Source organism: Paenibacillus sp. B2(2019), from assembly GCF_008370385.1.
Lineage (GTDB): Bacteria > Bacillota > Bacilli > Paenibacillales > Paenibacillaceae > Paenibacillus_AQ.
The window spans coordinates 1-57,671 of sequence record NZ_VTZR01000024.1 but is presented as its reverse complement, the minus strand read 5'-3'; the positions used below and the strand labels follow the sequence as shown (position 1 = coordinate 57,671).

Genomic DNA, 57,671 nt, shown 5'->3' with positions numbered 1-57,671 from the left:
TTCAGTAGTTTCGCAGACTTCAAACAGAACACAAAAAGGTCTTTCACCAGCATCTGATCCATAGTGGTACCCATAGACAGCTGCTGTGCCCCATCACTGCTATCCGTAGGATAGAAATGGTTCTCCGGCGAGTTCGAAGGTCCGGTCACCAGCCAGCCGTATTTTGGATGAATGGTCATATAATCTAGGAAGAATGCTGCGGCTTCTTTTAGCACTGGATATGCCTGTTGCTCCAGAAACACACGATCTTGACTGTATTCATAATGCTCCATCAGATGCGTCGCAATCCATAGTCCACCTGTAACGTTTAGTCCCCAAGATGTCTCCCAGCCCGGAGCCGTGAATCCCCAGACATTCGAGAATACATGTGCTACCCAGCCTTTGCTGCCATAGAAATCGCGAGCGCTTGACTTTCCAGCATGAGACAAACCCTCAATATAGCGCATTAATGGTAAATGACTATCCCCAAGATTTACGACTTCCGTCGGAAAGTAATTCATTTGCGTATTGATGTCCAAATGATAGTCACAGCTCCACCCCATGCGGCAAGCCTCACCATCATTCCATATTCCCTGTAAATTCAGCGGTAACGGGGAGTCTGCCCGTGCTCCAGCGATAGTCAGGTAACGTCCGTACTGCAGGAACAACGCGAACAACTGCGAATCCTCCTCCTGGCCCTGTGCCAGTAATCGAATACGTTGGTCAGTCGGCAGATTCACCTTCCCAGTGGTACCTAATTGGATAGACACCTTACCATATTCTTGCTCATAATCTTCGATATGATCTTCTTTTAACTGCGCATATCCTTTAATCAAAGCCTGTTGTAATGTGCTGCTGCTATCCATTTCCCACTCCGAGTTACTACGGTTGTAATCGGTGCTGACGGCAAAATAAATTCGCGCCTCATTGGCCCCGGCAATTCTCAATTGACCGTCCCCTCTGTACATCGTACCACCGGAAATGCTTACCTTAATTTGTCCCTTTGCCCATACCCCGCAAGTGCCGTCACTATGCACATTCTCTGTGGCTTGTCCTCTGAATTCAATAGTGTCGTCATTCACGACTTGAGTCGTAAACGACTCTGAACCACCCTCCAGACCGATCGTAAAGGATACACCTCCCGGTTCATCGCTCCAAATTCTTGAGACCACCAGATCATCAGCATGGGAGGCAAAAATCTCACGATGCAGCGTTGTTCCTCTACTTTGAACCACTGTCTGAGCCACCGCACAGGTCAAATCCAGCTCTCGCTCGATAGCCGCTGCTGACCTGGAATCCGTGTCCTGTTCTGCAAAGTCAATGACAACCTCGCATAAACCAAGGTTCGTACCGAAATTTCGTTTCTTCGGCTGCAGATGTTGTTTGGCTAGACGGTCACCTTCATTATAATCGCCAGCAAAGAAGTACTTCCGCATCTCTTCCAGCGCAGCTTTGCCTCCGAAAGGAGCAGGCTCTGACTCAGCTTGACCCGACCAGTAGGTAACCTCGGTCATGTTCCATACCTCACGATACGGAGCAGCTATCACTACTGCACCTATTCTTCCATTACCTAGTGGCAATCCTTGTGACCAATCCGTTGCAGGGGTAGAATACCATAATCTAAAATCGCTCATTTTATTTTCTCCTGTCCATAGTAGAATCTGTGCAAGCGCGATAACCCTCTAAAAAAATGTTGTTAATTAATCCGCTATATAGTGTAAAACTATTCATAATTCCATCTCTTTCAAGATGAATCACACTTTCTTAAACCTATCCAATATGTTGCGGATTCATTGTATTTATCGTATCATTTGGATGAATCACTGTCTTTGTTGACCTGTTCGATTATTTGACGATTTGCACGGTAATAAAAGAAAAGAGGGGCCGCATGAATAAACTATCTGAAATGACTCCGTATGTCGGCGCAATCATGCCTTATGTGTACGACGGCAGCAGCAATGAGCATCTGAGAGTCGGTAATGCATACGCGTTTCACTTGTTTACTGATGGCCCCGGTGAGATGGAGATCGACGGAATACGTTATCCGATTGAACGGAGGACACTTGTCTTTCTCCGTCCCGGTCAGCCCCATGCTTTTCATATCATGCCTTCTCATCCACTGTCGTCCTACAACATCTATTTTGATTTATGGGACAACCGCTCTCCAGTATCTAATAACCTTTCATTTATCCATGCCCCTGAAGTCTTACAATTTGAAAAAAAAGCCACCGAAGCACCCTGCGCCGAGCTGAACGAGTTGCCTTGCGTATTTCCACTAGCTAAATATCCCCTGCTATACGATAGTCTTGTGATGATTGCCAAGTCTTACAATGACGCGCTGTTCTATCGTAATGAGACGGCCAATAGCTATCTGTACGGCTGGATCTTGAGCTGGTATAATGCCCTCCATCAGCATCAGCCAAGTGATTATCGTATTGTCCGCCTGCTGGAATATTTGAATACCCACCCCGAGCGTGGTAAGTCTATCGAAGATTGGGCACAGTTCTGCGGGCTCAAGCGGACATATTTCCATGAGCTGTTTCTACGGGAGACCGGAATGACGCCACGCGTCTATCATCATAATTTAGTCATGAGGCGGGCGGCAGGACTGCTTCTGGAGAGTGAGCTTAGTGTGACTGCGATCGCTGAGAAGCTGGGTTATCCTTCCATCCATCCTTTCTCCAGACATTTCAGTACCTGCTACGGCATTAATCCAACACAATACCGCCTTAATCCGCAAAGCCGAATACGAATGTAAGACTCCAACAAAAAAGAATACGCGCTATCCGCGAGAAGCGGTTACGCGTATTCTTTTTTCAATGTGTATAATCAGTTGGCTTTTGCCGTTAATTTGAAGATTTTGGACTCTGCCGGTTCAAGCGTAACTACAAGCTCTCCCGCTGTTTCCCCTTGTGTGCCTTCCCATAGATCAAGCAGTTGGTAAGCTGTTTGACCCTTCAACCCTGCACGCTCCAAGGAGATAGATTTATGAGCAGAATTCGCAGCATCATAGTTGAAGACAGCAAGATAGAATACATCATCTTCTGCATCTTCAAGTACGAAAGTATCGGAAGCTTGCTTGCCAAGATCCCCTTCGACAGGGTGGAAAGTCTTCCCTAGGCGGGCGACATCCATAATCTCTTTATTGCCCAGCCACGCTTTGGCCCGTGCGGCTGCTTCTTCTTTTCGGAAATCATCGCCTAGCAGAAGTACCGTTCCAGCGATGACCGAAGCAGTCAGTCGGCTCCGTCCTTCATGCCAGCCAGTGGCATCTTGGTTGTGGCTCTTGTAGAGCACGGAATGATCCGGGTCATTGTAATGGTACAAGGTATGACTCATCCACCAGCCATGTGTCAACGAGTTCAGCAAATATTCCGTATCGTGTAGCGTGCCGAAGACATCACAGGAAACCCGGCGGCTATGCGCAAATGCATAAGGGAACAATGGCGCGATGGATAGATTGATAAAGAATGGCCGACCGATCACCTCTGGTGAGAGCTTGTTCTGCAAGTAAGTCATCCCATAGTGATATGCCGCAATTCCCGTCGTAATTTCCGGATTGTAATGTTGCCCTTCCAGTGCACCATGTGCCAAGAAGTCTAGCTTGACATACTCGAAGCCTTCCGAGATGAATTTATTCGTGTACCAATCTATTCTTTGCAGGTTGCCTGGATGTGTCGGGTCAATGGCCAGCCCTCCATCAACATCCGGCAAAATTTCTCCTTCGCTGTCTCGCAGCAAGATATCACCATAAGTGTATTTGCCGTTTGTACCTTCCACGAGATCTCCAAACTGAGCCGGACTTCCCCAGAAGGCAAAAGGCGTCCAATAAGTTCCCGGTCTATGACCGTTCTCCCGAACCAGGTCCAGTGCATTCTTCATTTCTTCTGGTGTGAAATTGTCCCAGAAAGCATCAAAGTTGATGTACAGTGTGTCCTCATTCTGGAATCCTAGCGGCTGCACTTCATTTTTCAGAAAATTACTGGTGGATGTATACAGATCGTAATCAAGCTCAGCCATTGCCGCAGACCAGCTATTCCAGCCGATAGGAACGCCGCCATCCCATGACAGAGGAGCCTCTATCCAGGTATTAGCCTGACCGTACGCTTCAAGCCCTTTTCTATAATCATCATAGAACCCTACGAAAACGAGCGGTGACTCTACTCTTGTTCCTTTCACATAACCATGTGGCTGGAAATCGCGGGTCATTTCACTTACAGCGCCGCCGTAAAGATCCAGCTCCTCGATCCCTCCGCTCCGTTCGCTTTTGATACGAATCCCTGTCTTCCACACCTTGTGCGTAATGGAACCCATAATAATTCCCTGCCGGCTTTCCGGCGCGAACAATGCAGTTACTTCATAGCTTTCCGTATCCATCGGCGGCTTCACTACTGTATATCTGACCCACTTGTCGTTGTCGTACGGCACACGCAGAATGCTTGGTTCTTCGGGTTGCCCTGACTCCCCGCCAAGTGACACCGATTTGGTCTGAAGGACAGCCATCCGGTTTGCCTTGATCTCTTCATCGCTTGCGATTACGATTTGCATCAATACAAATGATGAAGATTCATAAATATAGAAATGCTGCTCCAGCTGTGGCAGCAGGGACGTTTCGTGCAAAATGACTACGTGAACACCTTTTCCAAAGCCCTCACGAACTACCACTTCCTGAGACTTCAGTGTGTGGCTCTGATAATGTTCAGTGTTATATTCCCGACCTTGCCAGCGGAATGCACTGCGAATCCCTTTTACATGAGAAGTGTTTCCGCGGGCAACGGATGCTTCACCCGTCCCGAGATCAATCTCTAGATTCACCTCATCATTGGTTACACGGATAAGAGATGCTGTGTCCGTATTCACTTTTACCGTTGTAGCACTATCAGTTAGCATGATTTGCCTCCTTGTTACTGCGTTTTGGACCTTGAAGGCGGCAGGCTCTGTACCTGTGTCCCCCAAGTATGCCCTCATTATAAAGATCAGATAAAGCGTTTTCTATACAACGATCTTCCGATCCATACCGCGATCTAACACATCTAGCACAAACCTAAATCCCCCTAGTATTCATGTCGATGACAAGAAGAAGAGGCTGTACATAAAATACTGCTCATGCTCAACAATTTCGTATCCACACTCCGTTTTCACCTTCGGGCAGCTAGAAGAGATAGATTAGGGAAAACCTCCCTAAAAAAATCCAGAAAACGCTATATTCCAATGTAATGAGGGAATTCCTCCCTAAAAAACAGAGTGAATTCCAAATTCACCACCAGATCGGATGAATTTCAGGGAGAAATTCCCTGATTGTTAGTCTTGCGAGCAAAAAATCTCCGAATTTCAGGGAGTTTTTCCCTAATTGTTGATCAGCATTATATTCGTACAAAAAAACAGCAGCAGGATCCTGTATTTCAGGTCCCTGCTGCTGTCCATATTCGTATGAAACTGACTATTATTGCTTACCAACTATAAGCTTGTAGGTCTGGCCTGCGGTCGTTGGAAAGCTCACCGTTCCATCTACGGAGCGGTCATATTCCATCTCGCTGCCGCCATTACTCACCATAAGCGAAGCATCTGTGCGGATCACACATTCATTGCCTAGAAGGGAGGTAATCTGCGCTTCCACGAGATGGCCTCTATCCCACTGAATGCTAACTTCAAAGCCACCGCGGGCACGTAGCCCCTCCACGCTTCCCTCCTGCCATTCATCTGGCAGTGCAGGCAGCAGATCGAGATACCCGAGGTGAGATTGCAGTAGCATCTCAGCAATTCCGGCAGAAGCGGCGAAGTTACCATCAATTTGGAACGGTGGATGTGCGCCAAGCAGATTGGCATAAACCCCACCGTGACTATACTGTTCGGACTCCCCGTCCTTCACCAGCCGCAGCATGTTTGAGAGCAGTCGTATTGAGCGGTTGCCATCCCGGAAGCGGCTCCAGAGCGCAACTCTCCAGCCCAGACTCCAGCCCGTGCTCTCGTCCCCACGCCGTTCAAGCGAAGTTTTGGCGGCAGCGAACAGCTCAGGGGTCTCTTCTTCTGACAACTGCCGGCCCGGATAGATACCGACCAAATGCGAGGTATGTCTGTGATACATATCTTCATCCTCAAAGTCTAAGGACCATTCCTGCAACTGTCCGTACTTACCAAACTTCAGTGGCAATAAACGTTCACGAGCACTTACCAATTCTGCACGCAAATCCTCATCCGTTCCAAGCGTTTCCGAAGCCTCGATACAATTCGTAAACAGCTCCCAGATGAGCGAAATATCCATAGTAGCACCTGCGCTGACTGCAGCCAAGCCCTCCGCTGTCTGGAATTTATGCTCTGGTGAAGTGGAAGGGGAGGTCACAAGCCTTCCGTTACCATCGTCAATAAGCCAGTCCAGTGCAAACAGAGCCGCCTCCTTCATCACAGGATAAGCGGAAGTCCGTAAATATTCCTCGTCCCCGCCAAAAGCATAATGCTCCCAGAGATGTTGTGTCAGCCAAACGCCACTCATCGTCCAGTAAGCCCAGCTTGGATCTCCGTCACCATAATCCCCCACCGGTGCTGTCTGTGCCCAAAGATCCGTATTATGATGAGCCACCCAGCCTCGGGCACCATAGTTGACTTGAGCAGTCTCTGCACCCATCTTCGCCAAATTTCCGATCATATCCAGCAGCGGCTCATGACATTCCGCCAGATTACAAATTTCAGCTGGCCAATAATTCATCTCTGTATTGATGTTCAGTGTATAGTTACTACTCCACGGCGGACGGGTAACCGCATTCCATATTCCCTGCAGATTAGTAGCCTGTGTTCCGGGGCGCGAGCTTGCGATCATCAAATAGCGCCCGTAATGAAACAGCAACTCGACAAGACCAGGGTCTTGTGCCGCGTATGTCGTAATCCGTTGCTCCGTGGACATCGACTCCGGGGCTAGTGTCTTACCTAATTGGAGCTTCACTCGGTCAAAAAGTGATCGGTAATCCTCGACATGCGCTTGAAGCAAGCTGTCGTAAGACTTTCCATTCACATCTGCCAAGTAAGAAGCTGCAATAGCAGAAGCATCTTTCCCCTCAGCTCCCGGGATTTTGTCAAAGCCATTAAAGCCTGTAGCCGCGCTGAAATAGAAGGTTGCAGCCGTTCCTCCCAACAGATGAATTCCACTACCGTCAACGGTAACTTCCCCATCCTCTGCTACTACGGAGAGTTGTCCTTCAAAGGCCATGCCCTTGCTCTTGCCAGGTTCTCCGTATTGGATCGGATTGTCACTCCAGAAATAGCTTGGATCAACATGCTCCGGTGCAGTTCCCGAGAGTACAAAGTTATCACCCTGAGCGTGAAGGCTATGCCGAAGCGAACTATCTAGCGTAGCATGTACATTCAGCGCTCCCGGTGCACTTGCAGTCAGACGCAGCACGAGCAACTGATCAGGATGTGAAGCGAACATCTCACGGGTATAAGTAACATTACCAATCTTGTATTCAATGCGGTGAACCGCATGTTCAATATCTAATGTCCGCCGATAGGATTGATAAACACCACCATGCTCAAAACGAAGTAGTAAATCTCCAAACGGCAGATACGATTGGGTGTACGGACCTAGCATCTCTCTAGTCAGGGTGTCCGCTTCTGTATACCGGCCCTCCTGAATCAGCTTTCGAACCTTTGGCAAAGCTTCCTTAGCACCTGGATTGTTCCCATCCTTCGGGAATCCCGACCATAATGTATCCTCGTTTAGACTGACTTTCTCCTGTTCCACACCGCCGAAGATCATACCACCCAGACGGCCATTCCCAATCGGAAGCCCTTCGGTCCATACATTTGCTGGCTTGTCATATTGAAGTTTCATTGGTCCTCTCCCTCACGATCTGTCATGAATTAAATAATGTATTCCCCCAAGTCTGCCCTCATTATAAAGATCAGATAAAGCGTTTTCTATACATCGATCTACCGATCCATATCGCGATCTAACACAACCTGCCCTAACTCATTGAATTAATTATCCTGAATATCGACCTCGCTACAGGCGGTTAAACGTATCGCATCCGCAACACTGGAAAGACAGTTCGTACTTTCCCCACCCATGACAATTTCGTTAGCACTGAAGACCAGTCCGCGGGTGCTCTTGGCACTAAGGACTAACGTTTCACCAGTCTCGAACCTGTTGTTCTTAATAACTATACCCTGATGAACAGGAGTGCTCTCATCAACCTCTGTGTTCTCTGGCGAAATGAAAATAACCGGATGCTCGATGCCCCCGCATTCAATAAAATGATTGTCAGCGATGGTTACATCCTCCACCTTGCCAGACTCATACCAAGACTCCGCATCCAGGGCAACCAGAATCGCACTCATTTGCATCCGATCAAAAACATTCCCCTTAATCTCTACTTTACGCCGGGTTGTCACAAGGATACCGCGGGTCGGTACCCGCGCGAGGTGATTATTTACGACTTCAACCTCCGGTGTCCAGGTTACATTCTCGATCACATCATGGCTGCCAATCCCCTCAGGAATAGGCTGTGCTAAAGTCAGTATTAGCTCGCGTGGGTTGAGACGCGTAACCTTTATCACTTCATTAGCAGCATAGGTGGTCAGAGAGCCAGAACGAACAAATTCAATTTCGTCTCCCGGATGGAAGGCCATAAAACCGTAAGTCTGCGGATGCATGAACCGAACCTTCACCCTATTCGTAGACAGCTGCTCCACGATCCGTAGATAGGTACCATGGACATTGACGACGTCATCATGAGAACCGGCAAAACGGCTGTCCGCAACAGTTATTTTACCTCGGCAGCTGGACATGTGGATGAAATCCGCAAAGCCAGTAACCGTTCGGCCTGTCTCCAGGCGCGGCGAAATATCCATGCATTGAAAGGTGAGATTGTCGCTGAACTGCCCTACAACACCAAGTCCGTGTAAAAAATGCAGCCCCACATCGCTGAAGGTGATGTTAGAGCTTTCCACAATGAAGACACCTACCTGATCGCGAATACCATCACGGCTTTGCAGGACTTGCCCGGGGACAACCTCAGGCTGATGATCAAAATGCAAGCGGAGCTTCATCGGCTCCAGCTCTTCAACCGAATCAGCCAGCTCCGACCAGTTGTCCACCCGCCAAGTCGTATTGCGCAATGGATCATAGGTCTGCATTGGTCCTTCCGAGAAGTTCCAGCCCTCACCGATCCAGACCAGCTTGCCATCCCTGATCTCATAACGCGAATCGGGGTGAACCTGGACATCGAAATAATGAGTACCGCTTTCAGTAATCTCCATCTCTGTCACAGTCGGCCGAGCATAGTCGGTATGTAAATTACGAATCTCTACATTTTTGCATCCATCCAGCAAGAACATAGTCAGCTTGCCATGGAAGATAAATTGAGAGCCATTGCCCTCAAATGTTAAATTGTGCAGCCCCTTTAAGAGAATTCCTATAGTCTTGGTGACATCAGGGTTCTCTTCTTCACTGGTAGTGTTTGAGATGTAGTAGGGTTTCCGGATCGCCTCTTCCGGATAGAAATGATAGCAGCCTTTTGGACAATCCAGCAGGACCGGCCCATTTATTTCGGCGGCTGCCTCAATAGCTCTTGTCATGGCTGGCTGAGCATCCAAGTCGGAATCCGGCAGAACACCAAAATCAGTCAGGCGGATTACGATAGGGGAAGAATCGACGCTGTGTTCTGTAAAAGAAATGATCAACACCAACTTCCTTAGAATTGCAAACGCTTAATAAGAGGCAGTATAATCCTCTCGGTTAAAATAATCAATTGTACATTAGCTGTAAAATACGCAGACTGGTGCCTTTACTCTGTTCATCCTTTTCCCCTGTAATTCGCACGGTTACTTGCAATTCCTGACGTTGTTCCTCAATTCCGAACATAGCAATAATAGGCCGAAACGCAAGCGGACACCATTCATCGAATAAGTTAACCGCATGAAAGGGACCGCCATTGAGCGAATATTCGAATATCCCACTGTCCGGGCCGTAGAGCAGCAGCAGACCCACACTCTGTCCGGTTACTGTGTAAGAAAAAGATGCCTCTTTGCTGTCTGTATATAAATGCTCCGTTCCAAATCGCCAGTTCATCAGTGGATCATCAGGGGTAAGCTCGCGTAGCTCGAACCCATCTGCATGATCAGCGCCTCTGAAATCCAGTAAATTACCGTATTCATAATTTCGCTCCTCCAGAGGAGCAATACTTAACGCGCTTTCGGTATTAGAATGTGTGTTGTCAGGAACAAGAGCTGCATCCAAATATTCCTGTAAAAAAGAAGCATACAGCGCATGTCCGTCATCATTGGGATGATAACCATCCGGAGCCAGCTCAGTCCACTCCATTTGTCCGGCCTGAGTCTGTGCATAAACTCTAGCTGCAAAATTAACAGATGGAAGATCGTAATGCTCAGCTACTTCTTCGTGGACGGCAATGTTAAAGGGATTGCTCCCTGACAGGTTCTTCTCTGCTGCCGTATACAAGAAGCAAATGTCAGTGCCGGGCGACAACCGTCTGCACTGGCGCACAATTCCTTCCAGACCTCTAATGGATTCTTCCCGGTCGTTGCCGTCATTGACGCTAAATTCAACGAATAGAAGATCAATCTTGCCGTATTCCAGGACATGCGACTGTAATCGGTGAGCGCCCAGCGTGGAATTCGTTCCACCCACTCCCGCATTGATGAAGCGGAATTCATGAATCGCAAATCGCTCCTGCAGATACTTACCAGTCAGCGCTCTCCAGCTAAATGTGTCTGCGTCGGAAGCACCTGCCCCCTCTGTAATGGAACCACCCAAAAAGGCGACAGTCACCGGCTCCTTTCCCGCAAGTCTTACGCTTGTATTCGGTAGTCCCCGTCTTGGAACCACAAATTGATGATTGCAATGTTTCTCTTCTGTCATGACTGATCCTCCGTAAATAAAAATGTATATTTTTCCTTGAAATCAAGAAATCAGGTGCTGGGGTATATCTTACAGCACCTGATTCTGATTTCAATATTTTATTTTTTAGAAGTTTCGTAAGCCTTTTGCAAGATTTCGAGATAACGATCTAGCTTCAAGTCTTTCAGACCTTTTATATAAGCATCCCAATCTTTATTAAGATCCTTGTTGCCCGTGATGAATTGAAGCTGATTTTGCTCAATGTAATTCTTGATGTTGGTTTGCAGTAAGCTCGCTTCATCGATTTCGCTTGGATCAATCCAAATCGACCAGATCGGGAATAATTCTTTAGGCTCATGTCCTTCATACAGCAGAGTCGCATCATACAATCTGCGTTCATAACCGCTGGAAGCGTAGATGTCAGTAGCTTGAACGAAGGTATCACGGTACTCTTTTGGCATATAGAAGTGACCCATGCCGCTCCAGCCCGCATTGCGCGGCGCTTCGCCCTCCGCCATAGGAATGGTCTTGATCACTGGTTTAACATCTTTGTCCAGTGCTACATCGCCTTCTTCTGGATCAGTCCAATCAATGCCCTTCATACCGCTGCCACCATTGGTCTGTCCTTCAGAAGTAAACATGTAGTCTACCATTTTAATTAAAGCGATCTGTGCTTCCTCGCTAGCTTTGTTGGTGATGACAAATTTCGCTCCTGGGGATACGCCACCTGCATCATGAGTCGCATAGGAGATACCTTCCGGTCCGCTAATCGGTGGTACAGGATTGTAGTGTGCCGAGCTTCTATTGCCCGGATCAATATTGACGAAAATCGCAGGGTGCATGCCCGCACCAGCGCCCAGAATTTCCGCATCGGCATTTTCACCGATTTTCTTAAAGGCTTCCGCATTCTGTGTGAATGCCCCTGGATCAATCAAACCTGCGTCAAACAGAGATTTGATATAGGTCAGGCCTTCCTTCCACTCCGGTGTGACAGCCGCCGATTGAACTTTTCCATCCATCATGTTCAGATAATTGCGGTCATCATCGTATACAAATGCATTCATGAGGAATGGTACAATGCGTACACCAAACTCCTCAATGGAGCCACTTAGCGGCACTTCATCTGCTTTTCCATTCCCGTTCGGATCTTGTGTTTTGAAAGCTTCCAGCACTTTTTTGAATTCTTCGGTTGTCTTCGGCATTTCCAGATTCAGCTTCTTCAGCCACTCGGTATTGAGCCACATTTTGCTCGGATAGGAGCAGTGAAAGCACTCTGTGTAAGCGACAAGCCCGTAGATATTACCATCAGGCGCTGTGTTAAGCGTTCTCAAATTATCGTTCTTTTCCATAGCCGCTTTAATATTCGGAGCATATTTATCAATTAGATCGTTCAGAGGAATCAGTACGCCCTGTTTGCCATACTTCAGAAGATCTGCCTGTGAGAACTGATCGATATAGTGAGTGAGCAGGTAAGCATCAGGGTAATCGCCACTAGCAAGTGAGATTTGGCGCTTTTCCTTGGCTCCGTCTGAAGGGTTGATTTCCCATTTAAATTTAATATTGAATTTGTCTTCCACAAATTTCGAAAATTTATTGGTAGGAACATCGATCCCGGATTCCTGAACCGAGAACACGCTGATTTCCACCGGTTTGCTTGCTGATTCCGAGTTACCCGACTCAGCAGGTGCGGAGGATGTGTTATCTGTATTTTTATTAGCACATCCGCTTAACACCACCGTAAGAATTAATACCAGCACCAATGACAAGGTCATCATACTTTTCTTCAAATCCGATCACTCCCTTTTATAATTTAGGCAGGTACGATATCTTTCTGTCATTTTACTGCGTGCCTCTCCCCCTCTCCAGATTCTGAAAGCTGTGAATTAACCTTTAACTGAACCGACCAGCATTCCTTGGACAAAATAACGCTGAACAAACGGATAGATAACAAGTACAGGCAGAGTAGCGATAACTATAAGTGCATATTTGAGTAGCTCAGCAAGCTGCTGCCGCTCCACCATTTTCATCGCATCCATTGTACCTGCACTGTTGTTCTGGATGATGATGCTTCGTAAGACAAGCTGAAGTGGGAACAATTTCGCTGATTTCAAATAAATCAAAGCGTCAAAGTATGCATTCCACTGTCCTACCGCATACATAAGGACTAACACCGCGATAATGGGCTTCGATAATGGAATGACAACGCTCCAGACAAACCGCATATCACTGCAACCGTCGATTTCGCTGGCTTCCAGCAGCTCCTCCGGAATGGAGGATTGAAAGAATGACCGGGCAATAATGACCTGCCATACCCAAATCGCGTTTGGTATCAGCAGTGCCCAGCGGGTATCAATCAAATGGAGTTCCTTCACGACCATATAGGTCGGAATCAGCCCGCCGCTGAATATCATCGTAAAGGTGATGATCATCATCAAAGTGTTGCGTCCGAAGAAACCTCTGCGTGATAAAGGGTACGCGATCATGATCGTAAGCACAACACTAATGAACGTTCCTGCAGCTGTATAAAAAATGGAGTTGCCGTAGCCTGTAATGATCTCAGGTGTATTTAGCAGAACCTTGAAACCTTTGAAGGAAATATCTACAGGCCATAACCAGACTCGACCGGAGGTAACGGCTGCTGGACTGCTAATCGAGCTGCTGATGATAAAAATTAGCGGATAAATCACCGCGATGACCACGAGGCTGAGTAGAATATAAATAGTGGTCAGAAATAGCTTATCGCCAGTTGATTCTTTAATTTTTTGTTGAACTGCTGCCATGTGGTTGCTCCTTTCCTACCAGATGCTGTTGTTTGTGATGCGTTTAGCCAAGCCATTCACCGTAAGCAACAAAATAAGGTTGATTACCGAGTTGAATAGACCAACCGCAGTTGCAAAGCTATAATTGGCGTTCAGCAAACCGACCCGGTAGACATAAGTGGCAATGATCTCGGAATTCGCCAGATTGAGCGGGTTCTGCAGAAGATAGACCTTCTCAAAGCCAATAGCCATGACATTCCCAACATTCAAAATCAGGATGATGACGATGGTAGGCACAATACCTGGCAGATCAATATAACGAATTTTTTGAAAGCGTGAAGCGCCATCGACTTTGGCTGCCTCATAAAGCGTAGGATCGATACCGGCAAGCGCTGCTAAATAGATAACGGCACTGTAGCCCGCAGTCTGCCAAATATCAGACCAGACATAAATCGAACGAAACATTCCCGGTTCTCCAAGGAAATTGATCGACTCCAAACCGAAGAAGTTGAGAGCGATGTTCGCAAATCCAAGACGAGGTGCCATAAATAGCATAATAATGGACACCATGACAACCGTCGAGATAAAATAAGGCGCAAAAGAGACCAGCTGGACGAACTTTTTGAACCTTCCCCCGCGCAATTCATTAATCATGAGCGCAAGGATAATCGGAATTGGAAATCCCGCCAGCAGCAGGTAACCACTAAGCATGATGGTGTTCTTGAGCAGCGTCCAAAACTGCGGATTATCAAAAAATAATCGAAAATTATGAAATCCAACCCATGGACTTCCCCATATTCCTTTAATCACGTTGTAGTCCTTGAAGGCTAGAACCGCGTTCAGCATTGGATAATACTTAAAAATGAGGAAAAATAACAGAGGTGGAATCACGAGCAAATGTAGCTGCCAGTGCTTTTTCATACTTCTACGAGCATTTTGTAAAAATACAGAGCCCTTACGCTTCGGTAACGACTTGTGATGTAATACTATTTCTTTCTCCAGAACAATCCCCCCTAAGCAACCGCCAGTAGTTTATGATAGCGCTTTCTACGAGTTGATCATAATTGACTTTTATCCCCAAAGAAAAGGTACACTTGGGCATTTCAGCGTACAAATAACCCTATTCAGGGAGAACAAAATAGCTGTAGAACGGCCATTTTTCCGGAATCAGGCCCCTCTCTGGAGATTTTCAATCTGGACAATTCTACCGGCAGTTGAATAAAGCGCATGAGACAATTCAACCAACGCTTGATAGGATTGCGTTTGCAGAAATGCTATGCTGTTTTTGACAGTGCGCACTGTACATTTTGTTTATTGGAGGTATACAATGCTCGACTTGCGTAAAATTGGAGCTTATATTTCGAAGCTTCGCAAAGACCAGGATTTGACCCAATTGGAACTTGCCGATCAACTGAATGTAAGTCATCAAGCGGTATCGAAATGGGAACGGGGCGACTCGCTACCGGATATCGGAACGCTTCCGAAGTTTGCGAGATTATTCGGCAAAACGGTAGACGACATTTTAAATGCTGGAGACAATACAGAAATTCGGGAGCACCCGCACCTAGGAACGATCGTTGAGGAGATCGCAGAGAACAGGCCGGAACAAGTTGCAGAGATGGTCAATACCGGAGAGGCGGAGCTGGAGGAGCTTGTAGAAATAGCGCCGTTTGTAAAAGCAAGCGCTCTGCATAAGGTTACAGAACGATTAGACAGCAGCGTCCTTAAGTTAGACGTGATCATGAAGCTGGCTCCGTTCCTTGGAACAGATACATTGGATGAACTGGTTCGTCAGGCAGAAGAAAGCGAAATTGTGTGGAATACCATTACTGGACTCGCTCCGTTCGTCAGCAGCGACACATTAAGTCGACTGGTAGATAAATCGATTGACGGTTCCTTAGAAGTGCACAATCTTGTTGGGATTGCCCCATTTCTTGATAGAGAACATGTAGATCGGTTGGTACAACAAGCAGAAGAGGGCAGCTTGAGCTGGCATTCCGTTCAAGGGCTGGCACCCTTTATTAGCAGAGAAACATTAAGCCGCTTGGTAGACCGGGTTGCAGACGGTACTATCGATGCGGACCAGATCATAAGCCTCGCACCTTTTCTGGACAAGGAAAATCTCGAGAAGTTGATTGGTGGAGTCGAAGCTGAACATCTTAGCCCAGATCTGCTGGCAAGTCTTGCTCCTTTCGTCGATCAAGGGACATTGAGCAGAATGGTGACAAACTTATTAAATAAAGTAAAGTAGACACGGATATCGGAGATCAGAGATTGGTGATGCATAGACCGTCGGCGATCCCCAAAGCTACCGGGAAACGTTAGTTGAACGACAACAGCGGCAGTCTAAGACTTTATTTATCAAGTCTTGGTCCGCCGCTGCTTCTTTTAATGAATCAGTCTAATACTTAATTTTCACCAAACAACTGTTTATTCATCAATAGACTGTCTATAAGCGCTCGGTGAAACGCCGATTAACCGCTTGAAGGCCCGTCTGAAAGAATGTGAACTGTTATAGCCCACCCGCATAGCAATCTCATCGACCGTATACCGACTATCTTTGAGCAAAATCACAGCCTGATCCATTCTCACTTTTATCAGATGATCGGAGAAATTGACACCGGTAACCTCTTTAAACAATTGAGAAATGTATTTTTCAGGCCGTTCCACCTGTTCAGCTACCCGGTACAGACTCAGCTCTGTATCCGAATAATTCTCTACGGTATATTCCTTGATCTGCTTAATAATCTGAATATGAACATCCTTCTTTTTATTTGCAATAAGTCCGCACAGTTCTTCCATAATGACAAAAAATTCGGTCTGAATCATTTCGAGTCGTTCCGATGAACCAATGTCTATGACCCTCCGCTTCACACTCTCGATGTCCGGGTATTCTGTAAAAGCCTTTTGATCCAGAAGCTTAAGAAACGTCCCTTTTATTTCACCAACAAGCTGTTGCTTCATTTCCATGGATAATTCACGCTGTTCCATGTTCTGGGCAACAATCGCGCGGACAATCCGTTTAGCCTCTTCTAGCTCTCCAGCCCGAATGGTACTGATCAGACGTTGCTCTGTATCCAGTGGATAATAGTAGGTCGTATTCTCATTTTGGGCTTCGCTACTCCATACAATTCCTTTTTTATTCATATAGACGGCATATTCCAGAGCTTGTTTGGCTTGGTCAAAGGAAAGGCTAACCTCCGTTATTTCTGTGAAAAGATCACCGAAGCCCGCCTGAGTAGTAATACGGTACTCATTAAAAACGTACTGCGCCAAATTCTCCAGAATGTTAGTGATATTTTCTGCCTCATACGCTTTGTCGGTCTCTTCTTCCTTGGAGAAAAACAGAGTTACCACTTTGTCGGAGCCCATATCCGTCATTAGTACATCCACTCCGAGATCCGATAGGGACTGCTTCAGCAGCAAACGGGAAGCATTCAGCTCATTGAGAATCTCAACGCTGTCCATACCGGCATAGCCGTTAATCTGAACAATTCCTACATACCCAGTGTTCTGTTTCAAGTTAATCCCCACCTGCTCAGCGGCAGTGAGAATCTCATCAGACGTTTTGAATTCACCTGCTAATAACCGCTTCAGAAATGCATCCCTGACCAACGGAAGCTGACGATTAAGTTCGGTTTCCAGCAACTTGTTCTTGGTGATCATATTGGCAATATTTCCGCTTAAAAAGTCAAATTCATTCTTGGCGGAGGCCTCTTCCTTGCCAAATTGCTCCTTCATGACGCTAAGCATATGGTTGATTGGAGCGCTGTTACGGTAAGCTAATATTAGTCCAACTATCAAGCCGATGAGTAATGTTCCTCCCGTAATTTGTATGGACATTTGCTTGATCTTGTTAGCATTCTCCATCAAAATATGCCGGGGAATCCCTGTCTGGTATACCCAGCCGTTCGAATCGGAGCGAGTCGTGATCACTAGATCGTCTTCATAGAACTGACTAACCTTGTTTTTATCAAAATCCGAATCAGCGGTCATATGGGCCATTTTCTGCTCATCACTTCCCTGCAGGACAATCGTATTTCCTTCAGCATCGCTGATATGAACCCAGCCTCCGTATCGCTCAGTTAGACCAGATAATAGACTAGAAATGATTTTCTCGTCTATGATCACTACCGCGACAGCTGGTGAGGAATCGTTGAAACTATCCAGAGGGAGTGACTGCATATAGGTAATAACGGAGGTTTGCATGCCCCTGCTAACATAGTCACTGAGTGGCTTGATTTCACTGCGGTGGGTTTTCTCAAGCACTTCTTTGGTCCAATCCTGTAGCGAAAGATCCTTATAGTTGAAATTAGAGTAGTAATGTTCCGGACGGTAAGAAGAACCTGGGGTTAGAATAAGATTATAATTGGCGAGGTAAATATAATAGTTTTGCAAAAAATCATTCGTCTGACCGAAAGTCAGGACATTCCGCATCGTTCTCCAAATGCCATACACGTTCGTCTCATTGTCTCTTTCATTCATCAGAACGTTTAGCTCCTGGTTGACTGCCAGTTGCCTGGTAAACCCTTCTACTTCCGCCATGCGGCGCTCCAATATTTCCTGACTTTTCTGGAGCTGGGTGACCCCGTTCTCAATAGAGATAGACTCTGTCACAGAAATCGAAGTCAGATAGGACATATATCCGCCAATGCTGGGAATGACCAAAATGACTACATAGGAGATTAAGAATTTACGAAAGATATTGGAATATTTAAGCGTAGTGACCCCTCCCCTAATATCATTTCGATAGCGCTATCATTACCATAGATTAAAACATTTTACTTAATAGTCAAGTGTGCAAACCCAATTTTACAGGTGTTAAAACTTTCAGAATTGGATAAAAAGCAGCGATATACGCCGTTATCACTGCTTTTTATTCACCATCCGAATTTTTTTATCTTTCCAGTGTGTTAACCCTTCTAAGTTGTACCCATCGTATGGCGGGTAGAACGTGAAGGCACAAAACCGAATTCCTCCTTGAAACGATCCATAGCATACAAAGGCTTATATTCTTGACCGGAAAAATGATAATAATCCAAATTATAATCATTCCCCACCAACGGGGTAAGGAGCTCAGCCACTGGCAAATTGCTGCTAGCATCCGGCCCAACCAGATTGAGGGTTCTTACCCCCGGCTTTAGTGGAGATTCCAGTGCCGCAGTAATTCCCTCCACCACATCCTCAGCATGGACATGCCCCAGTGTGATGAACGGGAGCGTTGGCTTGGATCCTGTCTTCAAGACAGGAGGAATCCAGCCTGGGGAGGCTACAGCTCCAAAGCGAAGATTGATAAAGTCGGTATCTTTATGATTGCGATGAAAATACCGGGTCAACTCCTCGACCATAGCTTTGCTTAGCCCATAGGCATCCGCTGCCAAACAGGGATGATCATTTGGGATAGGCAGCTCAAGCGGAATAAAATCCTCAGTGAGACCACCCACCACGGCAATGGAGCTCGCTGTGATGAACTTTTGGCAACCGTGGTCAAGCAGATATCGGTACAATCTCCTTGTTCCCAGCACATTAACAGCAAGGCTTTCCTCCTCAGTAGAGCCGCCAGTAACTGCGGCAAGATGAATCACCGCCTGAATATCATACGAGTCCAGCCTGCTCAAATCCTCCGCCGAATCAAAAGAACCCTGAACATACGCAAAAGCCCCTTCCGGAGCTTGGCGTGACAGACAAATCACTGTATGTTTATCTGCCAAATACTTGGCTAGAGCCGTTCCGATAAATCCACTTGCTCCGGTAATTAGAATATTCATGCTCATCCCCCCTTCTTTTTCTCATCTCATATCATAAAGAAAAAAGGGGCCAAAGAAGGCCCCTCCGTTCATTCATCGCTCAACTTATTCTGTCCACTGTTCTCCGCCTTGTGTACTAGGCTTCGAGATATGGTCGGTCGAAGCCTCCTCAATATCACCGAATGCCCAGTGGGAGACTGGAACATCGTTCCACCCTGGCTGTGTGACACCCATAAGCGGGCCCCTGCCCAAAACTCTGTTGATAGCTGTAACGGCTTCCGCACGAGTAAGCTTGGAATTCGGGCGGAAAGTTCCGTCACTGTAGCCATTCATTATGCCTATATCTTGGGCTTTCTTTATCGCTGCCTGTGCCCAGTGGCCGGTGATGTCAGAGAAGCCACGGCCCGATGTTGTAGAATTCGGGCTCAGCATGGCCGTTAAACTAGCCATTTCTGCACGCGTCAATGGTTGATTAGGCTTAAAAGTACCATCAATATAACCGTTCATTAGTCCCATCTTAGCTACTTTGGCAATAGCATCTGCCCCCCAATAGCTGGAGGGAACATCACTGAATGTTACGCCTGATCCAGTGGCCTCTTTCTCAGCAACCTTCGCTAGGATGGTTGCCATCTCAGCACGGGTAATGGGAGTATCGGGTTTAAAGAAGCCTCCCGGATATCCGTTGATATACGCCGAATGTCGCATCGTCTCGGCATCATCCTTCCCATCAGTTCCAGATGCCGGAGTTGGCGTTGGCGTCGGAGTCAGGGTAGGTGTGGATGAAGGCTGAGCTGGTATAGACGGACCCCCTGCATCAGTCGGTGTAGGTGTTGCCGTCGGCGTTGGTGTTGGAGGTTCTGTAGGGTTCGTTGTTCCGCCATCACTGGTTGGGACTGTGAATTTCAATCGATCTGTCAGCATGAGATTACCTGATTTCTTCACAGCTTTAAGTGTGTGTAAGCCGCTTGCCAATCCAGAAATACTATAAATCTCCTGTTGTGTCAGTCGACTCTGACTATAAGCATTCACAGTCTGAATCCATTGTCCGTCCACATAAATATCTACTTCACCTTGATCTGGACCCGTAGGTGTGATCAAGCGGATTCCAGTGCCCTTAAAGGTATATTCAAAAGAATCGCCGTCCACTGTCGTTGAATGCACATCATTAAGATAATCGCCACCAATAGTAAAGCTGAGGTTCAGCTTTCCCACTGGTTGTGATGCGAGATAAGATTTGTTCAGTGTAACACGGTCACCAGCTACCGTATAATCGGTCCCAGGAACCAGATGATATGATCCATTCGTAATGCCAATAAAGCTTTCCGGCTGTTGTAGAAGTGTAATCTCAATGTCCTCCTGAGCAGAAGGCGATTTATCAAAGCTCGCTGCGACCGGATTAATCATATTCGGAATCTCTACCTTGAGCATGTCAAGCAGCATGAATCTGCCTGATTTTTTCACAGCCTTGAGTGTGTGCTGTCCATCTGTAAGCCCAGAGATACTGTACAGAATCTGCTGTGACAATCGCCCGTTTCGATAAGCGCTTACCGTGCCCTTGAATTGATCGTCTACATAGATATCCATATCCCCTTGTGATTCGTCTACCTCAGTGAACAGTTGAATCCCTGTTCCTCTGAAGGTATATTCAAAAGAATCACCATTCTGCTCCGCATACTGCACATCGTCATTGTAGTCGCCCATTCCTCTTCCACTACTACGGGACCAAGTACCGTTATATTTGATTCCCGGATCGTCATTATTAACCATCACATAACGGATGCCTGTAGAATCGCTAATGTGTACCGCTAGTGTCTGTGGATCACCGGCATTAAAGTTGATGTTAAGACTTGTTATGCCAGCAGATTGCTGTGCAAGATATTCCTTCTTAATGGTCAATTTGTCATTAGTCACCGTATAATCTTCTTCGCGGAGTGCCACTCCATTATTCTCAATACCACTCAGCGTATTACCATGCAGATTAAGCGAGACTGTGACATCCTTCTGTTGTTCTGTTGCTTTATCAAACCCAGCGGAAGTCGGAGTGATAGAACTGTTCTGACCCCCAGCCGGACTTTCTGTTGTCACTTTCAGCGCGTCGAGCAGCATATAATTTCCCGATCCCTTGCTCACCTTAAGCGTGTGAGGGCCGTTAGAAAGTCCTGCTACACTGTAAAGAGATTGTTGTACCTCTCTTGGCCCACTTGTATACGCATTTACAGTCTGTGCAACCCCATCGTCTAATGTAACAATCATTTCTCCTTGCGATTCATGCTTTTCCGTCAGCAGCTCAATGCCTGTTCCCGTAAAGGTGTACTCAAAAGAATCACCGTCTTTCTCGGTATAATGCACATCGCCATTATAATCTCCATGTTCTCGGGCTGAGCTTACCTGCCATATGCCGTTGTATTTAATGCCGCTGTCATTATCATTAATGTAAACCACATCCGTAACGGTGGTATTGCTTGCCGAAGCTGAATCCGCAGCAGGGTCAGCCACAGAGTTCAGAGCATTCTCTTGAGGAGTGCTTGTAGCAGCAAGTGAGGAATCCTTAATTGTAATGCTCAGATCCTGCTTCCCCTCTAACAGCTCCTTGCCTCCATTTCGCTTCCAATCTCCGCTGTAGCGCATCCCTGTATCATCGTTATTGACAGCTGATGTGCCGCTTAGCGCGGTTACTTTAAGCATACGAGAGGCATGGGGTTCAAGGATGCCACCGCTGAATTCCTTCTCAAAGGTTCCCAGCTCGGAATGGCTCCATAGGTCGCGCACTGAAGCCGGACCATCAAGGCCAAGATCACTCCATTTGACTTTAACCTCCGCACCCCGACTACCCAGATTGAACAAAGCAACGCTGTAAGTCCCATCTCCATTATTGGCGTACCAGACCCGCTGCTGGGTATCCATCGATACCGGATGACCAGGACGTCCGGCCTGATTTACGGCAATTACCTCATCATTGGTAAGCAGTTCTAGTCCATAACTATCCAGCCGTGTCATGTCATTCCCTGTATAGAGCGGTACGGAAGAAATGGACCAAAACGTCATCGCAGTCTTCCGCTCATCCTTGGTCAGACCATCCATGGAGCCGTTACCAACATTCAGAGAATCGAAGTCATTCCAGCCGCCAGGGCCTGCATCCCGCCACCAAAGTGCTGCTTTGGGGAATAATCGGGAAATACTCGACCATGCTGTCAACCCACTGCCGTCATAAGATTCAACATCCCAATCAATTCGCCAACCGTTAGCATATTTTTTCCAGAATTCTACGTAATTGTGGTCGAGCGCCCAGGATAGCTCAAACCAGATGTTATTTCTATCCAAAGCCTTGGACCATGCTTCTACATCGCCGCGTGCATCCCGGCTCAAGTTGTCAATCCCCGACCCAGGGGTTACGCTGTCGAATTTGACGAAATCGATCCCCCACTCACCAAGCATATCTGCAATGGAATCCACATACTTCTGGGCACAGGGATTCGTGAAATCAATTTTATAGGTGTAGGAATTCCAATAATCCATAATGGTAAGCGGCTTGGCCGTAATATCCTGAATACGACATTCGCCGCCTGTCCCATACACCTCAAGATTTCGGTTATATGCATCGATAGATACCCCCGGGATCAGATAGATCCCAATCTTTTGTCCATTATTATGAACATAGTCAATGACCTCCTGAAATCCGTTCGGATAAAGGACTTCACTAGGAATAGGTCTCCCGTATTCATCCATATCGCCATTCCAGCCCGCATCAATATTAATATATTCATATCCATGGGCTTGCAGCTTCTCATGCATCGCGTCCGATTGCTTCTTAACGCTCTCCGCCGATGTCCAGTTTCCTGCCCCATCATACACTTGCATACTGTAACTGCTCCAGCCCATATACGGCTTTTGGGCCATACTCTTTTCCGCTGCTTGCGCAACATTGCCTTTCGTTCCTGTAAAACCGAACTGTGCTGCTGCAATAATGAATACTAGGAGACTCATACCCAATCTTTTTCCCATTCGCTTCAAATCATCCTTACCCCCTCATGAAATGTGGTCAAAATTACTTTGATAGCGCTTTCTTTCGGGAAGATCATAATTGAATATGGATTCCCAAGATAGGTACATTTCGGTATTTTACGTACAAATAACCCAAAAACAGAGGGGCAAATAAACAGCTTAACAGACATAATTCCTTCGATTCGAAGAACTTAGTAAAAACACTGTACCCTAGTTATATTTTGACAATCATAAAACAAACTCTTGTTTCCTTGTTCCAGTGATGAAAATCACTTACTATATTGGTAAAATAAAGAATAATCTAGAGATACAAACGACATAGCAATAACCGATGATGATATGCTGAAGAAAGGAAGATCGCATTGAAGTTGGATTTGGATGGATTAAATGCTGATTCCTTAACTAGTATGCTTAAGGCATCTTTTTCATTGGAAAATTGGGGTGCTATGATTGAAATTGCAGATAGATTGATTACCCAGATTGCATTCATATATGAGACAAGCAGTGACACATTGAGAGAACAAAACCTGAAGCGGAGTATTCCCTATTATTTTGGATTTAGCTTATGTTCAAAAGGAATCGCACTGCAAAAGCTCGGTAAGTATCCTGAGGCTAGAATGTGTATTCAAAAATATGCTGAATTGGGCTGGATCAAAGGACTAGATGATGAAGGAATTAATGAAGTCAAATACTACTGTAATATTGCAAAAGCCAATACCTACGTGCTCGACCTTTTGGAAGGCCAGACAGGAGTCCTAAAGGAGTATGTTGAATTTATTAGAAACAGTGCTGAGGAAGAGTTACTACCGGGACTAATTACCATCTTGGAATCCTCGATAAAATATAACTATTCCGTAGATTGGATTCTGAGTGAATTCGAAATAAATGCTAACGACATAGGAGCACGAGGAACTCAAGAGAGTATAAGATATTTTGTGGATTACAAGTTCTTGCTGGCGATGTACTACTACAAACAGGAGAATATGTGCGATGCGATAAACACAATTCTGGAAACCTTACTATTAAGTATTAAGCTGAAAGATGATACAGGCTTTAAGAAAGCAGCGGCATTATTTGAGATCCTTAGAGACTATGCTAATCAATCACAGCTCCAAGTGCATCACAACATAATGGAAACTATAATAGAGAGGGAGTTAACTAATGAAAAAGAAAATGTTCTTGCTTACAGTCGTAGTCTTAATTAGTTCAAGCTTGATGATCGCCTCTGCAAGTGCTTCCGCTGTCGATTCGGGTTCCACAATTTACACCGTTAACAATCACGGAATGGGTCATTGATTGAAATTTTATAAGTGGATTATACAAAGGAGCGATCATCCGGCTATTGGATAATCGCTCCTTTGTACGTAAATGCATAAGATAGCTTAGCTAAAGACAACAAAAAGTAATAGTTTCACATTATACATAATCCTATGTACTCTATCATTTTTTTATATACAATAATAAGAGACAACTGATGCCTGTGCTACGAAGGTGTTTACATACTAATCAACCATTAGAGGTGTACTTTAAAGATGAACAGACCTATTCGTTTTGGAATAATCGGAAGCGGCTGGCGGGCGGAAATGTATCTTAAGTTGGCTCACCTGCTTCCGCAGCAATTTCAGGTAACTGGTGTATTGATCCGCAACCCTGCCAAATACCAGCAACAGATCGACAAATGGAAACTGACCGTATACAGCTCGATAGAACGTCTTGCGGCCGAGAGCGATTTTGTGGTCCTTACGGTGTCCAAGACCGCTGCCGCCTCACTGCTGTTGGAGCTTGCAGCGCTGCAAGTACCTGTGTTGGCCGAAACACCCACCGCCTCTACGCCAGCTGAATATGAACTGCTTCGATCCAGCGCCATTGAGTTCCCTCTGATTCAAATAGCCGAGCAATATCCGCTGTTGCCTCACCATCAGGCAAGAACCGCCTATATTCAAACCGGACATTTGGGCGAGGTAGGTCATGTTCAAGTCTCTGTTGCACATGGTTATCATGGAATCAGCCTGATCCGTAAATGGCTCTCGATCACTGGCACAGCATGTGAAATCACAGCTCGCCGGCTAGAGGTTCCAATCATGGACTTCTCTTATAGGGGGAGGGAGGCCGAAGATGACCTGAAGACAGAGCAGCAGGATATCGCAATTATGGTGTTTCCCTCCGGCAAAAGCGCTGTGCTTGACTTCACTCGCTCCCAATATTTCTCGCCCCTCCGTACCAACCGGGTACTCATCCGCGGATCACATGGGGAAATTCGCGATAATGAGATTATCCGTCGCCTGGGAACCGAAGAGACCGAGTATATGAACATTAGTCGGATTCAAGGCGGACAGGAAGGCAGTCTGGAAAGTCTCTCCTTGCATGAATTGCGTGCAGGACAGCTTAGTCTATTTCAGAACCCGTTTCATCCCTCTCCCCTTTCTGATGAAGAGATTGGGATAGGACAAGCCTTATTGAATATGTCCAGCTTCCTGCACACGGGAATTTCAGCATACTCATTAGCGGATGCCTTAATAGATATCAGACTGTCATTCGCGGTCGATGAAGCCATCGCCCTTGGAAGCACTATAACTTTGCAAGATGAGATCAGGTCTGCCAAATAAAAACAAACACATGAGAAAGTTAAGAGCCTTCTCATGTGCCTGAACAATTGTATACGATTCAATGACTCGAACAAGTGTAGCATGTAAAACAGAAATCAATGACCGCCCGATTTCAATGCCATGCCCTCATGCTCCATATGAAATTTAATTAAACGAACAAATATCCGATTACAGGACCCATAAAAATAACCAAATATATAAGTGTAATCCATGGCTGATAATGAATATAGAATTCTTTGAAAGAAAGACTCCAAGGATGCTTAATGATCACCCAGCCCAAAACATCAATTATAATGCAAACTCCGGCCCATATTGCCCCTGTAATAAGAGCTTCTTCAAGGTTGGGTACAGATAACCCCCGCATATATAGCCAACCAAAGATAGAAAACAGAATGACATTATAAAGAGGATGCCAAGGCTTTGTTTTTTCATATCCCTCCCCCATACCTTTTTCGTCCATTGGACTCATTTTTAACACATAAATATTAAATACGGTATGTAAAACTCCAATAATAGTCACTATAAAATAGCAAATCCATAACCATAACATCGACATTGCAAAATCCTGCATAACTGCCTCCTTTTATTACCCCAGCGCATGCAACTGCTGCTTTTCCGGCTATGGAAATGAGACCATTCAAGACCGAGGTGTTGTTTGAATTGAAAACATCATATCTAATTCCGCTCAAGTTTGTGCTTGATAATACGATGGCTATTATGCATTCAGCCAGACTGTATCCAACCATCCTGGTAACTTATATAAATATGCGCTTGCATTGGATCTGATGAATTCAAATCTTTGTACACGCCCTTTTGCGGAAACCGAAAGAAACGAGTACGAAAAGGGAACATTGCATATTGTTGGCATCCGGCTCCTTTGGCGGAAATTCAGTAAAGGAGACTGCCGTTATAAAACCAGAATGAACCGGCGTTAGCAAAATGCCAGTAAACCCGCTTAAAATCAAACAAGGGTTCCAGCTCAAATGAGCTGAAACCCTTGTTTTTAGTGATGCCGAGGACGGGGGTCGAACCCGTACGGTACTCACGTACCGCAGGATTTTAAGTCCTGTGCGTCTGCCTATTCCCCCAAAGCGTTGATAGCACTGGAGTTTTCAGTGCTTAAAGTTCAACACCTAGCCCTTTAATAGTAAGAATTATGTGCGTTTCTGGCTTTCTTAATTACTTGTTCTTAGGAAATACCCAACGATAATAATACTCCCACTCTGGTTTTCTTTCCTCGGGAATATTATCAATTAATTAATGCTTCTTCCATTGTTGCTGGTGCCGCATTTTCAACTTTCACTATGATGCAGAGGATAAGGAACGTACCGCAAATTTCGAGCAATTGTTTCAACCATCAGCGACCATCGTCCGGTTTCTTCCCCTGCTCTTGGCCAGGTATAACGCTTGGTCGGCCTTCTCCAGCAGCCCCTCCCGCTCCAATGCATGAACAGGATAATGGGCGATTCCCTGGGAGATCGTAACCCGTGTCGGGATTGGACCCCTGCTTTGTTCCAGTGCCCGCCGGACTCTTTCAGCTACGGTGAAGGCTTCCTCAGGTCTAGTGTGGGCCAGTAAGATGACGAACTCTTCACCGCCGTAGCGGTGGCAAACATCGTCTGGGCGAAACGAAGTAACTATAACTTTGGCTACATGTTTCAGCACTTCGTCGCCAATGAGATGGCCGTAGGTATCGTTCACGAGTTTAAATTTGTCTACATCCAGCACAATGAGCGAAAACGGTTGCCCTGAGGCAATCCACTGGCCCATCGTATACTCTAACGATCTCCGGTTCATTAAACCGGTCAGTGCATCCGTCGTAGCCTCTTGGGTCAGTTGATCCGCCTGCTTCTGAATATCCGTCGCGGCAAGCAACACAGCCTTGGTCAGCAGATCTGCCTCTCGGCTCCATTGCGGCTTCGCTTCCGGCAATACAATCTTCTCCTTGCCCATCCTGCTCACCAGATTCGCCAGGGAGACAAAAGGCCGGGCCAACTTGCACGCTACGAGAATGACGCCCATTAGGAGTATAATGAACGGAAACAACGAATACCCGAGAATTGTCCGAAGGTGGCCCATCAGTTGATGATGAATGACACTAATCGGCGAAACGACCACGATTCCCCAGCCATTGGCCGGTACGCTGGAGTATCCGGCAAGCATTTCAACGTTACGGGTGTTGCGCACTTGCTGTTCCCCGCTTTCCCCTTTCATAAGTTTCTGTACAACCTTGTTACTGCTGACATCCGCCCCAATGAGCTGCTTATCCGGGTGGTACAACAGATGCCCGCTTGAATCCACAATATAATAATAAGAGCCAGAATCGTCCACGTTGTTGTCGCCAAAAATCATAGACAAAATATTGTTCTCTTGCAGATAAAACGTGCCGCTCAAAATACCGCGATATATGCCATTGTTGCTGAAAATCGGCTGACTCATAAAAACGATTAGTCTCTTGGTGGTTGGGGTCATGTAGGGGGAGGATATGTAAGGTTTTTTGAATGCCAGAGCTTCCAAACTGGCCTTAGAAGTAATATGGTCGCCTGTTGTCCCCAAACTAGTCGGTACTACGTTGCGGACCAGCCCGTCGGCATCGACTACGGCGATAGAATTGAAGTAATTGCTACTATTGCGCATCAGTTCTAAATTATCATCTACTTGCTTCGGCGTAGAGCCATCGTCATCGGAGAGTGTGGCAGCGCTGTATTCCAAACTGCTGCGCATGGACTGAAATAAGGAGTCCATTGTCTTAGTCATTCGGTCAGCGTTGTAGTAATTCAAATGGAGCGTAGTCTCCATCAATGATTGTTTTTTGGACTCGTAAGAACCGATCAGAAGAATGCTTGAGGTTAGTAGAACCACCAGCGTAACCAAGCCCGTAAGCAGCGATGTGAGACTGAGCTTTTTACTTTGACGCGGCTCGGCTCTTCTCAGTGTAAGCAAACTATAACCCTCCTTAAATCTTGAAAACTAGCTTAAACAATAATACAACAAATTAAGATGTTATTCGACAATAATCAACGAACTCCAATCTCTCACACCACTGTACGTAACGTTCGATATACGCTGGTTCATGAAATATTACATATTAAAAACTCCTCTCCAGAGCTTGTGAATTGTCAAACACTGAAAAAGAGAAGCTTTAAAATTAATAAAACAAAAAAACCTTGATTTTTCAAGGTTTTCACTGTGATACCGAGGACGGGGTCGAACCCGTACGGTACTCACGTACCGCAGGATTTTAAGTCCTGAAACAACCTTTATAGCCCCTTTTCTACACCACGGAAAGCACGAACACAAATCCTTTAACCACGCGGGTTGACGGCACTTTTTTGTGTTCTGTACTTTCTGCGTTCAGAAATTTGTATATGTAGCCATGTTAACAAAAATGTTAGCAAAATGAAGGGCAGACGCTTTGCGTTACTGCCCTTTGTGTATGAAAGCGCCGTGCGAAGCACCTTGAAAACCATGCGTAATTGGCAGGATGAGATCGTGAACTACCATCATTGCCGTTGGACGAGTGCAACCGTAGAAGGACGACATAATCGTATCAAAGCTTACCAACGCCGGCACTACTTCACACGCAATCGTGGTTGTTATATGGCGGGCATTTTAATTGAATGCAATCGACACCGTTTATTGAGTTGAACATATCAACCACTAATTTTTAGATTGAGCCCAATAATAGGAAGTTAATTTTTTCGTCAATAAGAATTGACTTTCATTCTAGTTGTAACTACAATGGTTACAACTAGTAGTAACAGTACCTGTTACAGATAAAAAAGCACTGCATATTCAAGTACATGGTGCTTTCTACTCTGAAGGTCCAGCTGAAGAACTAGAAATGGAGCATCGCCATCTTTTGGTAATGATGAATTTTTTTGCGTCCCTTCTTTTGAAGCACTCGATGTTGAAGGGCATAATAGGGCGCCTGAAAAAGCACAATAGATTAAAGAAGATGCAATTCTACGCTCTAAAAAGTTAGCTGAGAATTTCTAAGTAACAGCGAGATTGGTTAATAATAAAAAAATAAAGGTAGGCGTTTTTAATGGAGACAAAACAAGACACCCTTGTATATGTATGGGATGCATATTGTGGATGGTGCTATGGATTTTCAGAAAGTATTGGAGGTTTTTACAAAAATCACCCTGAAATTCCGTTAACTGTTTTATCCGGAGGATTATTTTTAGATAATCTGCCAATAAAAAAATTCTCATATATATCAGAAGGTAATAAAAGAATTAATAAACTTACTGGTGCAGAATTTGGGCCTTCATATCAGGCTTTGTTGTCAGAAGGTACTTTTACAATGAATTCAAAAGATGCTGCAATTGGCTTTTCAGCTTTACGTTCATTAGCACCGAACCGTTTGTTAGAATTTACTTCTGCCATGCAAAAAGCGTTTTATTATAATGGAAAAAGTCTGAGTGACCCTGAAACATATCGTAAGATAGCTATTGATCATCATTTGGATCCTGAACAAGTACTAGAGCGACTAAAATCTCAAGAAACTATAATAGATGTTCAAAATGATTTCAACACGGTTCAACAACTTGGTATAAATAGCTATCCCTCTTTACTTCTACACAAGGATAACCAATTAATTCCTATTGGTGGCGGAGTAATGACGTCGGATAAAATTGAAGCACGGTTTAAAGATTGTTATTAAGGATTTTAATTAAAAGTACTGGTATTTATAACTCACTTTCAACTAATAAAACTTCATTGATTATTAAATAACTTCACCAAAAAGGAGATAAAATTCTATGTTTAAAACAATCGAAATGAATCAAAATGATGTGAAATTGACGATATTTAGTTCTGAAGAAAATAGTTTTATGGTGACTGCAACCTTAGTTGAAAAAGCAGGACATGCATTCTTAATAAATACGAAATTTACTCAATCCGATTCGAAAGAAATTGTTGATTACCTAAATAAAAATAACTTATATTTAGATAAAATTTTTATTATTCATGGAGATCCGGACTACTACTTTGGGTTAGAAAGTATTAAAGCAGCGTTTCCAGAAGCCATTGCGTATGCCACAGAATCCACTGTTGAACATATTGTTCATTCTGTCTTAGGTAAATTAAAAGTCTGGAAAGATGCACTTGGAGAGAACGCACCAAGTAATGTTGTATTGCCTCAAGTATTTACAGAAAAAACCATTGACTTTCAAGGTTTAACTTTTGAACTTGTAGGTTTAGATAATTACAGAACTAGCTTATTTAACAGAGAATTGAAATTATTGATTGGTGGCATTGATATTTTCAACGAAATACATGTTTTCATAGCAGATACTAGCTCAAAAGAAGCAATGGAAGCTTGGATTGAGAACTTGAAAGTGTTACAAGGGTTAAATGCTAACATAATCGTACCAAGCCATGGTTCAATTGAAAAATCCTTAGATAATCAAGCACTTATTGCAACTATCAATTATCTAAAAACTGCAATTAAAGCTTCTGAAGAAAGTAAAACTTCTACGGATTTTGTTGCAAAGCTTGAAGCAGCATATCCAGGCTATGCAAATAAAGGCGTATTAGAATTAAGTGCAAAAGTTGTAACGAAAGAAATTCCTTGGGGGTAATGTTATGAATATATACCAAAAATTATTACATGAAACGTATGTATTAACCGGTGAAGGAAAATTGGATGCCTTCAAAATGTATTTAAGTGATAATGTATCTTGGACAGAAGCTGCTGGATTTCCTTATGCGGGTACTTATGTAGGTCCAGATGAAGTAGTGAAAAACGTACATGAACGCCTTGGAACCGAATGGGATGGCTATTCTGCAAAAGATGAAATCTATGCGTTTAATAATCACACTGTTATCGTCTACGGAAAATATAGTGGAACGTATAAAGCAACAGGAAAATCATTTATAGCAGACTTTTGCCATCTATATGAATTTGATGAGAATGATAAGGTTAAAAAATTTATTCAAATCGTGGACAGCGCAACTGTCAATAATGCATTAAGTTCAAATTAGTTGTTTGTAACTTAACTTGTATACGGGGTAGCGTCAGGATAACCGTATTTTCCTGACGCTACCCCATCGCTATCAAGCTAAGGTTTTACACTACCCATAAAGCAAAAAAAGACGTTATCCTTTCTGTAGAATTATAGGAAAGGATGGCGTTTCTTTATGAATCTTTCGATTCTTGACGAACTTCAGGGTCTGTCAAATCTTTTGTGTAAACTCTCTTAACAGACTCCGCTGATCGCTTTCATGTCCATGGCTATGTTATTGTGGCCCTGCAAGAGGTTCGTAAAACGATACAGAGTGAGCTTTCGCCACGGGCAAAAGCATGGCTCAAAGCCAACCATCGTCTCTTTAATCTCCAAGTGGAATCTCTATCTGCAGAGAGTAAGAAAACGCTGGATGAATTACTCGGTTACTCTCCGCTCCTACGAAAATGTTGGGAACGGAAAGAAGCTTTTACTACTTGGTATAACTATTCACCCAATGCCGAAGCTGCAACGAATGGATTTAACCGTTGGTGTGAACAGGGCGTGGTTTGAAAAAGATGCGTATTTGGAAAAATGAGATCATCAACTACCATCGCTGCCGATGGACGAATGCAACTATAGAAGGTAGGGGATGCCTTTTAAGTTAATGTCATCAAAAGTAGAGTTGAACAAGTAATTTATCGGATTCTTAACTAGGAGCTCTCCTGTCATACCCTCTAGAAAATCTGAAAGATTAATGACTATATCGTTTATGTTAGTGTTTTGTTCAGAAGAGACTAAGTTTTTGATGATATCTGTTTCCTACAGTCAATCTATTCATTGTCTTTAATTTTTTTGATAGATACTTCGTTTTTTTCTATTATCACTTCATAGTCAACAATTATTCCTTTTCTAAAAATTTCGGTGAATTCTCTACTTACTGAGTAATTTTTTCCGATTGAGTGTAACCTTAAATACATGTTTTCCATTTTTCATCCGGAACTTTGCAACTTCTCCAAGTTTAATATTACTATCGATCAAAGAGTCCATTTGGATGGTATCTTTTTCATCAACAGTAACAACTACGCTTTTTAAATCCAACGGACTGTTATTTGTAATCATCAGATTATACTCTTCATCCTTAGCTGTTGGTGTATCACTTAAAGTATCTGAGTTGTTTTTTTACAACCCGATAATAAGACTATAAACAACATAAAAATAGTTAGCCATCTCTTCTTTGTCAATTAAGTCGCCTCTCATTCTGATTATCTAATGCGTTGGCAAGAAATTAAAAAAACATATTGGTTCAAATGGCGCTAAACATCTGAAATCATAGAGATTTGGAAAGAGCGACTTTCAGAGGAGGAGTATGGATTTCGCTTGTGGGCGGGCATCATGGTCGAGGTCTTAACCGGGGAAGAGGAACTTGCTAGTAAATTGGGTACCTTTCATGACAAAACTCCATAATTAAAGGAGTAAATCCTGTGCGCTTAATAATTGTTCTAAATACAATTCCCTTTTGAAAATAATCAAGAAAAACAAAAAAACCTTGATTTCTCAAGGTTTTCACTGTGATGCCGAGGACGGGGGTCGAACCCGTACGGTACTCACGTACCGCAGGATTTTAAGTCCTGTGCGTCTGCCTGTTCCGCCACCCCGGCATATTATGTGTTGAAGCTTCATACGATGTTTACGTATAACGCGACAAGAAATATAATATCATGAATATCGATAACGCGCAATCCCTTTTTCAAAAAAAGTTTTATCACATTAAAAATAACCCGTCCCAGCATATGCCGACACGGGTTATTAGGCATGCCGATTATCTGCGTTCGTCACTTCTGCTTCTCATTCCGACGAGGCCCAAGAGTCCAAGCAATCCGAGCCAGCCCCAGTTAGATCCTCTGCTGGTAGTCCCAGTATTTGTAGTTGTGCTGGTTGCCCGATATCTACCATCCGTTGTAGTGTTGGATAGTGGAGTTACCGTATTTCTGTTGTAGTTATCCCGGGTGTAATTTTCATTGTAGTTATTGGTGTTAGGTCTATAATTTTCCCCTGTGCGGATCTTATCTCTCATAATGCTCTCATTCTGATTCATCGTTCCCGTGGTGCCGTTCATTAGATTGCCATCCGTATTCATCATCCGAGTGTTATTCACGGTACCATCCATACCAGTATTAGCGTTGGGGATACCGCCTAAAGCTGCTGATCCGATGGCATTAGATGCATAGCTAGCTCCCATTATACTCATTGACAGTACAGTACCGCATGCAAGGCTTGTTATCAGCTTGTTCACAGTGTTATGCCTCCCTTTATAATTAGTGATCACTGATAATTTCCCCTTGGGTGGCACTGTCTATACATGAATAGCTTTACTCTTTTACTACATTCACTGTCTTGCTTGCTGCGTCATACGTAACCTTTGCTCCAAGCGCCTCAGCCAGAGCACGCACGGGTACATATGTTATGCCGGTATCAAGAACACCATCCGTAAGTTTAGTGCCGTTTAAGGTTATCGTTACTTTAACGTCTTTGTTCACCTGGTCATCCTCCCCAGTAATTCTTTTTAAAGCTTCATTGACCTGATCCGTCGTAGGACGTTTACCTGCCCGAAGTTGAGTCGTGGTTAAGCCGAAGGCCATTTGCAGATGGGAATAATCTTTAAAAGACGTCCAGTCTCCTCCCCACTCAAGCCCTAGCTGTTTTCCCACCTGTACAACCTCTTGCCAGTCCGCTATTTTATCTTTATCACCATCACGATTCATATCCCAGGAAAGACTTTTTCCATCCGGCAGCAAAAGCGCAAAATCAAACGCAAGGCCATAATTGTGATAGCTGGTTCCACCCTTGGCGTTGGTAACTACAGGTCCAGGCTTACTTCTCCCCTGCGCATACAAGGCATTTTGTTCAGCAATCGACCGCAATCCCTGAGTAATAACGATGGGTACTCCTCTGGCATAGCTTTGCTGTATCAAAGCCTTCGCCCCTGCTGCCAAAACAGGATGAAGCCCAGCAAGCCTCGCCGCCGATTTGTCCCTCACTTGATCTAAAGTCAGCATAGAATCACCCCTTGGTATAATCAATGATCCCGCTTCCCCATTCGCTTGTACTAATACCCCTGCTTGCCTTAGCATACAAGCATAAACGTCTTCGGCGTCCCTATAAGGAAGGACGATAAGCGTTTAAGCGAGAAATATAAGACATAAAGGATAGGTGCATAACTTATACTTTCTTATATTTTAAAAAAAGACCCCGGTATCCCCGAGATCTCCCCTGAAAAGCACCTATTCATAGCTTCTTCACCTTGGATCATTTCTACAAAAAAGGGCAAAATATTAGCGAAAGGTGGGAACACATATGGACATTCATAGCGATAGCTATAAAGTTGCTGCCCTGAGCGAGCAGGAAGAAGCACTCGAAATTATTCGAAATGCCGAAGCTTCCATTGCAAATCTGACCGGCAACCCAACGGTGACCCTAATTGCTTATGAAAAAAGTGAAGTCAGCGGTTCTCAGCATTAGACGATGTAAACCTCCACTAGATCATCTACATTGATCCACTTCCATTCCTCCGCCCACTGCAGCTTAAACTCACGCGAGTGGGTGTGAATGGAAGTCACAAAACCACTAATTGTCGTATTCTCAAAAGGATCAAACACCACAACAGTGACGCGCACATGACTCCGTAACGATAAAGCAAGTGTACATTCGATCTCCTCCAGCTTCTGCTCATCTAGAATAGGCTTAATGCGGCGCAGGGTCTCCCGTTCATCCCTAATAATTCTTACCTTGTGCTCCGGCAGCATCATGCGACTGCTTTCCCACAGTCCGTTTTTCTCCAGCTTTTTGCCCATGGTAACCCCTCCCTAATTTCTATACTTATTCCGCTACACACGAACGTATGTTTGTATTATATCCACACCTTCGCTGAATAATCAATAATCAGGAAAAAGATACCACTTTAAAATCCTCCTCTTTTATCTAAAAGTTGTATAATAATTAATATCTAAATGAGAGGAGCTTTCCAATTGAAAAAAAACAATGCCCTGCTCATCCTAATTCCCGTATTATTCCTGTGTCTATACCCCCTCGTATATCGAAGCAGTACCCTCTCAGACCTCACAAAAGGAATCGTAGCTGGCTTATTTATAGGATTGGCAGTGTTACCTCTACTCAAGCTCAAAATCGCATCAAAAAGACGCTGACAGTTGAACTGTTCAGCGCCTAAATTTCGATCTATTCTTGAACTTTCTCTGATTCAGCGGTGGACTGACCATCAGCATCGATGAGTCCTGTTGCTTCTCTTGCTTCATTAAGCTTGGAAATGCCGTATAGCATCGCGACGTCAGCGTTCTGATTCAATTCCTCGAACTTCTCAGCAGTGACCTCTGCGGAATCAGCACCTTGAGAGGCCTGTTCTTTTAGAGAATAAGCACTTTGAAAAGCAATTTTGGACTCATCAAGCAGTTTACGAATGTCTTCGGGCAAGCTAGAGGAAATTTTCACTTTCTCAGCCTGATTGGATAGGTCTGTTGCGGTCTTTTGGAATTCGTTAATCTTCTTCTCCAACTGCCTGTCCGAAAGTTCTCCTGCTGAATAAGCAGCAATAGCTTCGTTGAACTCCGCTAAAGATGATTTTCCTAATTCATCAAGTTTAGACATTTCATTGTAGAAGTTTTGTACGGTTTCCTGCACTTCTTCTTCCGAGGCAGGAGCCGATGAAGTTGAATTATTATTGCTGCAGGCGCTAAGGATGACAGTCAGCATTAGCGTTCCTATTAGTAACACTTTTTTCATTATTTATCCCTCCACTTAACAGAATAATGTCGGTTTGTGTAAAGCGCAAATGAAATTTATGTAAAATGACTATTATGTTATAATTATTTCAATTGTAATCAGGGAAGGAGAGTATTTATGCCTTATTGCACAACCTGCGGATCAGAATATAAGCAGGGCGCTAAATTTTGTGGAGAATGCGGATCTAGCATTGACGGCACTGCTCCAGTGACCGCCCGCCGTCCATCAGCAAATCCAAACGCTACTCAAGAAGTCGTGCTCTGGAAAGGCAAACCAGCCAGTATCTCTGATCGCCTCAAAGGAATCGTACGCCTAAACACGACTACGTACACCATTACAAGCCAGCGCATTATGGTAAAGACTGGACTTATCGGTAAAAATGTCGAAGAAATCGAATTACTGCGTGTACGCGATTTATCCGTAGCACAATCTATCATGGACCGGATGCTCGGCATCGGTACATTAACTGTATTTTCTGATGATGCCTCAGCGCCTCAGCTTCTTTTCCGAAAAATCCATGATGCCCAAACCGTCAAAGATGTTCTGCGCAAAGCTGTTCGTGACGAGAAGATCGCCAACAACATTAGCTACCGTGAACAAATCTAAGAACCTTTCACATTAAAAAAGCCCCGAAATCCGGGGCTTTTTCGCTAATATTCCGATGCTCGAATCAGTTCGGATATCGTCTTATGGAAGATAAAAAGCTCCTGCTGGAATAATCCCTTTGAGTTGGCTAGGACTTTCCCACTGCAATACAATTCGCGCGTCCCCCTCATTCTCATAGTACTCCACCTTTACTTCATGCAGCTTACCTGCAATCAGATTTACACTGCCTTTTCGCTCCTGTCCACTCTGATTCACCCAGCTATCAATGATCAGCCCTCCATCAATCCACACCCGTACCCCGTCATCAGAGGAGGAGTAAATGGTATAGGTTTCACTATAGGCTGCAGTCAGTTTTCCACTCCACCGTACAGAGAAAGCGTCGACACGAATGGCTGGATCAGGGGAACCCTGTTTCCACGAAAATTGGATGTTAGCATCGGTTCGCGTCAGCGCAGGTGCGCCGCTAAGAGTCATGTTATTGTAATATTGCCCCCATAGTCCACTCTGCAGCACACTGTCTCCCTTAGCGGCTACAATTGCCGCCTCAGCAGCATACTCTTCCCGCGTGAATACAAAGCTGTCATTCATAAAGGCTCTAATTACCGCATCGGTATTCTTCTCATAAAGAAGCTTGCCCCAGGTCATCTGATAAGACCATTTGGGCTGTGATTTAGATAGTAGTGCAGGGGACGGTAGCTCTCCATTTTCTCCAATCGCGATCACTTTTCCACGACCCAGATCCCATAGACTATCATAGTGACTCCCCTTAAAATCCCCATCATAGATATCTAGTGCCAGCACATCTACTTTGTCACCGCTTGGGTAGTATTCGGCAGGGTCATCACTCCACTGATTTTTGGCGTTTGGGCTCCAGACCCACAATAAATTATGCAGCTTATGATAGCTTGTAAAACGGTCAAACATAAGGTTCCACAGTCCCACGTAGTTGATCTTCTTCCCCCACCAGAACCATCCGCCATTCATTTCATGATACGGCCGCCAGAGCACAGGAACACCTGCATCATTTAGTTTTTTTAAAGAAAGGGCTATCTTATCCAGATCAGCGATCAGTGCGTTGTACTGAGAGGTACCCGGGGTTATATATTTGTCAAAATCAGCGTTGCTTATGCTCGTAGATACGTTATCCCAAGCTGGCGCAGTCCCTGGCAACTGAGCGTGATAGCTAATCGTTACGATTCCACCGGCTTTATACCAGCGAATAGCGCTGCTAACGACCCAATCCCGCTGATTGTCTATTAGTGCCGCCGTCTGATTATTGATTGCCCCCAGCTCATAGCCGTGAAGGGCGGCGTATTGCCCGCTAGTATTTTTCAGCTTCCCATTGAACTCATCCGCGCTCTCCAAATAATCATGTTGTCCACTAATCCATCCTTTTCCTTGCAGAAAATAAAGGGTATTCAACAATTTCTGAGCAGAAGGTACCGTTTCCGAATCCGCCGGAGCCATTTGCAATTTACGATATGCTATTTGCCACTGAACATCGCTCACAAACCTCGATGCCGAATCAACCATATTTCGAAGATTGCGCTGTTCCATCCACTCTCACATCCTTTTAACTTTTTTAAGTTATAGTATGGGGATACTAGTGACATGAACTCAGCGAATGGACATGAAGTTGTAATTTAATTTAGGACAGTGTAAGGAACTGCTGAATAAATTCACGGCTCAATAAAAAAAGGAGCCCGGCGGCTCCTGACTATATCTCCAATTTACCTCGTATATCTCAGCGGTAGTAATTCAGAAATATCATATTTAGCTAACCGGCCGTCCTCGGATACAATAACTTTGCAATCCTTCCCGTAATCAGCAATTAACTCACGGCACATCCCGCAGGGAGAAACTACTTTAATTTCTCTTTCCTCGCTGTCCGGATCAGAATGCCTTACCGCAACAATCGTATCAAATTCCTTGTAGCCTTCGGATATCGCTTTTCCAATCACCATCGCTTCTGCACAGACTGTAATTCGTCCCATGCTAGCTTCTACATGTACCGCTGTAAAGATTTCCCCCGTCTTAGTACGGAGCGCCGCCCCTACATGGTGTCTCTCCCATTCATAACGTCTAGTAATAATATCTTCAGCAGAGGCAATAAGTGTCTGATCTTCAATCGTAATCAAATACTCCATTTCCAATTCCGTCCTCCTCTTATTTTTCCTAAGTATATTAAATCGCACTGCATTATGATATAAGATATACTATTTTAAGTTCCAAAAAAGGAGGAGCAGATTTGAAAATACAGAAATTACTCACCAGTCTCATCATTGTTGTGTTACTTGCTTTTGGCGGTTACTGGTATGAACAGAACGGAGATCCGGCAGCCCCCTCGTCCACATCCGATTCAGAAGTTGTTCAGCTGATCTTCCCATCAGATCGTTATCCTGAGACCGCTAAGCACATTCAGGACGCGATTGCCAAAGGGGAGTCCGCGACGTGCACGATTAACCGTGAGCAGGCTGAAGACAACCGCAAAGAATCCTTAAAAGGGATCCCCACCAAAAAAGGCTACGACCGCGATGAATGGCCCATGGCCATGTGTAATGAAGGCGGCAAAGGGGCCGACATTGAATACATAACCCCAAAAGATAACCGCGGTGCAGGAAGCTGGGTTGGCAATCAGTTAGAAGATTATGCGGATGGAACCCGCGTAGAATTTATGTTCAAATAATAAGCTAACGTGAACAGTGCTTCAAAAGAATAGCCCCATCCGGTATACCGGATGGGGCTACAATGTGCATCAGCTAGCTTAGAATAAGCAAGCTTTAGTGATGATAACCAGCAAGATGAAGAGTACCAGAATAGCTCCTGTTGAAGTAAAAGGACTACACACCGGACCTACATTTACTGGGCTTACTACAGGACCTACGTTACAACCACAATGTTCCATTCCCATAATTAATTCCTCCTAATGATTAATGACTACAGCACAAGATATGTAAAAAGGAGATAAGCCGTTTGGGCGAACTGGCAAACAAATGCTATTCACCTAATGAATTAGGTAGGCACTGTCGATAAACAGGATATACACAAAGGAGGTGCAATATGGATATAGCCGCATTATCAATGGCAATGAGTCAAGCATCCCTGGCTCAAAATGTGGGGATACAGGTCATGAGTATTGCCAAAAATCAGGCTGAAACCCAGAGTCAAATGATGGTGGAAATGCTGGGCAAAAGCGTTGCTCCCAATTTAGGAAAAACACTTGATATTAGTGTTTAATTGCTTTATGCTAAGGACACACGAGAACACTCGTTCTTATGTGTCCTTATGTTTTTTACTTTACATAGCCTTCGGGCTTTTCTTTTGCTCATTTATGCGAACATACGATCCTATAACTGATTCTGAATGAGGTGAATGATATGAATAACATGAAATCCTATTATCAAATGACTGCGCTGGAGAAGTGGACAGAAGATTTATACAAGCGTCTGAACCTTACTCAGCCTTCGCAAATTTCGATTGCTTATATTGCAGAACGGCTTAATATTTGGGTTCATTATTTGGATGTAAGAAGCAAGAGCATCGAAGCATCAGCGGGGATGTACACCATGTTTATTGACAACCGGCTTCCAGCCAGTCTGCAGCGGCTAGAGTTTCTCCATGAGCTCTGTCATCTGCTCCGCCATGGTACTGATCAAATATTGATGCCAGAACATTTTACGCGGGCACAGGAGGATGAATCTGAGCGATTTATTCTTTATGCAGCTATGCCCTACTCCATGATCTCCCGCATGACATTGCCTGAGCAACGGGAAGATGCAATCAGCTATCTTGCAGCAGAATTTCAAGTGCCAAACGAGCTGGCTTTACAGCGGATTGATCAAATTCAAAGACGTGTTTTTCAGGGGCAATTATTGGCCGTGATGGGAAGAAACGAAGAACGATTAACACATATTCAATAATGACTGCGGTGATAATAAGGGTAGTCGCAATGAAGGACCATTAATTATGGTGGAATTTCTCGCAAGGGGGATCGATATGGAAGCCATTAAAGTAATTGAATTATTGATGACTCATCCAGATTATAACGTAGATGCAGTACACCCCGAAATTCCGGATTTTGTTGGGATCGAGTCGATTGAAGTGGATCATGAAACGGGGACCTTCTCCATTTTATTGCAAGAACCCAAAGACGACTGAAGATGATTTGTGTAAGTTCATAATAAAAAGGCAGCAAGTATAGTATACCCAGGCAATTCTTTACCTACGCGGGTTTAACTATCGGCGGGAAATTTGCTGCCTTATTTGTAATAGTAAAGCTCTCAATTATGCGGATACAAACTGAATCACACCAATAAGAGTTAGAATGAGGAATATGCCCACGAACCCCCAAATAATAAACCATAAGATTCTCAGACCTGGTAGCTTCGGATTAGTATGATTCTCTAATACCTTAATTCGCCGCTCCAGCTCCTGTATTTTTTCTTCTTGTTGCATCATTTTCTTCCTCCCTTCTAATGTGTAAATTACAAGATACAATAGATATGACATACCAGTCACAATATATTACCTTATAATATATACATTTTAGCTAAATGGAGGGAATTAATGAAGAAAAGAACAAAAATAATTCTTATTACCTTCGTTATTGTATATGGAGTCGCTTCTTTAGCGCTTCAGGCCTTCCGAAATCATATGGATAATGAAGTGATTCATTATTTGGTAGCTACGAGAGATTATAAGAATGAAGATCTTTATAAAGTACACACCCAGATTAGTAAGGCTCCCGTCGTAAGTACAACGGTGATTTTTGCAGATGAACCTAACGCAAGATACTCTTATCGAAAAGAGAAGGATCGGATTTATCAATATAGCATGGCTCTTGTAAAAAGGTTTGATCCAAACTATACATATAAACATAGTGAGGAGACCCTCCCGTAAAGGGGAACTTCTATTATAAAGGTGCGATTGTCTCAACAGTCATGATATGGCTGCTGGGGCAATCGCACCTTTTTTAGATTCTAACCCTTGATCTAGACGCTAACAAATTTTCTCAGGAACATAATGTGACCAAATGCCGTCCTAAATGGTGTTATAGGTAAAGGGGGCATAGAATCATGCAACGATCCATGACCCGGCCGGGAAATCATGTGATAAAGAGTTACGAAATCTACGCAGATATGCTGTTCCGGATTGCTTTGGTCCATTTAGGCAGCCGCCAAGATGCCGAAGAGGCCACTCAGGATACCTTCATCAAACTGATAGAAAAAGCACCAAAGTTCAAAGACGCTGAACATCAAAAAGCATGGCTGATCCGGGTAATCACCAATCATTGTAAAACATTACTGGGCAGAGGCTGGCGCAAGCGCGAGGTTAAGCTGGAAAATGCTGAGCCGATTGCGGTAGACACCCCCGAGGATTTGGCTCTACTGCAGTTAGTTATGGCGATGCCTATGAAGTATAAAACCGTAATCCATCTTTATTATTACGAGGACTATCCCATCCAGGAAATCAGCAAGATTCTGCAGATTAGTCAGTCTGCCGTGAAGATGAGACTTCAGCGGGGACGGCAACTGTTAAAACTGGAGCTGGAAGGAGTGGAATCACAATGAAAGAAGATCAGTTTCGAACATTATACAAGAAAGCGGTGGATTCTATGAAACCAGGTGAAGAGATGAAAAAAGAATTGATCGACAAACTGGAGCAACAGCAGGAACGGAAACGTCCACGCAAGACGGTTTATATCGCGGCAAGTATCGTCCTCGCCGCCGGGATCGGCTTAGCTGCACCTAATATATGGCAGCAGTTAAATGGCCAGAGTACTCAAGGGCAAATCGCTCAGGTAACTCCAGGTCCAAGCCAACCAGACAATTCTGGCACAAATGCGTCCGGAAGCATTGTTATCCCCAAGCTGGAACTGCCAGATACCAAATCTGGCGTTATGGCAGATATGATCGCTCTAGTCGTATATAAAGATAACATTTATACACAGTCTGCGACTCGAATCAACGCAGCCGATGCTACCGCTCTGCGCGGTGACAAGCTTGGACGTACTACAGGTGGCATCGATGAATGGAGCGGTAAAGACAAATATATTGAGTTAGCTTCTAACATCGGCGAAACGGATATCTATTCCGTAAAGGGATATGATTCCGATTTCCTGATTATGTCCTATTCGGAAATCAACGGCGAGGTATTCGCCGAACTGTATGAGCATACAAACGGGATCACCGTAAACAGTGGCGCAGATCTATTTGGCAAGCTAAATCTGGAAGGTCGAATTACTTCCGCACAATGGGAAAGCTTCGACAGTTGGAACAACGGACAGCAGCAGTACACAACGCTCGCTGACGACGAGGCGCTTAATGGCTTCTTGAAGGCACTCCAAGCAGCCAAACCGCTGGCAGCAGAGTCTCTTACCGCGCAAGGCATCTACGACAGCGAAGACCGCAAGGTTCTCTATCTCCAGCTGGAAGACAACGCCCGAGTAGAACTGACGCTGTTTGGTCAAGGGCTTGTACGTTACGGTCAGGCACCGGTATTTTTCGAAGTCGAATCCGAGGCATTCCAGCAACTGTGGGATAGTATGAAACTATAGGAATGCTGGTCGAAAACCGAGAGTACAGCGATTGCGACAACGATTGGGACCACTTTTCGGACGCTATACCCATTAGAGAAGTCTAGCTGGATACAAAAAAGGGCGCTGCTTCAAAACCATTTCATGGCTTTGCGACAGCGCCCTTTTTGTGTTGGCAGTATGGTTTGCATTGCACCATGCCAGAATATCTGATTCTAAATAAAAATCCATATATCTCCAAAAGTTTTTGTGTAGTAGAATGATTTTGTCGATTAATATATATGTTTAAGAAGGAGTCTACTTTTGGAATTGTAAATTTGCAAACTGGTTTTTTAAAAACAATCACAATAGACAAAAACACTGTAGAGGATTATGAGATAATGGACGAAACTCATTCCAAAAGTGCTGTGAGTGCTGTGGGAATAGGATTAGTGGGAGGATTTCTACTCGGACCGGTTGGTTTACTCGCTGGCCTTTCAGCTAAGAGTAAAGGAGTTCATATCATTGCAGTTCAGTTCAAGGATGGAAAGAAGAGTTTAATAGAGATAGACGAAAAAATTTACAAAGCTTTTTTGAAGAGTTGTTTTTAGAGAAAGTACATAGTTTAAAAGAGCCGTTGTAGGTTAATCCTATGATGGCTCTTTTACATGTTCAATACCGCTATGATAACGGGACTCAAAAAAAGAACGCCCACCATGGACGTTCCTGAGATTCTTATTCGTATACAACGTTTCAGCTAGTTACGCATTTACACTTTCTGTTTTACGATCCTGTCTTGTGTGTAATGTTTTCATCGCAAATCTTGCTATCGGCTGCGCAACCAACAGTTCAATCCAAAATGCTATACCAAAGTTTCTTGGCCAGATATGAAGGAAGTTTTTAAGTGGCTCTAGACTTATTTGTTTCGTCCCAACCCATGTACCGATTATCGATAGTAGAATAGATAACACCGTAACATTCAATAAAGTATTCAACAGCACCCTAGCATTAAATCCATCGGTTTGTCCCATGAATTTTGGCATCACTTTCCCAACAATCGGCCCGGCAACTAATCTTACGGAAAAAACTACGATCATCCACATAAACGGAATAACCTTTAGTGTATCTATATACACTTCCTTACTGAAGCCACGTTCCAACCCCACAATAATAGGGGCAATAGTGTTTACTGATATGATTGAAATAATGAGTAAAAATAATATACCTTCTTTTCCGTTTCTGGGCAGTCTTGTGTCTCCATGCATGTTTGTCATCTCCGTGAATCATATTTCAGATGGCAGACGTATCATGAGACATATATTTTTGGCCCAATAAAAAGACCAATATCTCTACACACTGATTTAATAATTATAGCACTTTTTTCAAATGAATGTCAGACCTCTATTTAAGATTTATTAAATCCCTCTGCTCTTTAGTGCATTCAAAAGATTTAAACTATCCCTGCAAGCGCATGGCGATAAATCTGGTATCAGTGCATCCGTTAGCAAGCTCAAAATTCCAGCCTTCCTAATTCCCTGCCTTTTGAATTTATGTACCTATAGCCAGCAAAAAACCCTTACAAAGTAAGAGTTTTTGATAAGCGGACCCTGAGGGACTCGAACCCCCGACCAATCGGTTATGAGCCGACCGCTCTAACCAACTGATATAGAGGAAAGGGATAAATGCCTTAAACTCTATTTAAGAACTCTTGTTTTTATTGGGATTAGCTAATATCGATTAAACTTAATTAAAATGAGTTTGTGACCAATGTGCCCATTAGACCCTGGAGTTTGTCCTGGGTTTCTTTATGGGCTTTTAAGCACAACTACAAACTCAACATTTTCTGTTTTTCAAATAGTTATATCCACCAATAGATATGAGGGCTCCACACATCATTACAACCATCAAAGATTGTCGTTCCTCATTCGCAACATCATAATTATTGAACAATAATGAAATACCTGGTTTCATTTTCTCTGCTTTATGTATTTCTTAATCAAATAAAACAATACAAATCCTAACAACACCAAGCCAAGTATGGTGATCCATAGAATCGTTGGATTCCCTACGAAAAAGTATGTATTTCTGTATTGAAAATCTTCATTGTTCATCAGTATAAAAGCTCCTTGTTCTAAGAACTATCTATTTCTTCGCAACCCATCGTTTTTCAACTTTGAAGTCCTTCTTAATTACTTTATTATCCCATGACTCCAGTATAATCCTGGGCTCTGACTCAAGGATATCCTTTGCTTTATCAATCTGCCCTGACTTGAAAAAGTTTATAATTTCTATAAGGTCACTTCTACTATGTAATCTTACGGCGTTATAACTAGCAAGTTCTTCACACGCTGAGGTATATTGATTTGAGGATATTACCATGGACTTTTTTGCCCTGTAATATCTCATGGAACTATAGATCTCTTGAACAGCTTCTAACCCTACTGGATAAGAATAACACTTTGCCTGAACAACATTTCGAACCCCCTCCCCGTCTGTAAACACTAAGTCAGATCCAAAATCTCTGCCTCCTCTCGTTTTATATGCATCACTATAACCCATGGCCAAAAATAAACGATACAGATATTCTACAAAGCCAGTTCCGTCTTCCATTCGGTCTATGTCCTGGATCGTAATCTTAAGTGGATCAATTACTATACTTTGGGGAGGGTAACTCTTCTTTCTAGATAAAACTTTGAATACAAAAACAGCAGTAATGATAGCAAGAATAACCAACAAAATTATCATTTTTGTCAACCAGCAACCCCCATTAATATAAGAACCTCGCCAATGCCGGCGAGGTTCTTCCAAATTGCAATGCCATTACTCCCAAAGCCTAGAACCTTAATATAAATTATTTGGAACATTATGTATATATGACTGGTAAGAAAAAGTCCTAGACTACTGTTGGTTTATTGAACTAACGTTTCCCGTTAGTTCAACGATCCGAACACCAAATGGATTTGAGCTTTTGTTGTTAACTAATTACAACATTTCCTGAAATTCCTGTAACCTACTAGAAATTGAGATACTATCAGGAAATATTGCAGAGGCACAATTCAGAATACGGACGGCGTCTTCCTTATGGCCACCCCACGTTAATGCTTCGGTGATTCGTATAAATTCAAATTCCATTAAATAGTGTTTATCTGGTTCCTTCCTCATGATGCGGTGATATTCTTCCATCGCATTATCTACTCCATTAGATACAGCTAAAGCTGCAACTTTTTGAGCAATAGATCGCTTGATGTGGGGAATGTTCGAACCAAGCAATAGATCAAGAATTGGATAGAAGGCACTCCCCAGCCAAACATAGTCGCAATTGGTCATAATAGAAATCGCGATGTTTTCATCGGGAAGAAGGAACAGATTGCTCAAAAAACCGGTATCCCATCCTGAATGCGAGATGATACGCAAACCCTTATATTCTCCCAGAAACCAGCCTAATCCAATCTGTGCATTTTCTTGACCGTAACTAGTTGTTGCATGTGGCCTCCACATTTCATCATAGCTGCCGGATTGTAATAATTGATAGCCATTTCCTGCAGTTCCGCGGTTTTGATGCATCAGCAGATATTGGCACATATCTTCAGCATTAGTATATAAGGTGGAACTGGGGCCATGTGCCCTGTTGTACGGAAAGACATCATTAACATAGCCACCATAACCATTGGAAGTACCCAAAACATGAGGTGCGGCTAGATGAGTTTCAATTTCCAGTTTCAGAAACGAACTGGACCGCATTCCAATTGGTTCAAGAATGTTATTTTTCATATATTCCTCGAAGCTCATTCCGCTAACTTTTGCGATCATGTCTCCCAAAATTTCATATCCGATATTACTATAGGCAAAGTTAACGCCAGGCTCGCTCAGTAACTTGTGACGATAAACACCTTTTACATATCTTTCAAGACTTTGCTCATCATATTCAGGACGGTCCCATGCGTAATCTTCTTCATCCGGCATCCCCGAGGTATGGTTCATAAGCTGCCTTATTGAAAGATTGCGAAATCGCTCGTCCTCCATCTTAAAATACGGTAGATAATGGGTGATCGGTGAATCTAGATCCACTTTGCCACGCTCAACTAATTGCATAATGGCAGTAGCAACGAAGGTTTTAGAAACTGAGGCTTGGTGAAATAAAGTACTCCTGATAAGGGGATCACCTGTCGATAAATTTGCTGTTCCATATTCACCAGTAAATAAAATCTGGTTGTCCCTCACTATTCCGACTGCTAAGCCCGGAAACTGTTCATTTTCTACGAAATCTGCTAGCATTTCATGTAACAAACTCCCTATATTCTGATCATTAATCATTTTAGCCTCCCCAAATATTCGGCATCAAACGCTTAAATTCCCTTAAGTAATAGGTTTATTTTACCATAATGCCAATGCTTTATTTGGTAGAGAATGATTATACTTATTTATGCATCCTGCCCTTTAGCTTAATGCCCTCGACAGTCGAGTACTTTATTTCCTCAGTTTATCAAGACCTAAATTTAAGAAAGTCAGATATAATAAAGGGTTTCACATATTAGTCATGACTAATATGTGAAACCCTTTATGTTCAACTATCGTGTCTCGTTAGCGTAAGCCATAAGATTGCTTACCATCCCATAGTATTCCTCAAGGAGTTTATTTGAGCAATATGGTGCTGAGCATGCAATGAAAATCTTTGAATAGCAATCTCTAAAGTCATAGTACCGTGAGTTGGACTCGTAACTGACCGTGCAAAGTCCGATGGTTTCAATTTGACTAATAATTTCAAAAACCTGATATGGAGTGCTTCCAAAAGTAAGATAGATGTCTCAACTGGGGTATCCTCCTGCCCACAAGTCCTCACGAAATGTTCCTGCAAGTGGTTGCTCCTCGGTTAAACCTCGTTTGAACCGAATATACGCGTTCATTTCAGCATCGGCTAAATGATGAACAATCTGTTGCAACGACCATCCCCCAGTTCAGTAAGAATTGCTTAATTGTCCAACCTCCAAACCGTCAATTGCTTGCCGAAGTTTATTGGGGATTTCAGCTATCGATTCGAAGAATTGTTATCGTTGTTCTTCAGTGGGGTTCTCTATTGCAATGAATTGTCCTATCGGATAACGTAATGAATCCATGTTTATCCCTCCTCATTTGACTCATTGTAACGTACATACCCAATGGTTAAGAAGTTGTACTAATCTGTCCTTTACTTCAATAAAAACGGCAACTGGTTATCTATCCAGGTGCCGTTATATTGTGTTGAGTTAACGTTCCTCGTTAACTTAATCATCGTTGTGTAATGGTTCTCCATAAAACAGATGAAAATGAAGATGTTTTGAGTCTTGGTATTTCCCCAAATTAGTTAATACCCTACATGCACCATACTCAGACTGTACCTGCGTTGCCACCTTTTTTACAACGTCCATCAACTCAATTAATAGTTCGTTATCGCTTTGTTCGAGTGTAAGAAGAGACGAGATATGTTTCTTCGGAATCGTAACAATATGAACTGGATAAAAAGGGCGAGTGTGATGATATGCAAGCACGTTATCAGTCTCGAATACCTTTTGCACAGAAGTACGACCACTTAATACCTCATCACAATAAAAATCCTGAGTCAAACTTATCTCCTCCGCATCCTATTTTCACTATTTTAACATTCACGATAATTTGTCAGTAACCTGCCCTTTGGGTATTGAACTAACGTGTCCCGTTAGTTGAGTTAACTACTGGGGTTTTATAAGAGAAAGTATATCCTTCGGGTGCTCAAATTTATATTTAGCTGGAATACTATCAGGGTTCTTACATCCCCAAAGTGCTAGTCCAAAATCTATACCAGCGTCTCTTGCACATTCATAGTCATAGATAGTGTCACCAATATAGATGGATGACTCCGCAATTGCCTCTGAGATCTGAAGGAATTTTTGCAGCGGATCTGGATGAGGTTTATGAAGCTCCGTGTCATCTGCACATACGATATAATTCAAATCGTCAGCTAGCCCAAACGGGACAAAGTCATTTTGATATTCTTGATAAGTCTTTGAAGTTACCACTCCTGTTGTAACTGAATGCTCCTTTAGGGTGGAAAGTAACTGCTGGATACCGTCAAACACATGAATGGTCTTTTTAAAATCCGCCATGTAATTATTCCAAAGTTGATTTCCAAGCTCAATGTCAGTTATCCCGAGTAGAGGCAAAGATACAGCTCCTGGGATCCCCAGCACGAACTTTAGATCTTGTTGGGGTACACTCAAATTAAAGTGAACTTTCAACATTTTTTGCAAAGAACCCATGACGGCTTCTTCGGTATCAATCAACGTTCCGTCAACATCAAAAATAAAGATTTCGTACATAAACATCTTCTCCTTTAGGTAGCATTGGTCACACTAAGGGTATGTTAAAGTATGAAATCCATTTCAAGTCAACCCTTTAAGTGGATTGACGCACTATAACTCGATATGGAATCTCTATCTTATCCGTTGACTTGTGTATGGCAAGATTAAAAGCGTGTTCACCGACCTGAACCAATCGATGATCTACAGTTGTTAGACCTAGACCGATACCAACAGGCTGATTTTCTTGGCCAATTATCGCAAGATCATCAGGCACGAGTAACTGTGCGCCCCTGGTGTATTGATAAATCCCCGCCGCAACCTCATCCCCGTTTGCATATACAGCGGTTGGCCGAAGATGTGTGGTTAGCAATTGTTGAGCTGCACGAACACCATCATCAATATTATAACAATTACTGACGTGGTACTCGGGTAGCAAATCTCCAAAAACATGCTGATACGCTTTTATCGTCAGTTTTGTACTATTGCTTTCTTCACCTCTCGCCGTTGTAAAAGCGGCGCGGATATGACCTTTATCCTTTAAAAGCGTGAATGCCTCTACGAAGGATGCGTATCGATTCATGTAAGCACAGCCTATTTCAGGGTGTTCAGTATACTCACAAGAAACGATCGTTCCATATTTAGTGAAGGGGGTAAGCAACTCCCAAGGGTTCGAGCGGGAGGTAATAATTACTGCATCGAGTTGCTTACTTTTGAGCATATTTAAGTAGTTAAGTTCTGTTTCTGGGTTGTATTTCGTAGGAAGAACCATCACGGTGTATCCAAGCTCGACCGATCGATTAAGTACGCCATGAAGCATTTGATCAAAAGCCTGATTATTATTGTAGGGCATGATTACACCGATGTTTCTTGTTTCCTTACGAATTAAATCGACAGCAAGACGGTTAGGCGTATAATCCATTTCATCAATCACAGACTGTACGGCCGCCCTTTTGGACTCGGATACATACGGATTATTGTTTAGCACCCTTGATACAGTCGATACAGAAACTCCTGCCCGCTTTGCAATATCATTAATATTAGCCAAGTTGTATCATCCATCCTCTCTTTAACACACAAATCATACCATATATTAGAACTAACCTGCCCGTTAGCCATACATGCAGCGCAAGCGCTGCACCACAGATGATGAAAATGGTTATATCTGCTAATACTGCTACTATGGCTGGGAGAGGAAGGTCGATAAGCTATGGTGCCTACGAGCCCATCCGTTAGTCTGATTCCAACGATCACGGTGCATCACAGATTGTCGCTCCCTATTGGGAAGCACTCATGGGAGATTAATCCTACTCTGATTGTTGCACCAGCCTCTTATCTAATTTAGCCGTAGAGAGGATGCTTTAAGGTGGAAATCGTAGTTGAACGGGCATGAGGTATGGATATTCATAAGGATAATATTACCGCATGTACTCTAACGTCTAACGGAAAGGAGATTCAAACGTTTTCAACTAAAACTGTGTTTCTATTACAATTAATTGACTGGATTAAACAACATGAGTGTACTCACGTTGCTATGGAAAGCACGGGTGTATTTTGGAAGCCTATTGTTAATTTACTTGAAGCCGAAGGAATTGAATTTTTAGTGGTAAATGCCCAGCATATGAAAGCTTTGCCTGGGCGTAAAACAGATGTCAAGGTTATTTATACAGAAATGGTTCCGTTAAATGATGCACAGTACGAAGAAATGTAGATACAAACTGCTCACTAGACAAATCTAAAAAGAGCCCATACCTTCTTCATTGTTCATTTCCCTCCTTCGCTTTAGCAGTTTGTTTAACCAGTTGATTATCGTACACAGCAACTGCACTACATAAAATCGCCTGTAGTACACTATCCACGTTTATTCCAGTAGTCAATACAACTAGGATGGTTGCAGCTAAAGTAACTGTGTAAATAATTGTCCAATCAGGTACCTTTGGAGTTTGTTTAAGGATATACCCAATCACCCAGCACACGGCGACAACCATCAGCAATTCTGGTTTTTACAAAATTCGCAACTGCATTCCATTCCATAACAGAACATCCTCTCTATTCTTCGATTTTGCCAAGCGCTTACGGGCTTGCTTGGTAGACTCTTCAACTCGTGTCACTCGTTCTGGTAATGCATCAAATCGTCTTACCTGGTCTTTTAACTCAAACCGAACATCATCAACGCCATGCTTGATGTACTCAACGTCTGTACGCAAGGCTGCACCGCTGCCAGCCTCCTAAGCAACATCTTCTTTAAAGGCAGATGTCCGAGTTACCCACCCAAGCACAACTCCACTTACTGCTGCGACTATTGCTGTGATTGTTGTAATCTCCACTCCCGTTCCCCCGTTCTCTCCCTCAACATAAAAACCCCCGGACAGTGTCCGAGGGCAAAATAAAAGACACGCCTATTGAGACGTGCCTTGCTGCGCAGTATGTTCCTTATGAACCTTTGAAAAATTATTACTTATAGACTTCATTTGCTAAAATAATAACTTGTTCCTCATTGGAGGACTTCCCTATTTGTTTCGTATTTTCAACCAATCGAAATATATTATCACAACATTGCTTAGCACCCATTACTAATAAAGGAACACCAATAAAATCAATTTTTAATCCCCTTGAGAGGAACCCTCCAATTGACATCAGGATGGGCACCGTGGGTGAAGTATTAGAGAATATTATTTTTTCTTCAAAATGATGTTTTCTTTCAAGTAATAAGCTTAGGTCTCTTAATGCTGGGACTACAAGTTTTGATGACTTCCTACCGATTGTATAAACGGAGTCTCCATTTTCATCAATTCCGTGAAAAATAATCTTACCAGAATCATTTTTCGTTAACTTATTGAAAAATTTAACATTCAATATTTCCTCTGTAGTTAATTTTCGCTCAGACTGAGTAATTTGTTTTAAATGATAAGCTGCTGCCAAAGCTGTTGTATGTGTCCCACCATAATCATTATAGATATAAATCATATTATCATCCTTCATATTTTTTCTATTATGATTATATCCATTTTTTTATGATGTAATTCGTTTAACCAGATTCCTTGAACCGCTCGGACTGATCCGCCATATCAACTGCTTTGTTTGGCTGGATCTTCCACACAATCAAAAAGAGCGCCGGCAATTTCAAAGCGTTCCCGCTTCAAAACCACTGCGCTCTCAATCCATTCCTGCTTTGTTCGCTTGTTCAGGTCATTTAAAATAACATCAACGCCCTGGCAAATCTGTTTTTTTAGGTTCATGTATAGGAATCTTTCTCACAATCATATGCTAACGGTGAATGATAGTACGGCATTAACCGCCTAGGGAAAGGCGGTTTTTTTGGTCCGGAAAAAGGGAGGAATATTTAGACAATCAAATAAAAACTAGTTACTGTATGACGATTAAATAGAAGAGAGCTGCTAAAACAAACCGGTATAGAGCAAACCATTCCAATCGAAGTCGCTTAATCAGTTTGATGAACGTCACTACTGCAATCATTGCCACAAGAAAGGATGTCGCAAAGCCAATTAACATTAGAATCAAATCATCAGAACTCAACAAATCACGACTATCGTACAAATCCAACAAGCTTGCACCAAACATAACTGGCACGGAAATAATGAATGTAAAATCTGCAGCAGCTTTTTGGCTAGTGCCAAGCAACAGGCCGCCTGAAATCGTCGAACCTGATCTCGAAAATCCCGGCCATAACGCCAAGCATTGAAACAGACCAATTCCGAAAGCCTGTTTATAATTAATCCCATCAATAGTATCAGCGGTTTCAGTTCGCCTATTCCGTGCTGCAATGATCATCAACACACCACCAACAACTAGACCGATCAAAACAGGGGTTGGGCCGAATAATTGGCTCTTTATGGTGTCCTTGAAGAGAAGATATAGGATTAATGCTGGTAACATAGCCAAAATCATATGAATGACATTTAATCCTTTGCTTTTGGAAAAATCCATTCTAATCATATTAACCCCAATCTCCAAATACCTTTTCCAATAAAGAATTAGAACTGCCATCACTGCACCCAACTGAATAACAATTTTAAAAGTTATTGCAGCATCTCCCTCAAAGCTAAGCAAATTGCCTGCTAAAATAAGATGTCCAGTAGATGATACTGGTAAAAATTCAGTTAAGCCCTCTATTATGCCAAGTATTATTGCTTTAATTACATCAGTCATCAGTGGATAGTCCCCTTTCGGAAATAAGAACATTTAATTTCCAGTATAAGGGAGACACTTAAACTTCCCCATCGATTAACATAACAATATTCAATTCAGAATGACATAATTGTCACATTAAATTATTTCAGTCTTAAGTAACGACTTTATTAAACTATCATTCCTGTTAGCTTAACAAGAAAATCAAACATTAAACTCAGCTTGGATTTATAAAAAACTCCTTTATCTTCTGAACATGCAGCAGGTACGAATACCGAAAGGTAACTTCCATCCGGTCATTCTGCGGCCGCGTGCGCGGAGCCTCAATCACCATCATAATTCCAAAGCACTGAGAAACCACACAGAACCGTCGCTGGCGGAGGTAACGGAAGAAGGGAGATAAGTCCAAGGGGAGGGATCGGTTCCCCTGCCTCCTCTACCACATTGCGGTCGATGTCGTAATGAAAGACTAACCCTACATCCTCAATAATTCGGTCTGCCCGCGACGTGTGTGCTTTATCGGATACCAAATCCGTCGTCAAAATCATGCATGTTCACTGCCTTTTACATCACAAGTCACCAATTACTCACGCCAGTAACGGCGTGGGTTAGAGTCAATCACCAAATATTTTCTTCCAAATAACAATACTTCGTCGCTGATTCGAACGTCTGCTGTCTTCGGAACCCCAATTGCCTTTTTGACAATGTATATGACAGGGGTGGATTCTGCCTTGGCATCAGTTTGCGTCTAACAACGAAACATTTCAAATCTGCGATCTTCCCTGCCTTCCGATCGCTGAATAGGTTGTCCGCATCCTGCTGGCGACCGACCCGGTACACTACCAGCGGTGTATTCATGCGGTGATTCATAGTAAATAGGTTGTGATGTTTCCATCATCCGGCCCGGGCTGCTGCTTCTTGACCCACAGGAAGAGGATAGAGTCCACATCAGCATTGCCTGTGGTCTTCCCTTCAACTGCCTGTCGGGTATATGTCCAAGCTCCGTCACTTTCCGCTGAGTAGCCGCGGGCGACTGAAGCCAGGTATTCTTCGCTATCTTGTAGAGCCAGCGACTCCGCAAGCTTCACCCAGGCCAACATGAGCTGCTTGTCTACCATCTCTGGAAAAGGAACAGGTAAATACAACTCGATCCGGGTCAGTGCATCGTCTATATACTGCTCAAGCTGTTCACCAGTTGCCTCCTGCACGGCGCTGACGCGACTACGGTTTAAGGAGTGTCGCTGTCAGCATCCAGCACACCGCCGCCTTCCAGTGCCTTCAGGGCGGCGATCAACTCCGGCTTCTTCTGATCCGCCAAACCCTCGTGGCGAACGGTACACCGTTGGCCCCCTTGTCTACCAGGGAGATGTGCGTGATCTTTGCGTCTTTCAGTTTAAATGTCATGTTATTTTCTCACCTCCTTTCAATAAAAGTAGAAGCTATTATTAGATGACTCCTTGCAAATTGTAATGGCGTCAAACTTCATAAAATAAATAATAGACTGACCCTAATAATAGAAGCAGCGGCAATCATGGACAAAAAACATCCTAGACTACCGCTGTTTTTTTAACTATCGTTTCCATTAGTATAATGTTCTTAGCTAATTTACTTTCTTAACTAGGATTCGTTACATATTGTTAACAATAGAAATCTGCCAAATGTTATACATTGATTTAAGTGCCAAACTTTTTATTCGGCCAACTTTTTTCTGATTTTTCTCCAGAAGCCGTCATTCCTCCGATTAATATGATTCTCATTGTAGATCAGCAGACTATAGGAGGACCACATAGTAGATGTTCGAATAATTACATTTGCGCCAATAGTGATCAAAATAACACAAATAGGATAATAAGGGACTAACGCGCCTTCGGAGATCCCCCTTCTTTCTAGCAAAAAGCCCATTCCGCCTACCGCTACCATGCCAGCACCCACGATGATCACAGTTGCGTACCTACTTTTCAATCTATTCAAACGCTCAGTCAATTGCTTTACATAACCTTGATCCAATATAAGAGGCTCTTTATCCAGCACATGGTACCTTTCCTCGTCTTTCAGTATAGCGGACATGAGAACAACGACACCCCCTGCCGCCAACAGAATGATAATAAGAAACGAAAAAATGACTGATTCCTTCCGAAGCATCAAATACGGCAAAAAAGACATAATTAGAAGGCACAGGCCTGTCGCAATGCGATTGGATGACTTTTGCTGATGAATCAAATACCCTTCCGCCATCTCTTGGCTGACATAATACCCACGCTCTTTAACGCTGCCCTTTACCTCTCCCTCCTTTAGCAAATAATCGATGGACACCTCGAACAAGTTGCCAATCATAAGCAGCTTTTCGGTTTCGGGAAACCCTTGTCCGTTTTCCCACTTGCTGACTGCCTGTCTGGTTGTGCACAGTTTTTCGGCCAGCACTTCCTGGGAATAACCTTTTTCTTTTCTAAGTTGCAACAATTTTTCGCTAAAAGACATTGGCTTACTCTCCTTTGCTATATATTTCCTTAATTATAGAAAAACAATGGAGTCAATGCTATATGATTGAGGTTGCGTTTGCGCCACTTGCAGTTGCAAGTGCGTAATAAACAATAAATTTAGAATAAACGGTTCTTAGTTAATCAATCATTGGTCTGCCCGTTAACATTATCAATCCATCACCGACTGCATTGTGCAGCGGCAGCGGATGTTCTCCTCCGGTCGTCCTGAAGGATCACCGGGGAACATCAGCTTACTCTTACCGACTTCAAAAGGCTTGTCCAGCGGCTGTACCTGGCCGTTTGCTTTACGGTGTGTCTTTCGGGTCCTGTCACCTTTAGAAGAACGCCATTTCTTACCGGTGACCACCTCGGATTGCTTCCAGCCTTCAAGCTTACCGCCATTTGCCACTGCCGTGCTCATGGCTCGCGAAACGGTAATAGCCCGCTCCATGTTGAATGGACCAACATCACCTTTGGCGGCCGCCGCGCTGATCTCACGTACTAGCAACGCCCGCTCAAAAGGGGTTTTTCCCTCCTTAATAGCTTTCTGAAAAGCCCGGGTCATGACATCCGAACTGGTGCCGTTCATATCTGATACCAGCTTCTTGAGGTTCTTCGCAAATCGGGATGCCGCCTTGTTTTTGAATGAGGAATAGAAGAGTGAGTAAATAGAGTGATAGACTGATAATGATCATTAAGCTAACTGGCAGGCTAGCGTAAACAAATGATCAAAGTATTACGGAGTTAATTACATTTCGGGATTAGCGCAATGATTTTCGGCAGCTTCGTTTGGTTAACGGGGGTAGTTTAAGAAAATGTAAATATTTACTTGCGAACTAATGTTCGGTATAATAAACTTGATTCCATTACAAAAAGGAGATGTTGGATATGTATAAACACATTAAAGATTTTGCCGCA

57 protein-coding genes, 1 tRNA gene and 4 pseudogenes (1 of these 62 running past the window's edge) are annotated in these 57,671 nt (G+C 43.7%); 21 read left to right on the top strand and 41 right to left on the bottom strand.

Annotated elements, in window-relative coordinates; genetic code table 11:
- A protein-coding gene (locus tag PAENI_RS21595) for a glycoside hydrolase family 95 protein (RefSeq protein WP_149646663.1) crosses the window boundary here: on the bottom strand, positions 1–1,613 show its 5' portion. 712 nt of this gene lie to the left of the window's left edge; only the first 1,613 of its 2,325 coding nucleotides appear in the window; it begins with the start codon at positions 1,611–1,613; its stop codon lies off the left edge, out of view.
- A 254-nt stretch (positions 1,614–1,867) separates the two neighbouring features.
- Between PAENI_RS21595 and PAENI_RS21590 the strand changes: the two genes are divergently transcribed.
- Positions 1,868–2,737, top strand: coding sequence for a helix-turn-helix domain-containing protein (locus tag PAENI_RS21590; protein ID WP_076284717.1), 870 nt, complete (start codon positions 1,868–1,870; stop codon positions 2,735–2,737).
- A 71-nt stretch (positions 2,738–2,808) separates the two neighbouring features.
- On the opposite strand, the gene PAENI_RS21585 is transcribed toward PAENI_RS21590, so the two are convergent.
- From PAENI_RS21585 to PAENI_RS21555, 7 genes are all read right to left on the bottom strand, one after another.
- Entirely contained in the window at positions 2,809–4,869 is a 2,061-nt protein-coding gene (locus PAENI_RS21585) for an alpha-galactosidase (RefSeq protein ID WP_076284718.1), read from the bottom strand.
- Positions 4,870–5,422: 553 nt separating this feature from the next.
- Positions 5,423–7,804 carry a glycoside hydrolase family 95 protein gene (locus tag PAENI_RS21580; protein ID WP_149646662.1) on the bottom strand — a complete coding sequence of 794 codons (2,382 nt, stop codon included), beginning with the start codon at positions 7,802–7,804 and terminating at the stop codon, positions 5,423–5,425.
- 146 nt (positions 7,805–7,950) lie between these two features.
- Entirely contained in the window at positions 7,951–9,654 is a 1,704-nt protein-coding gene (locus PAENI_RS21575; protein WP_149646661.1) for an alpha-1,3-galactosidase-related protein, read from the bottom strand.
- A 64-nt stretch (positions 9,655–9,718) separates the two neighbouring features.
- Positions 9,719–10,852, bottom strand: a complete 1,134-nt coding sequence (locus tag PAENI_RS21570) for an SGNH/GDSL hydrolase family protein (RefSeq protein WP_149646660.1) — start codon at positions 10,850–10,852, stop codon at positions 9,719–9,721.
- Between the two features lie 98 nt (positions 10,853–10,950).
- Positions 10,951–12,606, bottom strand: a complete 1,656-nt coding sequence (locus tag PAENI_RS21565) for an extracellular solute-binding protein (RefSeq protein ID WP_149647049.1) — start codon at positions 12,604–12,606, stop codon at positions 10,951–10,953.
- A 108-nt stretch (positions 12,607–12,714) separates the two neighbouring features.
- Positions 12,715–13,611: a carbohydrate ABC transporter permease gene (locus tag PAENI_RS21560; protein ID WP_149646659.1), complete on the bottom strand. Its 897-nt coding sequence runs from the start codon at positions 13,609–13,611 to the stop codon at positions 12,715–12,717.
- 15 nt (positions 13,612–13,626) lie between these two features.
- Positions 13,627–14,511, bottom strand: coding sequence for an ABC transporter permease (locus PAENI_RS21555; RefSeq protein ID WP_143759569.1), 885 nt, complete (start codon positions 14,509–14,511; stop codon positions 13,627–13,629).
- A 406-nt stretch (positions 14,512–14,917) separates the two neighbouring features.
- Here PAENI_RS21555 and PAENI_RS21550 point away from each other — a divergent pair, with 406 nt between their 5' ends.
- Positions 14,918–15,841, top strand: coding sequence for a helix-turn-helix transcriptional regulator (locus tag PAENI_RS21550; RefSeq protein ID WP_223178986.1), 924 nt, complete (start codon positions 14,918–14,920; stop codon positions 15,839–15,841).
- A gap of 179 nt (positions 15,842–16,020) precedes the next feature.
- Here PAENI_RS21550 and PAENI_RS21545 read toward each other — a convergent pair whose 3' ends face one another.
- From PAENI_RS21545 to PAENI_RS21535, 3 genes are all read right to left on the bottom strand, one after another.
- Positions 16,021–18,231, bottom strand: a complete 2,211-nt coding sequence (locus PAENI_RS21545; protein ID WP_149646658.1) for a helix-turn-helix domain-containing protein — start codon at positions 18,229–18,231, stop codon at positions 16,021–16,023.
- A gap of 281 nt (positions 18,232–18,512) precedes the next feature.
- Positions 18,513–19,358: an NAD-dependent epimerase/dehydratase family protein gene (locus tag PAENI_RS21540; RefSeq protein WP_188114645.1), complete on the bottom strand. Its 846-nt coding sequence runs from the start codon at positions 19,356–19,358 to the stop codon at positions 18,513–18,515.
- Positions 19,359–19,442: 84 nt separating this feature from the next.
- Entirely contained in the window at positions 19,443–23,321 is a 3,879-nt protein-coding gene (locus PAENI_RS21535) for a X2-like carbohydrate binding domain-containing protein (protein WP_262495685.1), read from the bottom strand.
- A gap of 386 nt (positions 23,322–23,707) precedes the next feature.
- Here PAENI_RS21535 and PAENI_RS21530 point away from each other — a divergent pair, with 386 nt between their 5' ends.
- Positions 23,708–24,544 carry a DNA-binding protein gene (locus PAENI_RS21530; RefSeq protein ID WP_149646655.1) on the top strand — a complete coding sequence of 279 codons (837 nt, stop codon included), beginning with the start codon at positions 23,708–23,710 and terminating at the stop codon, positions 24,542–24,544.
- 327 nt (positions 24,545–24,871) lie between these two features.
- Positions 24,872–25,945 (top strand): Gfo/Idh/MocA family oxidoreductase, encoded by a 1,074-nt coding sequence (locus tag PAENI_RS21525; protein ID WP_149646654.1) that lies wholly within the window; start codon positions 24,872–24,874, stop codon positions 25,943–25,945.
- A gap of 148 nt (positions 25,946–26,093) precedes the next feature.
- Here the strand turns inward: PAENI_RS21525 and PAENI_RS21520 are convergent, their stop codons facing one another.
- Together PAENI_RS21520 and PAENI_RS21515 are read right to left on the bottom strand one after the other, a co-directional pair.
- The gene (locus PAENI_RS21520; RefSeq protein WP_149646653.1) at positions 26,094–26,516 is read right to left on the bottom strand and encodes a hypothetical protein; all 423 of its coding nucleotides are present in this window, start codon (positions 26,514–26,516) and stop codon (positions 26,094–26,096) included.
- 779 nt (positions 26,517–27,295) lie between these two features.
- Positions 27,296–28,888 carry a sensor domain-containing diguanylate cyclase gene (locus PAENI_RS21515; protein WP_149646652.1) on the bottom strand — a complete coding sequence of 531 codons (1,593 nt, stop codon included), beginning with the start codon at positions 28,886–28,888 and terminating at the stop codon, positions 27,296–27,298.
- A 501-nt stretch (positions 28,889–29,389) separates the two neighbouring features.
- Here PAENI_RS21515 and PAENI_RS21510 point away from each other — a divergent pair.
- The 6 genes and pseudogenes from PAENI_RS21510 to PAENI_RS21485 form a co-directional block, all read left to right on the top strand.
- Positions 29,390–29,593 (top strand): annotated as a pseudogene (locus PAENI_RS21510) (transposase); the annotation flags it as partial.
- Between the two features lie 121 nt (positions 29,594–29,714).
- A pseudogene (locus tag PAENI_RS32690) lies at positions 29,715–29,893 on the top strand (FMN-dependent NADH-azoreductase); the annotation flags it as partial.
- A gap of 100 nt (positions 29,894–29,993) precedes the next feature.
- On the top strand, positions 29,994–30,614 hold the full coding sequence (locus PAENI_RS21500; RefSeq protein ID WP_149646651.1) for a DsbA family protein: 621 nt from the start codon (positions 29,994–29,996) through the stop codon (positions 30,612–30,614).
- A 97-nt stretch (positions 30,615–30,711) separates the two neighbouring features.
- On the top strand, positions 30,712–31,533 hold the full coding sequence (locus tag PAENI_RS21495) for an MBL fold metallo-hydrolase (protein ID WP_149646650.1): 822 nt from the start codon (positions 30,712–30,714) through the stop codon (positions 31,531–31,533).
- A 4-nt stretch (positions 31,534–31,537) separates the two neighbouring features.
- Positions 31,538–31,936, top strand: a complete 399-nt coding sequence (locus PAENI_RS21490) for a nuclear transport factor 2 family protein (RefSeq protein WP_076284730.1) — start codon at positions 31,538–31,540, stop codon at positions 31,934–31,936.
- A 227-nt stretch (positions 31,937–32,163) separates the two neighbouring features.
- Positions 32,164–32,546, top strand: a pseudogene (locus tag PAENI_RS21485) (ISL3 family transposase); the annotation flags it as partial.
- A 283-nt stretch (positions 32,547–32,829) separates the two neighbouring features.
- Here PAENI_RS21485 and PAENI_RS21480 read toward each other — a convergent pair.
- The 4 genes from PAENI_RS21480 to PAENI_RS21465 form a co-directional block, all read right to left on the bottom strand.
- The gene (locus PAENI_RS21480; protein WP_149646648.1) at positions 32,830–33,018 is read right to left on the bottom strand and encodes a hypothetical protein; all 189 of its coding nucleotides are present in this window, start codon (positions 33,016–33,018) and stop codon (positions 32,830–32,832) included.
- Between the two features lie 453 nt (positions 33,019–33,471).
- Positions 33,472–33,557, bottom strand: a tRNA-Leu gene (locus tag PAENI_RS21475).
- Positions 33,558–33,718: 161 nt separating this feature from the next.
- Entirely contained in the window at positions 33,719–34,192 is a 474-nt protein-coding gene (locus tag PAENI_RS32685) for a WGxxGxxG-CTERM domain-containing protein (RefSeq protein ID WP_262495683.1), read from the bottom strand.
- A gap of 76 nt (positions 34,193–34,268) precedes the next feature.
- A complete protein-coding gene (locus PAENI_RS21465; RefSeq protein WP_149646647.1) occupies positions 34,269–34,955 on the bottom strand; it encodes a M15 family metallopeptidase in 687 nt (228 codons plus the stop codon).
- 298 nt (positions 34,956–35,253) lie between these two features.
- On the opposite strand from PAENI_RS21465, the gene PAENI_RS31945 reads away from it, so the two are divergent.
- A complete protein-coding gene (locus PAENI_RS31945) occupies positions 35,254–35,418 on the top strand; it encodes a hypothetical protein (protein ID WP_179283823.1) in 165 nt (54 codons plus the stop codon).
- Here PAENI_RS31945 and PAENI_RS21460 read toward each other — a convergent pair.
- Positions 35,415–35,750, bottom strand: coding sequence for a YolD-like family protein (locus PAENI_RS21460; protein ID WP_149646646.1), 336 nt, complete (start codon positions 35,748–35,750; stop codon positions 35,415–35,417). The two genes, PAENI_RS31945 and PAENI_RS21460, sit on opposite strands and share 4 nt — an antisense overlap.
- 382 nt (positions 35,751–36,132) lie before the next feature.
- Entirely contained in the window at positions 36,133–36,693 is a 561-nt protein-coding gene (locus PAENI_RS21455; RefSeq protein WP_149646645.1) for a hypothetical protein, read from the bottom strand.
- Between the two features lie 117 nt (positions 36,694–36,810).
- Between PAENI_RS21455 and PAENI_RS21450 the strand changes: the two genes are divergently transcribed.
- Positions 36,811–37,299: a PH domain-containing protein gene (locus PAENI_RS21450; RefSeq protein ID WP_149646644.1), complete on the top strand. Its 489-nt coding sequence runs from the start codon at positions 36,811–36,813 to the stop codon at positions 37,297–37,299.
- An 81-nt stretch (positions 37,300–37,380) separates the two neighbouring features.
- On the opposite strand, the gene PAENI_RS21445 is transcribed toward PAENI_RS21450, so the two are convergent.
- Positions 37,381–38,856: a glycosyl hydrolase gene (locus PAENI_RS21445; protein ID WP_149646643.1), complete on the bottom strand. Its 1,476-nt coding sequence runs from the start codon at positions 38,854–38,856 to the stop codon at positions 37,381–37,383.
- A gap of 173 nt (positions 38,857–39,029) precedes the next feature.
- Complete coding sequence (locus PAENI_RS21440) at positions 39,030–39,446, bottom strand: cytidine deaminase (RefSeq protein WP_060626661.1); 417 nt, start codon at positions 39,444–39,446, stop codon at positions 39,030–39,032.
- Between the two features lie 107 nt (positions 39,447–39,553).
- Here PAENI_RS21440 and PAENI_RS21435 point away from each other — a divergent pair, with 107 nt between their 5' ends.
- Entirely contained in the window at positions 39,554–39,985 is a 432-nt protein-coding gene (locus PAENI_RS21435; protein ID WP_149647047.1) for a NucA/NucB deoxyribonuclease domain-containing protein, read from the top strand.
- A 78-nt stretch (positions 39,986–40,063) separates the two neighbouring features.
- Here the strand turns inward: PAENI_RS21435 and PAENI_RS31940 are convergent, their stop codons facing one another.
- Positions 40,064–40,210, bottom strand: a complete 147-nt coding sequence (locus PAENI_RS31940) for a hypothetical protein (protein ID WP_156113170.1) — start codon at positions 40,208–40,210, stop codon at positions 40,064–40,066.
- A 149-nt stretch (positions 40,211–40,359) separates the two neighbouring features.
- On the opposite strand from PAENI_RS31940, the gene PAENI_RS21430 reads away from it, so the two are divergent.
- The 3 genes from PAENI_RS21430 to PAENI_RS31935 all read left to right on the top strand — a co-directional run bounded on the left by PAENI_RS21430 (position 40,360) and on the right by PAENI_RS31935 (position 41,457).
- Positions 40,360–40,536, top strand: a complete 177-nt coding sequence (locus tag PAENI_RS21430) for a YjfB family protein (protein WP_082651349.1) — start codon at positions 40,360–40,362, stop codon at positions 40,534–40,536.
- Between the two features lie 140 nt (positions 40,537–40,676).
- Positions 40,677–41,219: an ImmA/IrrE family metallo-endopeptidase gene (locus PAENI_RS21425; RefSeq protein WP_262495682.1), complete on the top strand. Its 543-nt coding sequence runs from the start codon at positions 40,677–40,679 to the stop codon at positions 41,217–41,219.
- A gap of 76 nt (positions 41,220–41,295) precedes the next feature.
- Positions 41,296–41,457: a hypothetical protein gene (locus PAENI_RS31935; protein ID WP_170880221.1), complete on the top strand. Its 162-nt coding sequence runs from the start codon at positions 41,296–41,298 to the stop codon at positions 41,455–41,457.
- 126 nt (positions 41,458–41,583) lie between these two features.
- Here the strand turns inward: PAENI_RS31935 and PAENI_RS31930 are convergent, their stop codons facing one another.
- Positions 41,584–41,757, bottom strand: coding sequence for a hypothetical protein (locus PAENI_RS31930; RefSeq protein ID WP_188114643.1), 174 nt, complete (start codon positions 41,755–41,757; stop codon positions 41,584–41,586).
- Positions 41,758–41,865: 108 nt separating this feature from the next.
- Here PAENI_RS31930 and PAENI_RS21420 point away from each other — a divergent pair, with 108 nt between their 5' ends.
- The 4 genes from PAENI_RS21420 (at position 41,866) to PAENI_RS21405 (ending at position 44,424) form a co-directional block, all read left to right on the top strand.
- Positions 41,866–42,198 carry a DUF3139 domain-containing protein gene (locus PAENI_RS21420; protein ID WP_149646642.1) on the top strand — a complete coding sequence of 111 codons (333 nt, stop codon included), beginning with the start codon at positions 41,866–41,868 and terminating at the stop codon, positions 42,196–42,198.
- A 176-nt stretch (positions 42,199–42,374) separates the two neighbouring features.
- Positions 42,375–42,869, top strand: coding sequence for an RNA polymerase sigma factor (locus tag PAENI_RS21415; RefSeq protein WP_042190786.1), 495 nt, complete (start codon positions 42,375–42,377; stop codon positions 42,867–42,869).
- Positions 42,866–43,855 carry a hypothetical protein gene (locus PAENI_RS21410; protein ID WP_149646641.1) on the top strand — a complete coding sequence of 330 codons (990 nt, stop codon included), beginning with the start codon at positions 42,866–42,868 and terminating at the stop codon, positions 43,853–43,855. The genes PAENI_RS21415 and PAENI_RS21410 overlap by 4 nt, the downstream gene beginning before the upstream one ends.
- A gap of 260 nt (positions 43,856–44,115) precedes the next feature.
- Positions 44,116–44,424, top strand: a complete 309-nt coding sequence (locus tag PAENI_RS21405; protein ID WP_149646640.1) for a hypothetical protein — start codon at positions 44,116–44,118, stop codon at positions 44,422–44,424.
- A 150-nt stretch (positions 44,425–44,574) separates the two neighbouring features.
- Here PAENI_RS21405 and PAENI_RS21400 read toward each other — a convergent pair whose 3' ends face one another.
- The 8 genes from PAENI_RS21400 to PAENI_RS21370 form a co-directional block, all read right to left on the bottom strand.
- The gene (locus tag PAENI_RS21400; RefSeq protein WP_076284742.1) at positions 44,575–45,078 is read right to left on the bottom strand and encodes a DUF2798 domain-containing protein; all 504 of its coding nucleotides are present in this window, start codon (positions 45,076–45,078) and stop codon (positions 44,575–44,577) included.
- A gap of 877 nt (positions 45,079–45,955) precedes the next feature.
- Positions 45,956–46,558: a restriction endonuclease gene (locus tag PAENI_RS21395; protein ID WP_149647046.1), complete on the bottom strand. Its 603-nt coding sequence runs from the start codon at positions 46,556–46,558 to the stop codon at positions 45,956–45,958.
- A 237-nt stretch (positions 46,559–46,795) separates the two neighbouring features.
- Entirely contained in the window at positions 46,796–48,127 is a 1,332-nt protein-coding gene (locus tag PAENI_RS21390) for a serine hydrolase domain-containing protein (protein ID WP_149646639.1), read from the bottom strand.
- 289 nt (positions 48,128–48,416) lie between these two features.
- Positions 48,417–48,653, bottom strand: coding sequence for a DinB family protein (locus PAENI_RS33085; protein WP_410477489.1), 237 nt, complete (start codon positions 48,651–48,653; stop codon positions 48,417–48,419).
- The gene (locus PAENI_RS32680) at positions 48,619–48,753 is read right to left on the bottom strand and encodes a DinB family protein (RefSeq protein ID WP_262495681.1); all 135 of its coding nucleotides are present in this window, start codon (positions 48,751–48,753) and stop codon (positions 48,619–48,621) included. Before PAENI_RS32680 ends, PAENI_RS33085 begins: the two co-directional genes overlap by 35 nt.
- Positions 48,754–49,074: 321 nt before the next feature.
- Positions 49,075–49,413 carry an HIT domain-containing protein gene (locus PAENI_RS21380; protein WP_060626665.1) on the bottom strand — a complete coding sequence of 113 codons (339 nt, stop codon included), beginning with the start codon at positions 49,411–49,413 and terminating at the stop codon, positions 49,075–49,077.
- A gap of 105 nt (positions 49,414–49,518) precedes the next feature.
- On the bottom strand, positions 49,519–50,145 hold the full coding sequence (locus tag PAENI_RS21375; RefSeq protein WP_149646638.1) for an HAD family hydrolase: 627 nt from the start codon (positions 50,143–50,145) through the stop codon (positions 49,519–49,521).
- Between the two features lie 76 nt (positions 50,146–50,221).
- Positions 50,222–51,172: a LacI family DNA-binding transcriptional regulator gene (locus PAENI_RS21370; protein WP_060626897.1), complete on the bottom strand. Its 951-nt coding sequence runs from the start codon at positions 51,170–51,172 to the stop codon at positions 50,222–50,224.
- Between the two features lie 348 nt (positions 51,173–51,520).
- On the opposite strand from PAENI_RS21370, the pseudogene PAENI_RS21365 reads away from it, so the two are divergent.
- Positions 51,521–51,781: pseudogene (locus PAENI_RS21365) on the top strand (IS110 family transposase); the annotation flags it as partial.
- A gap of 100 nt (positions 51,782–51,881) precedes the next feature.
- Here PAENI_RS21365 and PAENI_RS21360 read toward each other — a convergent pair.
- From PAENI_RS21360 to PAENI_RS21325, 10 genes are all read right to left on the bottom strand, one after another.
- A complete protein-coding gene (locus tag PAENI_RS21360) occupies positions 51,882–52,112 on the bottom strand; it encodes a phage holin family protein (protein WP_188114642.1) in 231 nt (76 codons plus the stop codon).
- Between the two features lie 15 nt (positions 52,113–52,127).
- Entirely contained in the window at positions 52,128–52,331 is a 204-nt protein-coding gene (locus PAENI_RS32965; RefSeq protein ID WP_316502866.1) for a hypothetical protein, read from the bottom strand.
- A 247-nt stretch (positions 52,332–52,578) separates the two neighbouring features.
- Positions 52,579–53,091 carry a DUF3189 family protein gene (locus tag PAENI_RS21350; RefSeq protein WP_149646637.1) on the bottom strand — a complete coding sequence of 171 codons (513 nt, stop codon included), beginning with the start codon at positions 53,089–53,091 and terminating at the stop codon, positions 52,579–52,581.
- Positions 53,092–53,192: 101 nt separating this feature from the next.
- On the bottom strand, positions 53,193–53,363 hold the full coding sequence (locus PAENI_RS31925; RefSeq protein WP_188114641.1) for a hypothetical protein: 171 nt from the start codon (positions 53,361–53,363) through the stop codon (positions 53,193–53,195).
- Between the two features lie 127 nt (positions 53,364–53,490).
- On the bottom strand, positions 53,491–54,294 hold the full coding sequence (locus PAENI_RS21345) for an undecaprenyl-diphosphate phosphatase (protein ID WP_149646636.1): 804 nt from the start codon (positions 54,292–54,294) through the stop codon (positions 53,491–53,493).
- A 302-nt stretch (positions 54,295–54,596) separates the two neighbouring features.
- Complete coding sequence (locus tag PAENI_RS21340; protein ID WP_149646635.1) at positions 54,597–54,821, bottom strand: hypothetical protein; 225 nt, start codon at positions 54,819–54,821, stop codon at positions 54,597–54,599.
- A 70-nt stretch (positions 54,822–54,891) separates the two neighbouring features.
- Entirely contained in the window at positions 54,892–55,143 is a 252-nt protein-coding gene (locus PAENI_RS32285) for a hypothetical protein (protein ID WP_262495679.1), read from the bottom strand.
- Positions 55,140–55,481, bottom strand: a complete 342-nt coding sequence (locus PAENI_RS21335; RefSeq protein ID WP_262495678.1) for a hypothetical protein — start codon at positions 55,479–55,481, stop codon at positions 55,140–55,142. Before PAENI_RS21335 ends, PAENI_RS32285 begins: the two co-directional genes overlap by 4 nt.
- 481 nt (positions 55,482–55,962) lie before the next feature.
- Positions 55,963–56,751 carry a helix-turn-helix domain-containing protein gene (locus PAENI_RS21330; protein WP_149646634.1) on the bottom strand — a complete coding sequence of 263 codons (789 nt, stop codon included), beginning with the start codon at positions 56,749–56,751 and terminating at the stop codon, positions 55,963–55,965.
- Positions 56,752–56,922: 171 nt separating this feature from the next.
- The gene (locus tag PAENI_RS21325) at positions 56,923–57,318 is read right to left on the bottom strand and encodes a phage minor head protein (RefSeq protein ID WP_262495722.1); all 396 of its coding nucleotides are present in this window, start codon (positions 57,316–57,318) and stop codon (positions 56,923–56,925) included.
- Positions 57,319–57,671: the final 353 nt, after the last annotated feature.

Bases quoted from the DNA above. Each gene is read 5' to 3' on its own strand.
- PAENI_RS21590 (WP_076284717.1), top strand. From the start codon at position 1,868: ATGAATAAACTATCTGAAATGACTCCGTATGTCGGCGCAATCATGCCT.
- PAENI_RS21585 (WP_076284718.1), bottom strand. From the start codon at position 4,869: ATGCTAACTGATAGTGCTACAACGGTAAAAGTGAATACGGACACAGCA.
- PAENI_RS21580 (WP_149646662.1), bottom strand. From the start codon at position 7,804: ATGAAACTTCAATATGACAAGCCAGCAAATGTATGGACCGAAGGGCTT.
- PAENI_RS21570 (WP_149646660.1), bottom strand. From the start codon at position 10,852: ATGACAGAAGAGAAACATTGCAATCATCAATTTGTGGTTCCAAGACGG.
- PAENI_RS21565 (WP_149647049.1), bottom strand. From the start codon at position 12,606: ATGATGACCTTGTCATTGGTGCTGGTATTAATTCTTACGGTGGTGTTA.
- PAENI_RS21560 (WP_149646659.1), bottom strand. From the start codon at position 13,611: ATGGCAGCAGTTCAACAAAAAATTAAAGAATCAACTGGCGATAAGCTA.
- PAENI_RS21555 (WP_143759569.1), bottom strand. From the start codon at position 14,511: ATGAAAAAGCACTGGCAGCTACATTTGCTCGTGATTCCACCTCTGTTA.
- PAENI_RS21550 (WP_223178986.1), top strand. From the start codon at position 14,918: ATGCTCGACTTGCGTAAAATTGGAGCTTATATTTCGAAGCTTCGCAAA.
- PAENI_RS21545 (WP_149646658.1), bottom strand. From the start codon at position 18,231: ATGTCCTATCTGACTTCGATTTCTGTGACAGAGTCTATCTCTATTGAG.
- PAENI_RS21540 (WP_188114645.1), bottom strand. From the start codon at position 19,358: ATGAATATTCTAATTACCGGAGCAAGTGGATTTATCGGAACGGCTCTA.
- PAENI_RS21535 (WP_262495685.1), bottom strand. From the start codon at position 23,321: ATGAGTCTCCTAGTATTCATTATTGCAGCAGCACAGTTCGGTTTTACA.
- PAENI_RS21525 (WP_149646654.1), top strand. From the start codon at position 24,872: ATGAACAGACCTATTCGTTTTGGAATAATCGGAAGCGGCTGGCGGGCG.
- PAENI_RS21520 (WP_149646653.1), bottom strand. From the start codon at position 26,516: ATGCAGGATTTTGCAATGTCGATGTTATGGTTATGGATTTGCTATTTT.
- PAENI_RS21500 (WP_149646651.1), top strand. From the start codon at position 29,994: ATGGAGACAAAACAAGACACCCTTGTATATGTATGGGATGCATATTGT.
- PAENI_RS21495 (WP_149646650.1), top strand. From the start codon at position 30,712: ATGTTTAAAACAATCGAAATGAATCAAAATGATGTGAAATTGACGATA.
- PAENI_RS21490 (WP_076284730.1), top strand. From the start codon at position 31,538: ATGAATATATACCAAAAATTATTACATGAAACGTATGTATTAACCGGT.
- PAENI_RS21480 (WP_149646648.1), bottom strand. From the start codon at position 33,018: ATGATTACAAATAACAGTCCGTTGGATTTAAAAAGCGTAGTTGTTACT.
- PAENI_RS21465 (WP_149646647.1), bottom strand. From the start codon at position 34,955: ATGCTGACTTTAGATCAAGTGAGGGACAAATCGGCGGCGAGGCTTGCT.
- PAENI_RS31945 (WP_179283823.1), top strand. From the start codon at position 35,254: ATGGACATTCATAGCGATAGCTATAAAGTTGCTGCCCTGAGCGAGCAG.
- PAENI_RS21460 (WP_149646646.1), bottom strand. From the start codon at position 35,750: ATGGGCAAAAAGCTGGAGAAAAACGGACTGTGGGAAAGCAGTCGCATG.
- PAENI_RS21455 (WP_149646645.1), bottom strand. From the start codon at position 36,693: ATGAAAAAAGTGTTACTAATAGGAACGCTAATGCTGACTGTCATCCTT.
- PAENI_RS21450 (WP_149646644.1), top strand. From the start codon at position 36,811: ATGCCTTATTGCACAACCTGCGGATCAGAATATAAGCAGGGCGCTAAA.
- PAENI_RS21445 (WP_149646643.1), bottom strand. From the start codon at position 38,856: ATGGAACAGCGCAATCTTCGAAATATGGTTGATTCGGCATCGAGGTTT.
- PAENI_RS21440 (WP_060626661.1), bottom strand. From the start codon at position 39,446: ATGGAGTATTTGATTACGATTGAAGATCAGACACTTATTGCCTCTGCT.
- PAENI_RS31940 (WP_156113170.1), bottom strand. From the start codon at position 40,210: ATGGGAATGGAACATTGTGGTTGTAACGTAGGTCCTGTAGTAAGCCCA.
- PAENI_RS21430 (WP_082651349.1), top strand. From the start codon at position 40,360: ATGGATATAGCCGCATTATCAATGGCAATGAGTCAAGCATCCCTGGCT.
- PAENI_RS21425 (WP_262495682.1), top strand. From the start codon at position 40,677: ATGAATAACATGAAATCCTATTATCAAATGACTGCGCTGGAGAAGTGG.
- PAENI_RS31935 (WP_170880221.1), top strand. From the start codon at position 41,296: ATGGAAGCCATTAAAGTAATTGAATTATTGATGACTCATCCAGATTAT.
- PAENI_RS31930 (WP_188114643.1), bottom strand. From the start codon at position 41,757: ATGATGCAACAAGAAGAAAAAATACAGGAGCTGGAGCGGCGAATTAAG.
- PAENI_RS21420 (WP_149646642.1), top strand. From the start codon at position 41,866: ATGAAGAAAAGAACAAAAATAATTCTTATTACCTTCGTTATTGTATAT.
- PAENI_RS21415 (WP_042190786.1), top strand. From the start codon at position 42,375: ATGCAACGATCCATGACCCGGCCGGGAAATCATGTGATAAAGAGTTAC.
- PAENI_RS21410 (WP_149646641.1), top strand. From the start codon at position 42,866: ATGAAAGAAGATCAGTTTCGAACATTATACAAGAAAGCGGTGGATTCT.
- PAENI_RS21405 (WP_149646640.1), top strand. From the start codon at position 44,116: ATGTTTAAGAAGGAGTCTACTTTTGGAATTGTAAATTTGCAAACTGGT.
- PAENI_RS21400 (WP_076284742.1), bottom strand. From the start codon at position 45,078: ATGCATGGAGACACAAGACTGCCCAGAAACGGAAAAGAAGGTATATTA.
- PAENI_RS21395 (WP_149647046.1), bottom strand. From the start codon at position 46,558: ATGATAATTTTGTTGGTTATTCTTGCTATCATTACTGCTGTTTTTGTA.
- PAENI_RS21390 (WP_149646639.1), bottom strand. From the start codon at position 48,127: ATGATTAATGATCAGAATATAGGGAGTTTGTTACATGAAATGCTAGCA.
- PAENI_RS21375 (WP_149646638.1), bottom strand. From the start codon at position 50,145: ATGTACGAAATCTTTATTTTTGATGTTGACGGAACGTTGATTGATACC.
- PAENI_RS21360 (WP_188114642.1), bottom strand. From the start codon at position 52,112: ATGGTTGTCGCCGTGTGCTGGGTGATTGGGTATATCCTTAAACAAACT.
- PAENI_RS21350 (WP_149646637.1), bottom strand. From the start codon at position 53,091: ATGATTTATATCTATAATGATTATGGTGGGACACATACAACAGCTTTG.
- PAENI_RS31925 (WP_188114641.1), bottom strand. From the start codon at position 53,363: ATGAACCTAAAAAAACAGATTTGCCAGGGCGTTGATGTTATTTTAAAT.
- PAENI_RS21345 (WP_149646636.1), bottom strand. From the start codon at position 54,294: ATGACTGATGTAATTAAAGCAATAATACTTGGCATAATAGAGGGCTTA.
- PAENI_RS21340 (WP_149646635.1), bottom strand. From the start codon at position 54,821: ATGATTTTGACGACGGATTTGGTATCCGATAAAGCACACACGTCGCGG.
- PAENI_RS32285 (WP_262495679.1), bottom strand. From the start codon at position 55,143: ATGAATCACCGCATGAATACACCGCTGGTAGTGTACCGGGTCGGTCGC.
- PAENI_RS21330 (WP_149646634.1), bottom strand. From the start codon at position 56,751: ATGTCTTTTAGCGAAAAATTGTTGCAACTTAGAAAAGAAAAAGGTTAT.
- PAENI_RS21325 (WP_262495722.1), bottom strand. From the start codon at position 57,318: ATGACCCGGGCTTTTCAGAAAGCTATTAAGGAGGGAAAAACCCCTTTT.